Origin of the sequence: Sphingobium lignivorans (genome assembly GCF_014203955.1) — a bacterium.
Lineage (GTDB): Bacteria > Pseudomonadota > Alphaproteobacteria > Sphingomonadales > Sphingomonadaceae > Sphingobium > Sphingobium lignivorans.
Map to the genome: position 1 here is coordinate 616,967 of NZ_JACHKA010000001.1, position 54,697 is coordinate 671,663.

The window sequence follows — 54,697 nt, forward strand, 5'->3', positions numbered from 1 at the left end:
CTTCTTCCGAATGGACCTCGAGCAGGCGACGCGCGTGATGCTCCATGTCCACCAGCGCGGCGTGGGCGTGTGCGGGGTGTTCAGCTATGAAGTCGCCGAGACCAAGGTCAATCAGGTGATGGACTATGCCCGGCAGAACCAGCACCCGCTCCAGTGCACGCTGGAACACGCCTGAGCGCCACCTAGCGGCACGGGCTGGGCCCTCCGCCTCTCACTGACTGTCTGCGAAACAACCGTGTGACCCACGGCGGGGGCGCTTCGTGCGCTCGCCCGTTGGGCGTCAGCGCCAGCGCCAGCGCCTTCCGTCCGCCAGCTCATCAATTCGATAATCATCGAAATATCTGTTGACGCGCGGAATGGATGAATTATTTCGACATTCATGGAAATGAATTCTCCCGCCGTGATCGAAGCGCTTGGCGCTCTTGCTCAGGAGCATCGGCTCGGCCTGTTCCGCCTGCTGGTTCAGGCCGGGAAGGAGGGGCTCCCGGCTGGCGCCATCGCCGAGGCTCTGGACATTCCCAACTCCTCGCTGTCCTTCCACCTCGCGCAACTCAGCCGGGCCGGGCTCATTCAGCAGCGCCGCGAAGGGCGTTCGCTGATCTACACCGCCGACTATGCCGCGATGAATGCGCTGGTCGGCTATCTGATGGAGAATTGCTGCGGCGGCGCGGCCTGCGCGCCCGAGATCGCCGCAACGGCGATGTGCCGGTCATGAGCGTCACCATCTATCACAATCCCGCCTGCGGCACGTCGCGCAATGTGCTCGGGCTGATCCGCGCCACCGGCGAGGAGCCGCACGTCATCGCCTATCTCGAGACACCGCCGACGCGGGAGGAGCTGGTCTCGCTGATCGCGCGGATGGGCATCACGCCGCGCGATCTGCTCCGCCAGAAGGGCACGCCTTATGCCGCGCTGGGGCTCGACGATCCGGCCCTCGACGATGACGCCCTGATCGATGCGATGATGGCGCATCCCGTGCTCATCAACCGGCCCATCGTCGTGGGGCCGCGCGGCGTGGGGCTGTGCCGGCCTTCCGAACGGGTGCTCTCACTGCTCGATCGGCCGCTGCGCGAGGATTTCGTGAAGGAAGACGGCGAGGTCGTGAAAGCCGACCCGAAGGCGCCGCGATGACCAGCCTTTCCGATGCCCGGCAAGAGGCCGGCGCGCTCGGGCTCTTCGAGCGGTGGCTGTCGCTCTGGGTCGCGCTGGCGATCGTCGCCGGCCTCATCCTCGGCAATGCGGCGCCGGGTCTGTTCGGCGCGCTCGCCGGCCTTGAGTTCGCCTCGGTCAATCTGGTGGTCGCGGTGCTCATCTGGGCGATGATCTACCCGATGATGGTCGCGGTGGACTTCGCGAGCCTGCGGGACATCGGCGCCCGGCCGAAGGGGCTGATCCTCACCATCGTGGCCAACTGGCTGGTGAAGCCGTTCACGATGGCGGCGCTTGCCGTGCTGTTCTTCGAGTTCCTGTTCGCGGACCTCATCGCGCCCGCGGACGCGCAGCAATATATTGCCGGGCTGATCCTGCTTGGCGCCGCGCCCTGCACCGCGATGGTGTTCGTCTGGTCGCAGATGACGCGTGGCGATCCGGCGTACACGCTCGTCCAGGTGTCGGTGAACGACATCATCATGGTGTTCGCCTTCGCGCCGATCGTGGCCCTGCTGCTCGGCATCACGGACATCGCGGTGCCGTGGGAAACGCTGCTTCTCTCCACGCTTCTCTATGTCGTGATCCCGCTCGTCGCTGGCGCCCTGACGCGTCGCCATCTACTGGCCGGAGCGTCGGGCGATGTCGAGGACGTCACTCGCTTCACCGCCGGTCTCAAGCCGCTTTCGGTAATCGGGTTGCTGCTGACCGTGGTGCTGCTGTTCGGATTTCAGGGGCGCGTGATCGTCTCGCAGCCGCTGCTCATCGCCCTGATCGCGGTGCCCATCATCATCCAGAGCTATGGCATCTTCCTGCTGACCTATGCGGCCGCCTGGGCCTGGCGGATCCCGTTTCCCATCGCCGCGCCCTGCGCGTTGATCGCCACGTCGAATTTCTTCGAGCTGGCCGTGGCCGTCGCCATCGGGCTTTTCGGTCTCGGTAGCGGCGCGGCGCTGGCGACGGTGGTGGGCGTCCTTGTCGAAGTGCCGGTGATGCTCTCGCTGGTGGCGATCGCCAACCGGACCCGGCGGCGGTTCCCGCCCGTCTGAACCGCGCGAATTCGGCTCTCACGGCCAATCCGTCCTTGACCATCGCCACGCTGCAATGCAGCATGATGCCATGGCTCCGGCACGCCCGCCCATCACGCAGAATCCGGACATCCGCTATCTCGGGCGGCTGCTGGGCGATGTGATCCGCGTCTATGGCGGGGACCGGCTGTTCCGCCAGACCGAATATATCCGCTCCACCTCGGTCGATCGTGCGCGCGGCGTGGCCCCGCCCGAAGGGGTGGACACCGGTCTCTCGGCGCTCACCCTGGACGATACGCTCGCTTTCGTGCGCGGCTTCATGCTGTTTTCCATGCTGGCCAATCTGGCGGAGGACCGGCAGGGCATCGCCGCCGAGCCGGGCGCGGACGTCGCCAGCGCGATCGCGAAGCTGGAGAAGGACGGCATCGCCCCGGCGGATGTCATCGCGCTGTTGCAGAAAGCGCTGGTCGTTCCCGTCCTCACGGCGCACCCCACGGAGGTGCGCCGCAAGTCGATGATCGATCATCGCAACGTGATCGCTGACCTGATGGCGCTGCGCGACACCGGCGCCACGGAGACGCCGCAGGGCGAGCTTATCGAGGAAGCGATCAGCCGGCAGATCGCGCTGCTCTGGCAGACGCGCCCGCTGCGCCGCGAACGCCTGTTCGTGCGCGACGAGATCGACAATGCGCTGTCCTATTTCCGCGACATCTTCATGCCGGTACTGCCCGGCCTCTATGCGCGCTGGGACCGGGTGATGGGGGCGCGGGTGCCGGGCTTCCTGCGGCTGGGTACATGGATCGGCGGGGACCGGGACGGCAATCCCTTCGTGCAGGCCGATCAACTGCGGCTCGCGCTTGGCCGGGCCAGCGGCTCCACGCTGCGCTTCTACATGGAGGCACTGCACGAGCTTGGCGCGCAACTCTCCATCTCCAGCGAGCTGGCCGCCGTCCCCGCGCCGATCCGGGAGCTGGCGGCGGCGAGCGGCGATGATGCGCCGAGCCGGCGGGACGAGCCTTATCGGCGCGCCGTCGCGGGCATCTATGCCCGGGTCGCCGCCAATTACGAGGCGCTGACCGGCCAGCCGGCCCCGCGTCCCGCCAAGCTCAGGGGCGAGCCTTATCCCGATGCCGCCGCGCTGCGGGCCGATCTCGTCACGCTCGGCCGGGGTCTGGCGGTGGAAGGCAATGGCGCGCTCGGGTCCGGGGGCGGGCTCGCGCGGCTCATCCGTGCCGTCGAGATTTTCGGCTTCCATCTCGCCACGCTGGACATGCGCCAGAACAGCGCGGTCCACGAGCGCGTCGTCGCCGAGCTGCTGAAGGTGGCGGGCGTCGAACCGGATTATCTGGCGCTGGACGAGGACGCGCGCGTCGCGCTGCTGCGGCGGGAACTGGCGCACAACCGTCCGCTCGGCACGCATTTCGCCGATTACAGCGAGGAGACGACGACCGAACTCGCCATCGTCGAGGCGGCGGCCGAGGCGCACCGGCTCTATGGGCCGGCCTGCATCACCCATTATCTCATTTCCAAGGCCGAGACCGTCTCGGACATGCTGGAAGTGAACATCCTGCTCAAGGAAGCGGGGCTGTGGAAAGCGGCCGACGGCGCCGAGCCACCCCGGGCACCGATCATGGCGGTGCCGCTGTTCGAGACCATCGCCGACCTTGAGAATGCGCCGGGCATCATGACGGCCTATTTCGAATTGCCGGAGATCGGCGCGCTCGTCCGTGCGCGCGGCCATCAGGAAGTGATGATCGGCTATTCCGACTCCAACAAGGATGGCGGCTATCTCACCTCCACCTGGAGCCTGCACGAAGCGAGCAAGGCACTGGCGCCGGTGTTCGAGGCGGCAGGCGTCTCCATGCAGCTCTTCCACGGGCGTGGCGGCGCGGTGGGGCGCGGCGGCGGCTCTTCCTTCGCGGCCATCCAGGCGCAGCCGCCCGGCACGGTGCAGGGGCGCATCCGCATCACCGAGCAGGGCGAGGTCATCGCCGCCAAATATGGCACGCAGGAAAGCGCGCGGACCAATCTGGAAGCCGTGACCAGCGCCGCCATCCTCGCCAGTCTCGAGCCCGAGCAGCTCTCCCCGCGCGATAGCGCCCGCTTCTCCGCGGCGATGGACCGCATCTCGGCGCTGGCCTTCCGTTCTTATCGGGACCTGGTCTACGAGACGCCGGGCTTCCGGGATTTCTTCCGGCAGCTCACGCCCATCCAGGAGATCAGCGGTCTCAAGATCGGCTCCCGCCCGGCGAGCCGCACCAAAAGCAGCCGCATCGAGGATCTGCGCGCCATCCCATGGGTTTTCTCCTGGGCACAGGCGCGCGTGATGCTGCCGGGCTGGTATGGCGTGGGGCAGGCGCTGAAGGAATTTGGCGACGATGCGCTGCTGCGTGACATGGCGCAGGGCTGGGCCTTCTTCCGCGCCAGCATGGCGAACATGGAGATGGTGCTCGCCAAGTCGGATCTCGGCATCGCTGCCCATTATCTGCCGCTGGTCGAGGACAGGGAGGCGGGCGATGCGATCTTCGGCCGCATCCGCGATGGGTGGCAGCTTGCCCATGACAGGCTGCTGAGCGCGACCGGCCAGCCCTATCTGCTGGCGGACAGCCCGGCGCTCGATGCCTCGATCCGGCTGCGGCTGCCCTATATCGAGCCGCTCAACCTGCTGCAGGTCGAATTGCTGAAGCGCCACCGGAGCGGCGAGGACGATCCGCGCATCCGCGAAGGGATCGAACTGTCGATCAACGCCATCGCGACGGCGCTGCGCAACAGCGGCTGAGGCGCGGCTTTCCTGCGGCCTGCCCCTCAAAAAGGGAAACGGCCGGGGAGGGGCCCGGCCGTTTCGTCTTCATTCAGGCGATCGCCGGGGCGATCAGAACTTGGCGACCACGCCGACCATCGGACGGAAGCTGTGGAAGTCTCCGCGCGTGTCGATCTGCGCGCGCAGGCGCATGTTGCTGCGGTCTGCCGTGCCACCCATGTCGGCGGGGGAGAGTTCCACGCCGAAGCCGTAGATCGTGCCGTCATAGTGGCGATTGGTGGAGACCGCCGGGCGGGCGGAATCGTCGAACTTGGTCCACTGGTAGCCGGCCCGGGCGAAGAACAGGCTGTCCTTGCCGGCCTTGAAGCCGACGCGGCCCGCGGCGGTATATTCCCAGTTGATGTCCTTATCGACGCCCTTCGCCACGGCGCCCTCGGCACCGACGACGAGCTTGCCGAAATTATAGTTGGCGCCGGCGACGCCTTCCACGAGCCAGCCGCGATAGCCGCTCGGCGGGCTGCCGTTATACTGGTCGTTGTCGAAATCGTGGAGGCCGCCCAGCACGCCGACATAAGGCTCGAACCGGCTGCTGTTGTCGGTCGTGTCCTGGGCCAGGGCCGGCGCGGACATGCCCGCGCCAAGCGCAAGAGCAAGGGCAGTGAGGGGAAGAGATTTCATGATACTGAACCTTCTGTTTTTTGACGAAGCGGGCTGTGCCCGCAATCACGATCGAACCGCGTCGATCGCCTGCCAAAAATGAGCTCAGCGCATGAACCGTTCCCGAATGAATTGTGGCGCAAAAGTGGAGAGGCCCCACTGTGTCATTTAGATGACACTGCGGGGCCTATTCATTTTGCGTTCAGTTATATTGTACAGCGGTCAGCAGAGGACTTGCCCTGTCCTCCGCCGGCCGCGTTTGTTGTTCAGTTCACCGTCGCCTTGATGATCTTGCCCGGCTTTGCGGGCGGCTCGCCCTTGGGCAGCGCGTCGACATGCTCCATGCCTTCGGTCACCACGCCCCACACCGTGTACTGGCGGTCGAGGAACGTCGCGTCGTCGAAGCAGATGAAGAACTGGCTGTTGGCGCTGTTCGGGTTGCTCGCGCGGGCCATCGAGCACACGCCGCGCACATGCGGCTCGGTGTTGAACTCGGCCTTGAGGTCCGGCATTTCCGAACCGCCCATGCCGGTGCCGGTCGGGTCGCCACCCTGCGCCATGAAGCCGGGGATGACGCGGTGGAACACCACGCCGTCATAGAAGCCTTCCTTCGCGAGCGTGGTGATCCGCTCCACATGGCCGGGCGCGAGGTCCGGGCGTAGCTGGATGACGACATCGCCCGTGTCGAGCGTCAGGGTAAGCGTTTGATCGGCCATCTTGGAGAACTCCTTCTTTCGCCGCGCGATGCGGCGGGGGGCTGGCTGCCCGGCACATGGAGGGCCGCCCGGGTCGTTGCAAGGCCTAAGAGGCGGTCGGGCCGCTCGCCGGGTCGGGAAAATGATCCCGGGCGGGCCGGAACGTGCCGGGGATGGCATCGGATCGTCGGAAACCGCCCTGCCGGGATGCCCGGCGCGTGTTGCATTTGCGAAAGCCTTGGGCGAAAGGGTGGGGATGGCGCGGCCACGGGGGCGGGCGCGGGAAAGGGAGACGCCGCATGAGCGAGTCCGACGCCGCGCATCGCCTGGACGCGTCCTCCGATGAGCTCGACATCGCGATCGAGACCAATCTCGACGAGGACGACCGGCTGAAGCCCGAGTTCGTCTCCGCCGTCCTGGACGCGGTCGAGGCCGGGCGGGACGAGGACGCGCGGGCGCTGGTCTATCCGCTGCATCCCGCCGACGTCGCCGACCTCATCGAGCTGACCCCGGAGGACAGGCGCGCCGCCGTCGCCGCGGCGCTGGGCGATCTGGTCAGTGCCGAGGTGCTCTCGGAACTGAACGACTATGTGCGCGACACGGTCGTTGATGCGCTGGAGCCCGCACAGCTCGCCGAGCTGGCGTCGGAACTGGATACCGACGATGCGGTCGCCATCATCGAGGATCTCGACAAGGCGGACCAGCAGGCCGTGCTGGACGCGATGGAGCCCGAGGACCGGGCCGCCATCGAGAACGCGCTGTCCTATCCGGAGGAAAGCGCCGGCCGCATCATGCAGCGCGATCTGGTCGCGGTGCCGGAGCACTGGACTGTCGGCCAGACCATCGATTATCTGCGCGACACCGTCGATCTCACGTCGGATTTCTGGGAGATCTTCGTCGTCGACGCGGCGCATCGGCCGATCGGCACCTGCCAGCTGAGCTGGGTGCTGCGCTGCCCGCGCGACATCGCCATGACCGACGTGATGAAGCGCGAGCAGACGCTCATCCCGGTCGACATGGATCAGGAAGAGCTGGCGCTGCGCTTCCAGAAATATGCGCTCATCTCGGCGGCGGTGGTTGATCCCGCCGGGCGCCTCGTGGGCATGATCACGGTCGACGACGTGGTGCATATCATCCAGGAGGAAGCGGGCGAGGACATCCTGCGGCTTTCCGGCGCCGGCGATGGCGACATCAACGAGCCGGTGTTGGACAGCTACAGGGCGCGCGTGCGCTGGCTGATCTCCAATCTCCTGACAGCGCTGCTCGCTTCCTTCGTGATCGGCATGTTCGAGCACACCATCGAGGAAATGGTGGCGCTTGCCACGCTGATGCCGATCGTCGCCGGGGTCGGCGGCAATGCCGGCAGCCAGACGATGGCGGTGACGGTCCGCGCGCTGGCGACCAACCAGATCACCGCATCGAACACATGGCGCACGGTGCTGCGCGAGATCCGGGTGGCGCTGCTCAATGGCGTGACCGTCGCGACGCTGCTCGGGCTCGGCGTGATGATCGTGTTCGGCAATCCGCAGCTCGGCGCGGTCATCGCGGCGGCGATGATGACCAACATCGTCACGGCGGGCGTGGCCGGCGCGTCGATCCCGCTGATGTTCGACCGGTTCAATATCGATCCGGCCGTCGCCTCGTCGATCTTCGTCACCATGATTACCGATTCGATGGGCTTCCTGGCCTTTCTCGGCCTCGCGACACTGGCGGGGCTCGCGGGCTGACCGCCCGGCCGGGCCTTCGCGTCCTGTCTCGCTGAAGCCTGCCTAGCTGAACCGGCTGGGGTCGGTCATGGGATCGAGCTCGCCTGCATCCGGCGCGCGGGAGCGGGGCAGCGAACTGGTCTGGCGCTCGATCCGGCGATGGACGACCGGCTCGGTGCCCTCGATCCGCAAGCTCCGCAGTTCCTCCGTATTGGCCTGATCGGCCTTGGTGCGCCGGCGATTGTGCCGGACATAATCGAGCCAGGTCGCGACATGATAGCGCTCGACCCAGAGCTGCGGCTCGGCCAAGTCGCGCAGCAGCGTCCAATGGCTGGCGCCGTCGCGCCGGCGGATGCGCTTGCGCTCGTCCATGGCGGCGAGGAAGCGCGGCACATTCTCCTCGGCGACCCGATATTCGATCGTGACGACGATGGGCCCGCTGCGCGGCTCGATCCGCAGCGCAGTCTCGGGTTCCCGCCAGCCGTCCGCGGGCGCCAGGTCGAGGTCCTCGATGGCGGGCAGCGGCATCAGGAAGGCCAGCGCCAGTCCCAGCAGTTGGACCACCGAGGCGATGGCCAGCGCGGCGGCCACGCCGTGATGGTCGGCCAGGACGCCGAAGAGCCAGCTCCCCGCCGCGAGACCGCCGAACGCGGCCATCTGATAAAGCGCCAGCGCCCGTGCCACCACCCAGCGGGGCGAGGCCATCTGGACGCTGACATTGAAGGTCGAGAGCGCGAGGACCCAGCCGCCGCCCGCCAGCGCGAGCGCGACGAGGGTAGGCAGGAGATAGCCGAGGAACGCGGTCAGGCACGCGCCGGTCGCCACCGCCAGCGATGCGAGGCGCACGATCATCTCGGTCGAGAACCGGCTGCGCAGCCTGCGGCTGGCGAGCGCACCCCCCACCGCGCCGATACCGAATGCGCCAAGCAGAATGCCGTAGGTCAGCGGCCCGCCGGCAATGAGGTCGCGCGCCACCAGCGGCATCATCGCGGGAATGGCGGCGCCCGGCACGCCGAAGATGATGGCGCGGACGAGGACGATGCGGATCGCGGGGGAAAGGCTCACATAGCGCACGCCGGCCAGCATCGCGAGGCCGAGGCTCTCGCGCGGCAGGGTGCGCGGCGGCCTGTCCGGCTTCCAGCGCGCGAGCACCAGGATGAGCCCGACATAGCTCACCGCATTGGTCGCGAACGCCGCCGCCGCGCCCGCGACCGCGACGATGGCGCCGCCGATGGCCGGGCCAAGGCTGCGCGCGATATTGAAACCCATGCTGTTGAGCGCCACCGCTTCGGGCAGCATGGGGCGCGGCACCATCTCGCCGACAGAGGCTTGCCAGGCCGGGCCGTTCACGGCGGTGCCGCAGCCGATGAGGAAGGTGAAGCCCAGCAACGCCCAGGGCGTGAGCAGGCCCGCCCAGGCCGCCAGCGCCAGGATGACGGAAGCCACGAGCATGAAGGACTGCGCGCAGAGCATCACCTTGCGGCGATCGAGATTGTCCGCCACCGCGCCGGCCCAGAGCGAAAGCAGCACGATCGGCAGGCTGACCGACGACTGGACCAGAGCCACCATCTCGGCGGAGGCGCCCATGCTCGCCATCGTCCAGGACGCGCCGACCGACTGGACGAGGCCGCCGAAGTTCGACGCGAGGCTCGCCATCCAGACCGCCCTGAACAGGGGCAGGCGGAGCGGGGAAGAAGGGAGCGATGCCTGTGCCATGGTTCCGTTAAACTCGAGACACGTCGCCTCGATCCGTCTCCTGCCATTTCTTTCCGGCATTCGGCACATCGCGGCCGAACATCAACCCCAAAAGCCCGTTCGCGCGCGCAAAGTTGAAAACAGGGGCCGCCAGCGCTGGATGTCGATTGGACCTAAAGCAGGTTAGGCCCATGCAACCAACAGCTTCACTGCACGATTTCCCGCCGGAGTGACAGGCAGACAGGTCGAGGTCGCAAGGCCTCCTTGCAGATGAGGCAGAACGCCATGACGGACAGGAACGACACCAGCCAGGACAGCGACAGCCGGAAGCAGCCCGTGCAAGCCAATGACGGCCGTCCCCATGGCAATGCGCCGGACGGCGTCTCCAGCGCCGCGACGCAGGGGCGAGGCGGGAAGGGGGAGAGCGGCGGCGGCGCCTATCCCAATCCTCACCAGGGCAAAAAGAAGGATCGCAAGGCCGACCCCGGCAGTTTCATGGGCCATGGCGGCCAGAGCGACATGGCCTATCACGGCACTGGCCAACTCGGCGAAACCGACGTGCCGGCGCAGGACAATGACAATTCATCCACCATATCGGACTGACGCCCGGCGCGCGTGAGGCGGGGCGTGGCGGGCCTGCCGTCCCCCGATCGGAATCGCGGAACCCGCCGCCCGTCCCGCCGTTTCTTCAGGGAGTTCCTCAAAGCCTGGACCCCATTTCATGCTCGATATTCCGGGGTCGCAGGACCCGCCCAGCTTCGATCCCCCGCCGGAAGCGGCCGCCTTTTACGCGGACAGCCTGAAGCTGCTGAACGAGTGGGACATCCCCTATCTCCTGTCGGGGACCTATGCGCTCACTTGCCATACCGGCGTCGTGCGGCCGACCAAGGATATCGACATCTTCTGCAAGCCCGGGGACGCGCCCCGGCTGCTCGCCCGCTTCAAGGAGAGCGGGTACGACGTCACGGTCGAGGATGAGCGCTGGATCGCGAAAGTCTGGTCCGGGGACAATTTCTTCGACGTCATCTTCAACATGTCGTCCGCGTCCATCCCGATCACCGACGCATGGTTCGTCGAGGCGAACACGGCGGACGTCTATGGGACGACCGTCCGCGTGACGCCGCCGACCGAGTTCATCGTCTCGAAGGTCTTCATCCAGGATCGCTATCGCTACGACGGCGCGGACGTCGCGCACACCATCCTCAAGAAGCATGACCAGATCGACTGGCAGCGTCTCCTGTCGCTCATGGAGCTGCACTGGGAAGTTCTGCTCATCCACATCCTCAACTTCCGCTTCATTTATCCCACCGAGCGCGATCTCATCCCGCGCTGGCTGTTCGACACGCTGGTCGAGCGCCTTCACGCCCAGGCGGAGCTTCCGGCGGCGAAGGTCCGCATATGCCGGGGCCGCCTGTTTTCGCCCCGCGACTATCTCGTCGACATCAGCGAATGGGGTTTCGCCGATCTTGTCGGCAAGGGAATGGACGAAAAGCATGAACGCCATCTCTGATCCAGATCACACCGGGCCCGAACCCGAGCGGCCCGATCCCGTCCGCGTGGCCGCCATCGGCGATCTCCACGTCACCGAGCAGGATAATCGGCGCTACCGCGACATGTTCGAGGAAATCTCCCGCAACGCCGACATTCTCGCGCTGTGCGGCGATCTCACCAATTTCGGCAAGACGAGCGAGGCCGAGCGGCTGGCGGAGGATCTCTCCGGCTGCTCGGTCCCCATCGTCGGCGTGCTGGGCAATCATGATTATGAGTGCGGCCAGCCCGAGGAAGTCGCCCGCATCCTCCAGCAGGCCGGGGTCCGCATCCTCGACGAGCAGGCGGTCGAGATCGAGGGCATCGGCTTTGCCGGGGTGAAGGGCTTCGTCGGCGGTTTCGGTCGCGGCGAACTCGGCGCTTTCGGGGAGACGGCGATCAAGACGTTCGTCGATGAATCGATCAACGAGGCGCGCAAGCTCGAGAACAGCCTGCGCTCGCTGCGCACCGAGCGGACCGTCGCCGTGCTGCATTATGCGCCGGTCGCGGCCACCGTGGAAGGCGAGCCGCTGGAAATCTTCCCTTTCCTCGGTTCCTCGCGCCTCGCCGATGCCATCGACCGCTTCGAGAATGTAAAGATGGTCGTCCACGGCCATGCACATCGCGGCACTTATGCCGGCGAGACCCTGCGCGGCATCCCCGTGTACAATTGCGCGCAATGGGTGGTGTCCGAGAAATTCGGCCGCCCCTATGCGCTGCTGGAGGTGTGAGCGCGTCGGGCGCTCTTGTCCGCTCTTCATGATGGCGGCCGCCGGGCACTAAGGCATGCTCCGTTCAGGCGGTGTCGATAAATTCGATGGCTTCGCGGAAGGGCGGCTATCCGGGATTTTGCTACAGGAGCAGCCTGTCGGGACAACCCCATTGCAGACGTTGGCGGAACCAAGCATCCTTTCCGTATGACGCAGCCCGATTTTGTTACGCGCCTACTCGATTGTGACGACGATTCGTCACTGACCACTTCGAACGGCAGCCGGTTCATCCGAAAGCTGCCCGACCAGCGTTCGCTCGGCTATCTCCACAAATTCCATGCACCTTTGCTTAAGCCGCCAGAGGCAAGCCTGCTCCAGCGATTAGCTCCCGCCTACGTCGATTTCCTCCGATGGGCGAACGGGGCAGCCCTCTTCGACAACTGCATCGCGCTGTTTGGTTATGTCGAGACAATCACACGTCGGACAGCGCCCGAGACGGTCACCGCCATCTCAATGAACAGTGACAACGAGGTGTTCGCGCTGCTGGAGCCAGAGCGTTGGGAAAGAGGGTGGACCAAGATTGGCAGCGTCGTCGGCTGGGACAGCAGCTACACGTTAGAGCTTCATCGGGAGGGGCGGTGCGCCATCGTCGGAGGGGAGTTTTCCTACACCGCCCCCACATTCGACGAGTGCATAAACGCTGTCGTCACCAAGGTGTCGCCCTGCTATACATGTGAAGGCATCATCGACACTGATTATGCTGAACTTGAAGAGGCATTGGCAAGCCTGTTCCGGCTGCATTGAGTGTCCGCTTTCCAAAACAATTCAGCCATGGCGCTGCGCCTCAGCGCGACGCGATAGTGGCCTCCCTGCCAAGGCGGAACCTATCCGCTCCCCTAATCCACCAGCCGTTCCGCCGCGCGGGAAATGCGGTCGAGCATGTCGCGCAGCAGCGTGAGGTCGGCGGGGTCGAGCTGGCCGAAGATGCGCGCTTCCAGCTCCAGGGCCTTGGGCGCGACATTGCGGTAGAGCTCGGCGCCTTCCTCGCTCAATGTCAGCAACTGGGAGCGGCCGTCCTGCGGATGTGCCTCGCGGCGGATCAGGCCGCGTCCGGCGAGCGCGATCGCGGCCCGGCTGACCGTGACCTTGTCCATGCGCGTGCGCAGGCAGAGCTGTTGCTGCGTGATCCCGTCGCTTTCCGCCATCACCGCGATGAGGCGCCATTCCGGCACGGTCAGCGCGAACAGCGCGCCATAGGCCCGTGCGATCACGTCGCTCACCAGGTTGGAAGCGATGGAGAGGCGATAGGGCAGGAAATCGTCCAGCCTGAGAGTGCGCTGCGTCATGCGGTGGGAAGTATCATTTGACACCATCTCTCCGGAAGGGCAAAATAGTATCAATTGACACGATATTCCGCACAGTCGGAGAGGATGCCCGGATGTTTCAGTCATTTCCCAATCCCGTCGGGCTCGACGGGTTCGAGTTCGTGGAGTTCTGCGCGCCGGAGCGCGGCGTGCTGGAGCCCGTGTTCCAGGCGCTCGGCTTCACGCATGTCGCGCGCCACCGCTCCAAGGATGTCGATCTCTGGCGGCAGGGCGACATCAATCTCATCGCCAATTACGAGCCCGGCTCCCCGGCCGCTTTTTTCGCGGCGGAGCATGGCCCGTCCGTCTGCGGCATGGCCTTCCGCGTGCGCGACGCGCACAAGGCCTGGGATGAAGTGATGGCGCGCGGTGCCGAAGCGGTCGAGATCAGGACGGGGCCGATGGAACTGCGCCTGCCGGCCATTCGGGGCATCGGCGGCGCGGTCGTCTATCTCGTCGATCGTTATGGCGACGCGCTATCCATCTACGACATCGATTTCGATTATCTGCCGGGCGTCGACCGCCATCCGCAAGGCGCCGGGCTGAAGCTGATCGATCATCTCACGCACAATGTCTATGCCGGGCGGATGGCGCATTGGGCCGCGCATTATGAGCGCATCTTCAATTTCCGGGAGATCCGCTATTTCGACATCAAGGGCGAATATACCGGCCTCACGTCCAAGGCGATGACCGCGCCGGACGGTCTGATCCGCATTCCGCTCAACGAGGAAGGCAAGGCGGGCGGCGGTCAGATCGAGGAGTTCCTGCGCGCCTATAATGGCGAGGGTATCCAGCATATCGCGTTCCTGTGCGACGATCTCATCGCCACCTGGGACAGGCTCCAGGCGCTGGGCGTCCCGTTCATGACGCCGCCGCCCGACGCCTATTACGAGATGCTGGAGGAGCGCCTGCCCGGCCATGGCGAGCCGGTCGAGGCGCTGGCGAGCCGGGGCATCCTGCTCGACGGATCCACCGAGGACGGTGACCCGCGCCTGCTGCTCCAGATCTTCTCGCAGACGATGGTGGGCCCGGTCTTCTTCGAGTTCATCCAGCGCAAGCGCGACGAGGGCTTTGGCGAAGGCAATTTCACCGCGCTCTTCAAGTCCATGGAACGCGAGCAGATGCGCAAGGGCGTGCTGGCGGACGAGAAGGCCGGCGCATGACTCATCCCGTCACCCTGAGCCGCATCCATCATGTCGCCTATCGCTGCCGGGACGCGAAGGAGACGGTGGAATGGTATGAGCGCGTGATGGGCATGCGCTTCACCACGGCCTTCGCCGAGGATCATGTCCCCTCCACTGGCGACTATGATCCCTATATGCATGTCTTCCTCGATTGCGGGGGCGGCAATGTGCTGGCCTTCTTCGAGCTGCCCAATCAGCCGGACATGGGGCGGGACGAGCATACGCCCGCCTGGGTGCAGCATCTCGCTTTCGAAGTGCCGGACATGGATGCGCTGCTCGCCGCCAAGGCGCATCTGGAAGCGCAGGGCATCAAGGTGCTTGGTCCCACCTGGCACGGCGTGTTCCGCTCGATCTATTTCTTCGATCCCAACGGCCACCGGCTGGAGCTGGCCTGCAACATCGGCACCCCGGCGCAATATGAGGAGCTTGCCCGGGTGGCGCCGCTGATGCTGGACGAGTGGTCGCGCACGAAGAAGGCGCCGCGCCATGCCGAGTGGCTGCACAAGGAGCCGACCGACTCATGAGTCGCACCGATGTCACGCATGATCCGGCGGCCCGCTGCTGGGTGCCGGGGGCGCAGGCGCATCCCGACTTCCCGGTGCAGAACCTGCCGCTGGGCATCTTCTCCCCACCGGGTGGAGAGGCGCGGGGCGGGGTCGCGATCGGCGATCATATCCTCGATCTCGCGGCTGTCGCGCCCTTGCTGGAAGGGCAGGCGGCGACCGCCGCCGCGCTGGGCAGGCAGGGGACGCTCAATGCCCTGCTCTCCGCCGGCAGCGAGGCGTTGCGGGCGCTGCGCCACGGCCTCTTCGCGCTGCTGACCGATCCGGCGCGCGAAGCGGCGGCGCAGGCGGCGCTGCACCGGGCAAGCGACTGCACGCTGCATCTGCCGGTCGCCGTCAGCGAATATACGGATTTCTACAGCGGCATTCATCATGCGGTGAATGTGGGCAAGCTGTTCCGGCCCGATGCGCCGCTGCTGCCCAATTACAAGTTCGTGCCGATCGGCTATCATGGCCGCGCCTCCTCTGTGCGGGTTTCGGGCGGCGATGTGTTGCGGCCGCGCGGGCAGGTGAAGGCGCCGGATGCGGACATGCCCATGTTCGGCCCGTGCCGGCGCCTCGATTATGAGATGGAAATGGCGGTCTGGATCGGCAGCGGCAACGCGCCGGGCCAGCCCATCCCGATCGGCGGGGCGAGCGGCCATGTGGCCGGCCTGTCGATCCTCAACGACTGGTCGGCGCGCGATATCCAGGCATGGGAATATCAGCCGCTCGGGCCCTTCCTCGCCAAGAATTTCCATACGTCGGTTTCGCCATGGATCGTGACCATGGATGCGCTGGCGCCGTTCCGCACGGCCCAGCCGCCCCGGCCCGAGGGCGATCCCGCGCCGCTGCCTTATCTGCTGGACGAGGCCGATCAGGCTGCCGGCGCGTTCGGCGTCACGATGGAGGTCCACATCCTCACCGCGGCGATGCGCGCGGCAGGGCTGCCGCCGCATCGGCTCAGCCGTGGATCGATGACCGCCATGTACTGGACGATCGCGCAGCTCGTCGCGCATCACAGCTCGAACGGCTGCAATCTGCGCACGGGCGATCTGCTCGGCACCGGCACCTTGTCGGGCGAGATGGCCGAGAGCCGGGGAAGCCTGCTGGAGCTGAGCGAGGGCGGCCGGCAGCCGATCGCTCTTCCGGGCGGTGAGCAGCGCACCTTCCTAGAGGATGGCGACGAGCTCATCATGACCGCCTTCGCGCAGGCGCCGGGCTTCGCGCGGATCGGCTTTGGCGAATGCCGCGGCCGGATCGCGCCGGCGCCATGACCGCGCCGGGCCCGCTGATCCTGCATGACTATTGGCGCTCCGGCGCGAGCTACCGCGTGCGCATCGCGCTCAACATCAAGGGTCTGGCCTATGAGCAGGTCGCGCATGACCTGCGGGCGGGCGCGCAGCGCGCACCGGATTATCTCGCACTCAATCCGCAGGGGCTGGTGCCCGCGCTGGCGACGGATGGCGGCCTGCTGACGCAGAGCCTCGCCATCATCGAATATCTGGACGAGACCTGCCCCGATCCGCCGCTGCTGCCCGAGGGGGCCGCCGATCGCGCCATGGTCCGCGCGATGGCGGCGGCGATCGCCTGCGACATCCACCCGCTTCAAAATGCCCGGGTGCTCGGCTGGCTCGGCGATGCGCTGGGGGCGGACGAGGTCGCGCGCAAGCGCTGGATCGGACACTGGATCGGCACCGGCTTCGCCGCCCTTGAAGCCATGATCCGCCAGCACGGCCGGGGCTTCGCTTTCGGGTCGCGGCTCTCGCTGGTCGATTGCTGCCTCGTGCCGCAGCTCTATACGGCGCGGCGTTTCGGCGTGGCGCTGGAGGGTTTTCCCGCGCTGGTCGAAGCGGCCGAAAATGCCGCGGGCGATCCCCGCGTGGCCGCGGCGCACCCGGACCGCCAGCCCGATGCCCCGGGGGCGGCAGCGCTCCCCGCCTGAGGGAGCCGCACGCCTGAAGAGCCCGTCAGGCGGCGTCGGTCTCCTCGTCGTAGCGGGCGCGGTGCCCGTCTATCTCCGCCAGATGCGCGAGCACCCACTGGCCGAGCCGCTCGCCTTCCTTTGCCAGCGAGTGGCCCATGGCGGTCAGCGCATATTCGACCTGCGGAGGCACGGTGGGGTGGACCGTGCGGGTGACCATCCCGTCCCGCTGCAGCGCGCGCAGGGTGCGGGTGAGCATCTGCTGCGAGATGCCGTCCACGACGCGGCGGATCTGGTTGAACCGCAAGGAACCCTCGCTCAGCGCCACCACCACCGGCAGTGTCCAGCGGTCGCCGAGCCGGCCGAGCAGCTGCGTGATCCGCATGCATTCGCCCGCGTCGTGGCGGGAGACGGTCATCTTCATGTGACTATACCTCAAAAATATGCGTTCTTGTCCCGGCCCCGGGGCGTTCCTAGTTCGTTGCAAAGCGATACCGGTCAGTCAACGCCACGAAAGGGCTCTCTTCATGAATCTGCTTCACATCGATTCCAGCATCCAGGGGGATGCGTCCCTCAGCCGCGCGATGTCGGCCGCTGTCGTCTCCCGCCTGCGGGCTCTCCATCCCGATGCCACGGTCACATATCGCGACCTTGCCGAGCATCCCCTGCCGCACATGACGCTGCCCGGCTTCGCCACGCCGGAGGCGCAGGCGGTGCTGGAGGAATTTGTCGCGGCCGATGTCGTGGTGATCGGCGTGCCCATGTATAATTTCACGATTTCGAGCCAGCTCAAGGCCTGGCTGGACCATATCGCGATTGCCGGCAAGACGTTCCGCTATACCGAGCAGGGCCCGGTGGGCCTTGCGGGCGACAAGCGCGTCATCCTCGCCTTGTCGCGGGGCGGCTTCTATTCGGAAGGACCGGCCGCTTCCATGGAGCATGCCGAGACCTATCTGCGCGCGATCCTGGGCTTCATGGGCATCACGGCGCCCGAACTGGTGCTGGCCGAAGGCGCCGCGCTGGGGCCGGAGCAGCGAGAAGCTGCGCTCGCCGGGGGTCTGGAAGCCGCGAACAGGATCGAGCCGACACGGGCCGAGACCGTGGCCTGAGCCGCCGGGCCGGCATGCCGCGCCACGCGGTTGCCGGCCTTGTTCTTCCCGTGCGCCCGGGCGGCGCACCATATCTCGTCATTCACGACGTCCTCCCGGACTTGCTCCGGGATCCCGCTTCTTTCTCCTTCTCGAACCGGCTGGACCCGGCGAACGTCAAGGAAGCGGGATCCCGGATCGAGTCCGGGACGACGAACGAAAAGGACTGAAAAAGCGCGCTTCCGGCTCCCTTAAAGCCAGTGAACTTGTATCCGCAACTGGACCCCTATAGCTGCCTCAGCGCGCTCGCCGGCCGGACCGACATGAGCGGCACCGAGCCGGCGAGGCCGATGCCCAGCGTGAGCAGGGCTCCGCCGCCCAGCGTCAGCAGCACCACGCCCCAGTCCGGCGCCCAGCCGAATTCGAAGACCTGCACGATCACGAACCAGGCCGCGCCCATGCCGAGCAGCAGCGAGACGCCGGCCAGCATCGCCGCGAGCAGGCCATATTCGAGCGCCTGCGCCCCCAGCACCTGCCCGCGCGTGGCGCCCAGCATCTTGAGGATCACGCTGTCATAGCTGCGGCTCTGGCGCGAGGCGGCGATGGCGCCCACCAGCACCGCGATCCCGGCGAGGATGGTGATCGACGCCGCCGTCAGGATGGCGCTCGCCATCTGGTCGAGGATGCCGCTGATCTGTTCGATCATCTCGCCCACCGCGATCACGGAGACGCCGGGAAAGGCGCCCAGAAGCGCCTGCGTCATCGCGTTCTCCCGCCCGGGCGGCATGGTGATCGTCGCGGTGAGACTGTGCGGCGCGGATGCGAGGCCGCTGGGCGAGAAGACGAGGACGTAATTGAACCCCATCGTGTCCCAGTTGATGCGCCGCAGCGACGCGATGCGCGCCTCGATCTCGCGGCCGAGCACACTCACGATCATGGTGTCGCCGATGCCCACGCCGAGCGCGCGCGCCTGCTCCTCGTCGAGCGAAAGCAGCGGCGGCCCGGCATAATCGGCGGGCCACCATTGGCCTTCAACCAGTTCGCTGCCTTCCGGCAGGGTGGCGCTGTACGTCACGCCGCGCTCGCCGCGCAGGATCCAGGCACCGTCCGGCCGGGTCTCGAGATCCGCGACGCGCTGGCCGCCATAAGCCACCACGGTCCCGCGCAGCGAGGGAACGACATTGAGCGTGGCGTCGGGCGCCCGTTCGGCGACGATCCTGCGGAAATCGGCCTCGCCGGTCGAGGGCAGGTCGAGCACGAAGAGATTGGGCGCCTTGCGCGGCACGGTGCGCTCGATTTCCGCGTCGAGGCTGGTCTGGATGCCGGCGAGCGTGACGAACAGGGTGAGCGCGAGGCCGAGCGCGACGACCAGCGCCGATGTCTGCGCGCCCGGACGATAAAGATTGGCGACGGCCAGCCGCAGCAGCGGCCTGCGCGGGCGGCGCAGGCGCCGGGCGATCCGGCTGATGGCCTGGCCGAGCAGCAGGAGCAGCAGGAGCACGGCCGCCGTTGCCCCCAGCACGGCCGCGGAAAAGAGCGGCTCGCGCGCGGTGCCGAGCGCGATGGCGACCAGTGCCGCCAGCGCGCCGCCGACCAGCAGCAGGGTCCGCCTGTCCCGCGTGCGGGGCGGATCGACCAGTGCGCGCAGGATCGCGGCGACCGGCTCGGTGCGCGCGCGGGCAAGCGGCGGCAGGGTGAAGATCAGCGCGACGAGCATGCCATAGGCCGCGCTGGTGACCAGCGGCAGCGGATGAAGCCGGAAGCCCGGCTGCACGGGCAGCACATCGCCCGCCAGCGCCACGACCAGCGGCGGCACCAGCGCGCCGACGCCCAGCCCCAGCAGGATCGCCACCGTCGCGACGGCGCCGATCTGGAGCAGATAGATGCGCTCGATATCCGCCGAGGTGGCGCCCAGCACCTTGAGCGTCGCGAGGCTGCCGCGCCGCAGCGCGAGATAGGACGCCACGCCGTTGCTGACGCCGATGCCGGCGATGATGAGCGCGGTAAGGCCGATCAGCGAAAGGAACTGGCCCATGCGATCGATGAAGCGGTTGGTGCCCGGCGCGGCGCGGTCGCGGTCCTTATATTCCCAGCCTTCGGAGGCGTAGCGCTGTTCCAGCACCTTGCGCAGCGCGGCGGCATCCGCCCCGTCGGGCAGGCGGATGCGATATTTGCTCTGGAAGAGACTGCCCGGCTGGATGAGCCCGGTGCGCCGCAATCCCTCCATCGACACGATGGCGACCGGCCCGAGCGTGAAGCCTTCGCCCACCCGATCCGGCTCGTCCGCGATGATCCCGGCGACAGTGAAATCGGCATCGCCATAGCGCAGGCTGTCCCCGGTGCGGATCAGCAGCCGCTCGGCAAGCGCGGGGCCGATGAGGATGCGGTCCGCCGGCAGCGGCGCATAGCGTCCGGCCGCCAGCGTCAATGTGCCATAGAGCGGATAGCGCCCATCCACGCCCTTGAGCTCGGTCAGCACGCTCTCCGGCGCGCCGGGCGCGGCGGGGCCGAGGCGCCGGGCCATGGCGCGCATGCGGATGGTCTCGCTCAGCGTGCCGAGCGCGCGCAGGGCGGCCTTGTCCGTCTCGCCCAGTTCGCGCTGGCTCATCTCGACTTCGATGTCGCCGCCCAGGATGCTTTGCCCGCGCTCGGCGATCTCGCCGGTGATCGCGGCGGTCAGGCTGCCGATCGCCGCCAGCGTCGCCACGCCGAGGAACAGGCAGATGAACAGGAGGCGCAGGCCGCGAAAGCCGCCGCTCAGGTCCCGGCGCGCCATGCGCCAGGCAGTGCGCCAGGGCAGCGCGGTCACGCGCGCCGCTCGGCGATCACGCGCCCGTCGCGCATTTCCAGAATGCGGTCGCAGCGCGCCGCGAGCCCCGGATCATGGGTGATGATGAGCAATGTCGCGCCCGTCGCCTGCTGGCGGCCGAACAGCAGCTCGACCACAGCGGCGCCGGTGGCGGCATCAAGATTGCCGGTCGGCTCGTCCGCGAAGAGGATGGCGGGCCCGGGCGCCATGGCGCGGGCGATGGCGACGCGCTGCTGCTCGCCGCCGGAAAGCTGGGCGGGATAATGGTCGAGCCGGTGCCCGAGCCCCACGGCGTGCAGTTCCTCGCCCGCCCGGCCGAAGGCGTCGTCATGCCCCGCCAGTTCCAGCGGCACCGCGACATTCTCCAGCGCCGTCATCGTCGGCAGGAGGTGGAAGGATTGCAGCACGATGCCGATGCGGCCGCGCCGGGCGCGGGCAAGCGCGTCCTCGTCGAGCGCGCCGAAATCGGTGCCGGCCACGCTCACCGTGCCGCCGCTGGCGCGCTCAAGGCCGGAGAGCACGGCCATCAGCGATGACTTGCCCGATCCCGATGCGCCGAGGATGGCGAGGCTTTCCCCGTTCACGATGTCGAGGTCTATGCCTTTCAGGATTTCGGTGGCGCCAAGGGAAAGGGTGACATCGCGCGCGCGGATCGCGATAGTGGTGGGCGCGGCGGTGGCATGCATGGAAAGGACGGTCTCCTTGACCTTTAAGTTTCGACAATATGGGGTATCTTTTCTGCTTGTCCACTTGGCAGTGGGCTGTTCGCCTTCCCAGCCATCGTCCGAGGACGCGCCGGTCACCAATGCCGCCGCGGCCACGGGTAACGTCGCGGCGCCGGCGGGCGCGCCGGTGGAGGATGCCAGGCTGGTCGTCGTGTTCGGCGACAGCCTCTATGCGGGCTATCAGCTCGAGCGGGAGGAAGGCTTCGCGCCGGCGCTGGAGCGTAATCTTGCCGCGCGGGGCATCGCTGCGCGCGTGGTCAATGCCGGCGTCTCGGGCGATACGAGCGCGGGCGGGCGCGGGCGGCTCGCCTTCGTGCTGGACGGATTGCCGCGCAAGCCGGATCTCGTGGTCGTCGGGCTCGGCGGGAACGACATGCTGCGCGGGCTCGATCCGGCGCAGACGCGCGCCAATCTGGAAGCGATCCTCACGGACCTGAAGGCGCGGGGCATTCCCGCCATGCTGACCGGCATGCTGGCCGCGCCCAACATGGGCAGCGACTATGCCGCGCGTTTCAACGCCATCTATCCGGATCTCGCGCGCGCGTTCGACGTGCCGCTCTATCCCTTCTTCCTCGATGGCGTGATCGGCGATCGGGCCCTGATGCTGGCGGACGGCATTCACCCCAATGCGCAAGGCGTGACCGCCGTGACCGGCCGCGTGGCGCCGCTGGTCGTGCAGGCGCTGGGCGACTGACAGCGCCCGGCCGGGCGGCAAGGGTCGGCGGACCCGTGTCGAAGGCCGGCGCTGTCAAGCGATCCTGCCAGTCTGTGCAAGTGGCGGTCCCCGGCTTCGTCCAGACATGGGCAGAGTCAAGGGAGGCAGGATGGGCGAGCGCGGAATCACGGACAATGGCGGATCGGACGCGCCCTTCGTCGATAGCCATGCCCATATCTTCCTGCAGGACATGCCGCTCAGCAGCGAGGCATGGACGCAGATCGACTATGGCTTCACCGCCGAGGACCTGCTCGCGCTGATGGACGCGCATGGCGTGCATTTCGCCGTCATCTCCGGCCTCAGCATTTCCGGCTTCTACAATGATTACATGATCCGCGCCCTGCGGCGGCACCGGCGGCTGCGCGGCACGGCCATCGTCCCGCCGGAGACGGATCTCTACGCGCTGGAGAGGATGAACGCCGACGGCATCGTGGGCATCCGCCTCCAGCTCGCGCGGCAGGAGCAACTGCCGGACCTGCGCGGCGACGCCTATCGCATGCTGTTCCGCCGCGTGCGCGATCTTGGCTGGCATGTCCATGTCGCCATCGAAGGCCCCTGCCTGCGCGCCGTGCTGGAACCGTTGCTTGAGACGGGGGTCAATATCGTGGTCGATCATTTCGGCCATCCCGATCCGGCCGATCCGCTGGGCTGCGACGGGCAGCGCGCGATGCTGGAAGCGGTCGATCGCGGCCATACATGGGTCAAGATGTCGGGCGGGTTCCGCTTGCCGGGCACCGATGCCTGGCGCACCGATCCGGACGGCGACATCGATTCGATCGCGCAGCTCGTCGCCGGGTCGCTGCTTGGCCGCGTGGGCCCGGACCGGCTGCTCTGGGGCAGCGATGCGCCGTTCGTGGGCTATGAGCGGCGCGTGACCTACGGCCGGGTGCTTGCGAGTTTCCGCGACTGGGTGCCCGATCCGCTGATGCGGGCGGAAATCTCCCGCACGGCGCTGCGCCTCTATTTCTCCTGAGCTCCCACCGCTCGGGCAATCCCCGCCGCTCTTCAGAGCCGGGGATTGCCCGGGCTCCACCGGACGCTGAGTTCGATGCCCTGGCCGATGGGGAGCAACATGGTCTGGAGGTCGCTCCGGGCGCGCACCGCCGCGCGATAGTCCCGCACGGAGGCGCGGGCGGAGGCCGGCTCGATCATGTTGTCCGCCGCGATCAGCGCTTCCTCGGCGAGCTTGGGGTAGAAGGCCTCGAAGCAGGGCCGGTAGGCATCCTTCCAGATGTCGAGCAGCACGAAATCGAACGGCCCCGGATCGGCCTCGATCAGCGCCACCGCATCCCCCGCGCGGAAATCCACGAAGGCCGCAAGCCCGGCGCGTTCCAGCTGCTCCCGGGCATGGTCCTGCTTGTAGGCGGCGAGATCCATGGAGATGACGCGCGCGCCCGTCCGGCGCGCGGCATCGGCGAGGAAAAGCGTCGAATAGCCGTAGCTGGTGCCGAGCTCCAGGATGCGCGCAGGCCTGCGTCCCAGCACCAGCGCGTGGAGCAGCGCGGCCGCTTCCGGGCCGACCGGCAGCAGCATGTCGTCGCGTGTGCGCGCGCCGTTGCCGGGCGCCCGTTCGGCGGCGATGCGTGCTTCATAGTCCGCGAAGACCGCGCGGACGGCTGGATCGTCGAAGACCATGGCCATGCCTCTCCCGTTTCTTGCGAGCGCCATGGTCCCTCAAGTCGCGGGCTTATGCCAGCGGGAATGCGCGCGGGCCGTCCGCCCGCGCGTCCGCCTCAGCCCAGCAGGCCGAGCGCCCGCAGTTCGCCGAGCCCGTCGATGACGCGGTGCGGCCGGCGTTCGGGCGGCTGGGCGGCCCATTCCTGCGCGCTGGTCGTCCCGGTGGTCACGCCGATGCCCATGGCGCCGCCCGCGCGGGCCATCTCCGTCTCGACCTTGGGATCATCGCCGATCACCGCGATGCTTTCCATCGGCACGCCGAGCCTTGCGGCGACGAAGTTCATCGCGTGGAGCGAGGGCTTGCCGGTGAGTTCCGGCTCCTTGCCGGTCACCCGGGCAATGGCCCCGCCGATCGCGCAGCTATAGCCGAAGGCCCGCCCGCTCTGGGACGCGAAGAAGGGCACGTCGGATGCGGAGAACAGGGCCGCCCCGGCGAGCACGGCCTCGCAGGCGGCATGGATGTCCGGCATCGCGCAGTCGGGATGCCAGGCGACATAGACGGCGTCGGCGCTGGTCGCGCCGTCCTCGCCCGGGCGCACGGTGGCGATGCCCTCGCCGGTTAGCGCATCGACCACGCCCTGCGTGCCGAGCACGAGCACGCGCCCGAAGCCCCGCTCGCGGAACATATGGCCCGCCACGCTGTTCGGCGTGAACAGGTGCGAATCGGGGATCGGCAGACCCAGCGCGCGCAGGCGCGGCCCCTGTTGGGCGGCGGGATAGGCGCTGCCGTTGGTGAGCGCGAGGAAGGGGAAGCCGCTGGCCTCCAGCTCGCTCAGCAGTTCCACCGCGCCGGGCAGCAGCTTGTAGCCGCCCAGATTGCGGTCGCTCAGGATGAGCGTGCCGTCGAGGTCGAACATGATGCCCTGGGCGGGTCGCAGCGTTTCGGTGAAAGGGGCGGTCATCGCGATGGTCCTTTTCGGGCAACAGCCGGCCTCTCCCGAGCAAGGGAGGGCTTTAAGGCTGATCGATATTCATTTCTTCGATTGAACAGGCATTCTTCCTGCCAATATTTTCGTCATGCTGAACTTGTTTCAGCATCCATCGTGCCTTCAAGTTCCGGTCTCGGACGCGAAATGGATGCTGAAACAAGTTCAGCATGACGTTTTCTGGGGAGGCAACGCGCTCCAGGGGTCGAATGGCGGTCAGCCATGGCTTTCCAGTTCCAGCCGGAAGCCGGCCTTCTCCACGCTCACCCGCTCGATGTTCGTCCGGGCCAGCAGCTTGCGGATCAGCGCCATGGCCGGGCGCAGCGTCGGGTCGTAATGGCGCGGCGCGGGGCCGGCGGCCTGCATCGCGTCCACCTGCCCGGCGGGCATGGTCGCGCGCAGCAGGAATTCCTCGTCCGGCAGATGGGTGCCGATGCGCTTGCGCAGGTCCGGCAGGTCGGCCATGCCGGGCTCGGCGGCGAGTTCCTTGGTGCGCGGCAGGGCCATGATCCGGTCGAGCACATTGGGCGCGATGGGCTGGTTGGGGCGGCCGAACCTGCCGATGGCATAGCGGATCACTTCGTCCGGGATGACGCTGTAGCGCTCCGCCCCGGTCACGTTCATCACGGCCTGCGTCATCACCATCTGGGCGAAGGGCGTCATCACGATCGGCCAGCCCAGTTCCTCGCGCACGCGGCCCAGTTCCTCCACCACGGCGCCTTCCAGATGCGGCACGCGATGGTCGGCCAGGTGCCGCCGCATGGTGCCGACCATGCCGCCGGGCAGCTGGTGCTGGAGATAGGCCGCGTCGAAGGGCATGGGCGCGCCAATTGGGAGCCCCTCGGCCTGCGCGAGATCGGTGAAGTAGCGCCCGGCCTGCGCCAGCGCCGCGTCGTCGATGTCGACGCTGTGGCCCAGCGCGCGCAGATTGGCGACCACGCGCTCGAGCGGCGGATTGGAGGTGCCGTCGCCCAGCCCGCCGGACGCGCCCTGCAGTGCCTCCACGCCGAGCCCTGCGGCCTCATAATAGCTCTGCTCGCCCAGGCCGATGGTGCAATGGGCGTGGAGCTCCAGCGGCTTGTCGCCGATCACGGCGAGGATGGCGGGGATGAGCGTGCGCGCGCGCTGGGGCGAGAGCAGCCCGCCCGGGTCCTTGATGTAGAGTGCGTCGATATCCGGGCTGGCTGCCATCGTCGCGGCGGCCTGCGCATAATGGGCATCGTCATGAATGGGGCTCAGCGTGAAGACCAGCGCGCCGACCACATAGGCATCGCCGTCGCGCTTGATCATCCGCGCCACCTGCACATTGGCCTCGGCATCGTTCATCGGATCGGCGAGCGCGAAGCGGCCGATGCCGTTCTTCATGAGCGTGGCGAAGGCCAGCGCCATGAAGTCCGGGCTCGCCGTCTCCCAGGCGATGAAGCGGAAGCCGGTGGAGAGGAACTGCAGCGGCGTGGTGGGGCAGGCCTGCTTCATCAGCCGGATGCGCTCCCACGGGTCCTCCTGCTTGTATCGCACCGCCACGCCCATATGCGTGGAGGTGGTGAAGTCGATCGCCTTGAAGCCGACGCGTTCCAGCACCGGCGCGATGGAAAGGGTGCGGGCGGTGTCCACGCCGAGCGCGCCCCACAAACACTGGTTGCCGTCGCGCAGCGACGTTTCGACGAGCTTGATGTCTGCCATGGTTCAGGTCTCTGTGCGTTCCGCCTGCCGGGCGGCTCGGCGAGCGAGGAAGCCGGTGTCGACGCCGCCCGCCGCGAAATCGGGGTCGGCCAATATCTCTGCCTGAAAGTCGAGGTTCGTCGAGACGCCTTCGATGCGGGTTTCACGCAGCGCCGCCTGCAGCCGCGCGAGCGCGGTGGCGCGGTCCGGCCCGTGGGCGATGATTTTGGCGATCATCGAATCATAGAAAGGCGGGATCTTCGCGCCGTCCACGATATGGGTGTCGACGCGGATGCCTTTGCCCGTGGGCCAGTGCGCGCGGCGCACCGTGCCGGGGCTGGGCATGAAGTCGCGGGCCGGGTCCTCGGCATTGATGCGGCATTCGATGGCGGCGCCGTCGATGGCGATGTCGCTCTGTGCGAGGCGCAGGCCCTGCCCGTCGGCGATGGCGATCTGCTCGGCAATCAGGTCCACGCCCGTCACCATCTCGGTGACCGGATGCTCCACCTGGATGCGGGCATTCATCTCGAGGAAGTAGAATTGCTCGCGCGCCATGTCGTAGAGGAACTCGACCGTGCCTGCGCCCCGATAGTCGAGCCGCGCGGCGAAGCGCACCGCTGCCTCGTGCATGGCGGCGCGCGCCGCGTCCGGCAGGCGAGGCGCTGGCGTTTCCTCCACCAGCTTCTGGTAGCGCCGCTGCACCGAACAATCGCGCTCGCCCAGATGGATCACTTTGCCCGCGCCGTCGCCCAGCACCTGCACCTCGACATGGCGGCCTTGGGAGACATAGCGTTCCAGATAGACGCGCGCATCGCCGAAGGCGGCGCCGGCCTCGGCCGATGCCATGTCCATGGTCGCGGCGAGATCGTCCAGGTCCTCGACCAGCTTCATGCCGCGCCCGCCGCCGCCGCCCACTGCCTTGATGAGCAGCGGCGCGCCGATCCCGGCCGCCAGCGCCTGCGCTTCGGCGAGGCTGTCCACCGGGCCGCCGGGCACCACCGGCACATCGGCGGCGATGGCCTCGGCGCGGGCTCGCAGCTTGTCGCCCACCGCTTCGATCTGCGCGGCGGTGGGGCCGATGAAGATCACCCCTTCCGCTTCGCACAGGCTGGCGAGCGCTGCCCGCTCGGAGAGGAAGCCATAGCCGGGATGGATCGCGTCGCAGCCCGATCCGAGCGCGGCCTGCACGATGGTCTCGACGCGCAGATAGCTCTCGCCGGGGCGCGCCGGGCCGATGCACAGCGCGCGCGTCGCCATCCGCGCGCCGAGCGAGTCGCGGTCCGCCTCGGAGACGGCGAGAACCGTCTCCAGCCCCAGCGCGTGGGCCGTGCGGATGATGCGCACCGCGATCTCGCCGCGATTGGCGATGAGGATGCGGCGGATGGTCATGAGAGGTTCTGGAATGAGCCGGCTCCCACTCCGTTCGCCGTCATCCCCGCGAACGCGGGGATCCAGTCGCCGTGGCAGGAGATGATCTTATGACCGTAGCTGGATTCCCGCCTGCGCGGGAGTAACGGATTACCATCAGGAACAGGCATCTCCGCCTCAGGCATCGGGCCGCACGAGCATCAGCACTTCGCCATGCTCCACCAGCTCGCCATTGCGGCCGATGATCTCGACGACTTCGCCGCTGACCCCGGCGGAGACGGAGTTCATGAGCTTCATCACCTCGATGATGCCGATCACCGTCTCCGTGTCGACGCGGCTGCCGACATCCACGAAGGGCGCTTCGCCGGGCTTGGGCGCGTGGTAGAAGATGCCGAGCAGCGGCGCGTTGATTTCCACCAGTCCCGCCTCGCGCTCCGGGCGAGCGGCAGCGGGCGGGGGCGCCGCCGGGGCGGGGGGCGGAGCCGATGCGCTGGCCGGGGGCGATGCGGGCGCCGTGCCGGTTGCGCGCGCCGGTCGGGCCGCACCCGCGCCGCCGCGCTCCAGCTCCAGCCTGATGCCGTCCATTTCGAGGCTCAGCCGGTCGAACGTCGAGCCTTCGAGGAGCTTCATGATCTCCTCGACATCCTTTGCCGTGAGGCTCATCTTATCTGCGTCCCCCGAAAATCGTCATGACATGCTTGAGCGGGTCGTCGATCACCGGCGCCACCGGCTTCTGTTCCTTGGCCGACCAGACCGTTTCCGGCCGGCTCTGCAGCAGCAGCAGCGCGCCGCTCTTGTCGATGGCCCACTCGATGTCCTGCGCGCGGCCATAATTTTTCTCGATCCGGCGGCCGACGCCGCGCAGGGCCTGAAGCTCCTCGTCGGAGAGGCAGGGCGTCTTGCGCAGCTCTGCCGGCACCTCCTCGTCGACAATGCCGCCGCCCGCGGCTGGCACTTGCCGGATATGCTTGTCCGAGATGTCGCGCACGCTGATCTCGCCGGTGATCTTGCCCATCACCCAGCGATCGGGCGTCACTTCGCCGGAGACGACCGCACTGCCGAGGCCCCAGGCGCCCTCGATGGTGATGACCGACTTGTCGCCGGTGGTGGGCGAGCGCGTGAACATCACGCCCGCCGTCCGCGCGTCGACCATGGTCTGCACAACCACCGCCATCGCCACGCCGTCCTCGGGCAGGCCGTGCTTGCGGCGATAGCAGATCGATTCCACCGAATAGAGGCTGCCCCAGCATTCGCGCACGCGGTGGATGGCGTCCTGCGCGTCGGGCACCCACAGGAACGTGTCCTGCAGGCCGGCGAAGCTCGCATCTTCCGCGTCCTCGGTGGTCGCCGAGGATCGCACGGCGACGGTGAGCGCGGGATTGTCCTTCGCCAGCGTGGCATGCGCGTCGAGGATTGCGGTTTCCACCGTGGCGGGCAGCGGCTCGTTCTCCACCCGGACGCGCAGACTGCGCGAGATCCGCGACACCGTGTCGAGATCGTTCGGGTCGAGCCTTTCCACCAGCGCGCGGACCGGGGAGGATCGCTCGAGCGCATCGAGGAACAGCTCGAAGGCCTGCGTCGTCACCACGAAGCCGGGCGGCACGTCGATGCCCGCATGGGTCAGCTCGCCAAGGCTGGCGCCCTTGCCGCCCACGGTGGGCCGATCGGTGAGGCGCAGGTCGGGAAACCAGGAGACGGCGGCCGTCATGCGCGCGCCTCTCGGGCGGGAGTGGAAAGGCCGGGCTTTGGCATCACGCGTCCTCCAGAACCCGTTCTTCTTCCAGGATCGTCACGGTGCCGCGCCCGCCATCCACACGGATGCGCTGCCCGTCCTTGATCTTCTGGGTCGCCGAGCCGGTGCCGACCACCGCCGGCAGGCCATATTCGCGCGCCACGATCGCCATGTGGCTCATCGATCCGCCGATGTCGGAGACGGCGGCCGATATCTTCTGGAAGATCGGCGCCCAGGTCGGGTTGGTGACCTGGCAGACGAGGATGTCGCCCTGCTGCAGCCGGTTGATCTCCTCGACGGACCGGACCACCCGCGCGGTGCCCTCCACCACGCCGCTCGATGCCGCGAAGCCCTTGAGCTCGTTGCTGTCCCCTTCGCCGTCGGACAGCCAGACGTCGAGGCTCTCGCGCGTGATGCCCCAGAGCATGACGATCGCCGGGTCGTCGATCACGTCCGGCACCTGGCCGAGCGCGGGCGGCACCACATGGCCCGCCCATGCCTTGATCGCGGCCTTGCGCTCGGCGACCTTCGCCGGCCAGACGCGCGGCCCGATCGGGTCCGAGCCGCTGGACCAGGCGAGCATCAGGTCGATGATCGCGCTTTCCAGCTCATAATGGGTGAGGTTGAAGACATCCTCTTCCTTCTCCCAGAAGCCATGGTCGCGCAGCAGCGCGCCGAACTCGCGGATCTTGTTGAAGAAGAGATTGGTGTACCAGTGCTCGCAGTAGAATTTGTGGCCTTCCACATAAGGGAAGACGCGGTGAGCGAGCGTGATGAGCTGGTCGTAGGTCGCGCGGTCCTCGTCAGTATCCAGCAGGTCGCGATAATCCGCGATGAGCGCCTGCCGCTCCTCGATCAGCCGCTCCATCGGCCGCTCGATCGTGGCGCCGGCCTTCACCTTGGCGATGTAGCCCGGCAGCGCCGCGAAGGGCATGGAGAGGTCGTCGTTCCATGAGCGGTGATAATGGTAGAAGCCGTCCCCGACATTCACGTTGAACCACGGGTTGCGGCTCGTCTCCAGCTCCTGCAGCCAGGCCTTGCCGTTCTCGCCGAGCTGGTCGAGCGCCTGGAGCACGTCGTCGATCACCATACCGTCGTGGAACCTGTCGTCCACACCCAGTTCCACCGCGCGGCGGGCGAGGCGCTTCACTTCCTCGTCGGGCTTGAAGATCTCGGCTTCCATGCCCGCCACCATGCGGCTGATCGCCTGGTCGCTGATCTCCGGGAAGGCCTTCTTGCAGAAGTCGAAGAAGGTCAGATAGGCGCCATAGCCGAGCAGCAGGAACTCGAAATGATGGTGCCACATGCGGAAATAGCCCTCGAGCGTCTTCCGATATGTGTCGATGAGGTCGTGGTTCGCCGCCACGCCCTTGCCGGTATGCGTCGTCTCGATGGGTTCGAGGTCGGGCAGTGACGGCTTGGAGAGCGCCTGCGCGTCCGCGATCAGCGCCTTCATCTTCTCCTTCCACTGGGCATATAGGTCTTCCCAGTGCTCGTAATAATAGAAGGCGCGCTGCTGGAATTCCTTCGCGCGCGCCTCGATTTCGGCGGGGTCGGTGACGGCCACGCCGCCGATGAACACCCGGCCGTTGATGATGCGGTGATCGATGCCCTTGGTGGTGGGCAGCACATGCACGCGGGTGTTGAAGCTGCCGAGCGCGCAATAGGCCGCTTCCGCCGTGATCATGTCGAAATGATGCATCGGCTCGGGGAAATGCATGCTGTTGTAGAACCAGAAGCGCTCGTCGTCGCCCTCATGGAACTGGCAGTAATAGGGATAGGCGGCCTGGGCTGCCTCGGTGCCCGGCACGATTTCCAGCGAGCTGGGCAGGGGGAAGCCCTTGGTCGGTTCGCTCATGGCAGTCCTCTCATATGGTCTTTTCCGCGCCGTCCGCCGGCCGAATCCGCGGGGGGATCGACCGGCAGCGCCGTGGGATCGTTGAGGAACCTAACCATGTGCGTCGCGCCTCCCAAGGATTCGCGCGCAAGCGCATCAGGACAAAAACGCAGCGCTGCAGTCTTGTTGACCGCATTTCATTTCCGCAGGGATTGCCCGGCCCCCGGGGGAGGCGCGGCGCCGCCCTATTGCGCGCGGTGGCGTTCGCGCCAGTCCTTGGGCGTCATGCCGAAGCGCTTGCGGAAGAGCCGGGCGAAATAGCCCGGATCGAGGAAACCGCAGCGGAAAGCGATGTCGCCGAGCGAGAGGCCGCCCGCCCGGGGGTCGGCGAGCAGGTTGCTGGCCCGGTCGAGCCGGGTCGCGTTCAGTTCGCGCACGAAGCTGGTGCCCGATCCGGCGAGCAAGGCCTGCAGGTAGCGGCGGGAGATGCCGAGGTCGCCGGCGATCCGGTCCGGCGAGAGTTCCGGGTCGGCATGGTCGGTCTCGATGCGGCGCAGGATCTGCCGGGCGAGCTGGCCGCGATGGCGGCTCGGGGCGGGCTCGTGGAAGCCGGTGGCGAGCGTCAGCAGCGCGCCGACCTGTTCGGCGATGAGCGGGCGGGGCAGGGGGCTCTCGTCGATGCCCGCCACCATCGTCTCCAGCAGGCTGCCGAGCGGCGCACCCCAGCCCTCGCAGGCGGAGATCGGCCGGGCGAGCAGCGCCTCGGGGTCGGGCAGATATTTCTCCAGCCAGCCCTGCGGCATCATGAGGTCGATCGCCTCGTGCGCGGTATCCATCTCCATCTGGTAGAAGCGGGTATTGTCGAGCAGCACGAACTGCCCCGGCGCCACGGTGAAGCGCTTGCCCTGCATGCTGGTATCGAGCGCGCCGCGCCGCGCATAGACGAGCTGGATGGACGGGGTGGCCCGGCCCGCGCTGCCGTCCGTCCCGCAATGGACGACGCGTTGCGCCGGGGCATGGAGCTGGAGGAGCCTCAGCTGGCCGACGCCATGGCTGGTCCACTGCGCGGCGAAATGATCGGTGTCGAACACGGTCACGTCGATGGGCGCGATGGTGCTCGCGGCCCAGTCGCGCCACTGGTGGATCGCCTCGCTGCGCGCAAGGCCGCTGGAGCTCCAGCTATGATCGTCCTGGCTTGGTTGCGCCTGCATGGTCAGGGGCCCTCTCCGGCTTCCTGCGGACAAGTCTATGCCCCGGGGCGCCCGGGCGCAAGCGCGCGGCGCTCAGCCGGTCTCCCCGCGCTCCGGGTCGCCGGTTGCGGGCCGGCCCCGGCGCACCCGCCCGGTCAGCTCCGCGCCCGCGTCCCGGGGGAGCCTCGCGAACAGCGGCGCCGCGCAGGCGGCCATGGCGGCAAGGATCAGGATCGCCAGCCGGAAGTCGGGCAGGCTCGGCGCATCGGCCGGGCCCGCGAGGAGACCAAGCAGCGCCGCCGCGCCGGAAATGGCGACAGCCTGCGCCAGCGAGTTGCTGAGGCTGCCGAGCACGGTGGCGCCGCCGATCTCGCTTTGCGGCATGTCGGCGAAGCGCAGCGGCATCAGCGCGGTGAAGAGGATGGAGCGCGCCATCCCCACCCCGATCATGATCGCGAAGAGCAGCCAGAACGGCATGCCCGGCGGCAGCGCGGCGCAGACCAGCAGGGAGACCGCGAGGCTGATCGAGCCGCTGACGAGCGCCGTGCGGAAGCCCAGCCGCCGCAGCGCGCGCGACGCGATCGTCTTGAGCGCGAGGTCGCCGGCATTCTGCGCCAGCAGCAGCATGCCCGCCTGGAAAGGCGTGAGGGCAAGGCCGATCTGCAGCATCAAGGGCAGGGTGAAGCTCATCGCCATGAAAGGGATGCGCACGAAATTGCCCGCGCCGATGGTCGCGGCGAAGAAGCAGGGGTGCCGCAGCGGGGTGAGCGGCACGATGGGGTGCGGCGCGGTTCGCGCATGACGCCATGCAAGGAAGCCGAACCCGGCGGCCGCCACCAGCAGCGCCGCGCCGATCCGGGGGCCGTTGCCGCCCTGGCCGAACCGGTCCATCGCGCCGATGAATGCGCACAGGAAGCCCGCCGTCACCGCGAAGCCCCGCAAGTCGAACGGCGTACGCGCGGCGGCGGGAATGCGCGGAATGAAGCGCAGCGCGGCGGCGAGAGCCAGCAGGCCGGTCGGCACGTTGAGGAAGAAGATCCAGCGCCAGTCCACGAAGGTGGTGATGAACCCGCCCAGCGGCGGCCCCAGCACCGGCGCCACCAGCGCGGGCGTCGAGCTGATCGTCATTGCCGTCACCAGATAATGGCGGGGCGTGATGGTGAGCTGCACGATGTTGCCCACGGGAATCATCAGCGAGGCGAAGGCCGCCTGCGAGACGCGCGCCGCGAGGAACAGGGTGAGGTCGGGCGAGAAGCCGGCACCGACCGAGGACAGCGTGAAGCCGACGATGGCGGTGAGGAACACGCGGCGCGAGCCGAAGCGCTCGCCGATCCAGCGGCTCAGCGGCTGCAGCGCGGCGGAAACGAGGATGTAGATGGTGATCGTCGTGCTCAGGGTCGTCGCCGGCACGCCGAAATCGGCGCCCATGCGCGGCAGGGCGGTGATGAGCGTTGTGCTGTCGATGCCCACCATGAACATCGTGCCGGCCAGCACGATGGCCGTCGCGCGGGCCCGGGCCAGCGCCGCGCGCTCCTCCGCGCGCTGCGTTTCGCTGGTCGAGACGTCATGCGGCATGCTCATATCCTGCCGCTCATGGCAGGCGCGGCGCGCGCGGCCAAGCCGCGAGGCGGATATCCGGTCAGAATGCCGGGCAGTGAAATGCGGCGCGGCCGGCGGTCATGCGCCGCCGGCCGCGCGATGCCGCGCGCTTACTCCGTCGTGCGGCCGTCGAAATGCTCGTGGGCCTGCTGCGCGTCGGCGCAGCTCTTGTGGACCGTTCCGTCGAGATGTTCCGGCGGCCCGTAGATGGTGTAGAGTTTCAGCGGCTCCGTGCCGGTGCAGATGACATTGTGCCGCGCGCCCTGCGGCACGATCACGCCGTCATCGGCCTTCACCTTGTTGCACACACCGTCGATCCAGACTTCGCCTTCGCCCGCCTCGAAGCGGAAGAACTGGTCGCGATCGTCATGCACTTCCTCGCCGATCTCCTCGCCCGGCCGGATGGCCATGACCACGAGCTGGAGATTGTGGCCGGTGTAGAGCACGCGGCGGAAATCCTCGTTCTCCTCGGTCGCCTTCTCGATGTCGTCGACATATCCCTTCATGCGAAATCCCCTTCATCTGTCATGGTCCCGGCCGATATCGGGTCGCGTGCCGACACCCGCAACAGGCGTTTGTGAGGATATCCGCCTTTGGCTATGATCGCGCGACAAGCAGAATGAAGGAGAGAGCATGTCCGTCCGGCAGATCGACATCGAGGAGAGCGTGCGCAGTGTCGAGGCGGCGCTGAACTATCTGCTGCCCGGGCCGGACATCAACCGGCGGTTCGTTTCGGCGGGCGTCGAAGTGAATACCGGGCGCTACGGGCCCTTCGTCGCCACCATTCGCGACGGGCGCGCCATTCGCGATCATTTCTCCTTTGACCGGCAGGGCTTCCGCCTGCTCGACGCGCCGACGCAGGTGCGCGATTTCTCGGACATAGCGGAGATCGATCGCGTCTATCCCGTCGAGGTGGAGGGCTATGTGCGCGAGGCCTTCGGCGCCGATCTGGTCGTGCCCATGGGCTGGATGATCCGCACCTCCGGCGAGGTCGCCAGCCGCCAGAAGAAGAGGGACCAGCCCTATCGGCACCAGGGCGGCGTCCAGCCCCCGGCGGGGGAAGTGCATGTCGATACCGAGCCGAGCCGGCAGCTTGCCGCCGCCCGCCGCGCTTATGATCGCGTCCGCCCGGGCGGGCCGGGCTTTCGCCGCTTCATCATCTCCAGCTTCTGGCGCACTTTCTCGCCGCCGCCGCAGGATTGCCCGCTGGCGCTGTGCGACGCGCGCAGCGTCGGCGATGACGAAGGCACGCCCAATGTGCTCTGGGTGGTCGACGAAATTCCGCAGGGCGATGCGATGTTCGCGCCGATGGACGATGACGGTCAGATGGCAGCGGCGATCTTCCGCCACAATCCGGCGCATCGCTGGTGGTATTTCTCCAACATGACGCGGGACGAGGCGCTGCTCTTCAAGTTCCATGACAGTGATCGCAGCGTCGGCTGGCGCACGCCGCACACCGCTTTCTGGGACGACAGCCTGCCCGGCGCCCATCCGCGCGAAAGCATCGAGCTGCGCAGCATCGCATTCTTCGAATGACGCGGCAGGTCATTCGTTGTCGAATGCAATAGTTGATATCATCCACTCTATCCGCCAAGAGAGCGGCTCGGGCAACGCGAGCGAAAGACGGGACGACATGAGCGAGAATGCGCAGGCGACGGAGGGGGCGGCGGTTGCCGTGCGGATGAACTGGGGGCCGCTTTCGAGCGCGGTCGGCACCAATGTACGCCTGTTGCGCAACGAGCTGGTGACCCGGATCGTCGAGGCCTACGCGCCCTTCGACCTTCGCTCCGGCGCCTTGTCGGTGATGGTGCTCATCCGGGGCAATCCGGGCTGTTCCCAGTCCGAGCTCGCGCGGGAAGTCGCCATGGACGATTCGGCGATGGTGGCGATCATCGACGAGCTGGAGCAGCGGGGGCTGGCGCGCCGCACCCGTTCCACGACCGATCGCCGCCGCAACAGCCTCAGCCTCACGCCGGAGGGCGAGGCGCTGATGACGGAGATGGTCGGGTGCGGCACGGCCGTCGAGCGCCCGATCCGCGACGAACTGAGCGCGGCGGAGCTGGAGACGCTCATCGCGCTCCTCCGGCGCGCTTATGGTGCCCTGATGGCGGCACCGCGCGACAGGGCCTGATTCCCGCGCGGCGGGCGAGGCAAAAAAGAAGGCCTCCCCGAGGGGAGGCCGGCAAGGGAGGAAGGGGCGCTCGCCTTCAGAACTTGAAGTTGGCGCCAATGGCGAAGCGACGGCCGATCAGATCGTAATCCTGGCCGGCAGCGGTGGAACTGGGCGCGCCCAGCGCGCCGCCGCGCAACTCGCCATTCGCGGCGTTCGGCGCGGTGTTGTAGTTGATGAGCGGCGGCGCCTTGTCGAACAGATTGTCGATCCCGAAGCGAAGCGTCGCATTGCGCGTGATCGAGATGCTGCCGTTCAGGTGGAAGAGATCATAAGCCGGCGCACCGAAGAGGGTCGTGTCCGGGTTGGTCGCCGCGGCCGAGGCCCGGGTCGCCGGCAGGTGCGACCATTGCAGGGCGATGCGGACGCTGTCGAGCGCATAGCTGAAGGTGTTGAACAGCTTCCACCGATAGGCGCCGCCTGCGTTCAGGCCGTTCTGGACCGTGCCCAGCGTCCCGGCGAACTCGTCCATCGGGTTGGTCGGGAAGTTCGCGGACTTGAGCGAGATCAGGTAATTGAAGACGGTCGTGACGCCGAACCGGCCCGGAAGGCCGATGCCCGCATCCTGCAGGTCGATCGTCCAGTCGAGCTGCGTATCCACGCCCGAGGTCTTGATGCGGCCGAAATTCTGGTACTGGCCGACGAGATTGCCGATCGTGCCGATGCCGACATTGCGCACCACTGCCTCGCAGGCTGCGCTGTTCGGGTCGAGCGTGGGGTTGAATGCCACGTCGAAGCATTTCTGCTGGATGAAGTCCCCCGTTTCCGCGCCGATCGCGTCGTCGATCTGGATGTTGTAGTAATCGACCGAGAGGCGCATCCCGCTGAGCCAGGGGGATTGCACCGGCGAGGCGATCACGGCGCCCACCGTCCAGGTCTTCGCGATTTCCGGCTTGATGTCGAGATTGCCGGTGGAGGTCGCAAAGCCGGTCGTCGCGCCCGAGACCTGCGTGCCGCTGTAGAACTGGTCGGCCGTCGTCGGGTCGATCCCGTTCATCAGCGTTTCGCACAGCGCCCGCACGGCGGCCCGGTTGGTGGTGTTGGCGGGGCCGGCACCATAAGCCAGCAGATTGTTGGTGCTGGAGCAGGCGTCGCCGCGATTGAGGCTCACGAAGGATTGCTGCGGGGCCTGGAACAGCTCGGCGATATTGGGCGCGCGCACCGCCCGGTTGTAGCCGCCGCGCACGCGCAGCCAGTCGGTGACTTCCCAGTCCGCCATCGCTTTCCAGGTGAAGGCATTGCCGGTCGTGTCATAGTCGGAGGTGCGGGCGCCGAGCTCCAGCTCCAGCTTGCGGATGAGCGGCAGGTCGGAGAGCAGCGGCACCAGCAGCTCGCCATAGAGCTCCTTGACCGTGATCGAGCCCTTGGAATTGCCGCTCGGATAAAGGCCCGCCACCTGGTCGAGGAAGGACTGGCCCTGCGTGGAAAGCGTATCATTGGTGAAGGTGAAGCGGTTGCGCCGGTAGGACGCGCCGACCGCCGCGCGCAGGTCGCCTGCCGGCAATGCCACCAGCGAGCCCTGTGCATTCGCTTCCCAGTTGGTCTGCTGCATCACCGAGCGGGACTTCACGTCCGCCGAGATGGCATCGAGGCAATCCTGGCTGGTGGCGATGTTGTCGAAGGGGTTGAGGCCGCTGGTGCAGGTCGCGCGGGAGGCGCCGAAGCCGCCCTGGCTCTGATTGCCTTGCGCGGAGAAGCCGGCGCCCCAGTTGGGCGCGGTGATGACCGTGCGATAGCGCTCCAGCGAGACGAAGCCGGAGGAGAGGAAGCTGGTCTCGGATTCGCCCTGCGAGCCGGAAATGTCCCAGGTCCAGTCCGTGCCCGGCACCCGGCCTTCCAGTGCGACGAGCATCTGGTAGGTATAGACGTCCGCATTCACGGAGCGAGGCACGTCGAGCGGATACTGGTTGAGCTGCCAGTCGCAATTGGCGGCCGATCCGGGGACCAGCGGGCTCGCTTCCGGGCAATTGAGGTTCGCCAGCGCCTGGGCGGAGGTGCCGGGCGCGGGCGTGCGGCTGGCGAGGATGGCCCGCAGCTCGGCGGGCACCTCGTGCGTGATCGGAATGTTGGCGCTCCAGCCGTTCACGGCGCCCGCGCGCTGCTGGATGGTGCGGGTGGAAGTCTTGTTGAAATAGCCCTGTGCGGTCAGGCTCACCCAGTCGGTAATCTCGAAATTGCCGCGCGCGTAGAGATTGAAGCGGTTGAGCGGCAGGACGAGCTGGTCCTCGAGGAAATTCTCGCCGAGGAAGCCGAGGCTGTTCTCCTTGAAGCCCGGCCCGTAGGCCCCCGCATAGCGATAGGCGCCGGCGCGGGTCGCGAAATTGTTGATGCCGCCGAAGACGGTCCCGTTGGTGTTGAACCAGAGCGTGCCGGTCGTCGGATAATTGGGGAACTGCGCCACGTTCCGGCCGGAGAAGATGCTGTTCATCACGGCTTGCGACGGGCGGTTCACGCCCGGGATGTAGCTGGGATAATCGGAGAAGTTCTGGTTGCCGACGGTGTCGGGGTCCGAATAGAAATCGCGGAACCACTTGCGGTCGACGCGCTTGGACGACGAGCGGTCGTTGGTTTCCATCGCGATGCTGATGTTGCCCCGCCCATCCGCGAAGTCGGTGCCCATGATGCCGTTGATGGTATATTCCTGCCCGTCGCCGCGCTGGGAAATGCCCATCCGGCCATCGAGCTGCAGGCCCTGGAAATTCTTCTTGAGGATGAAGTTGACGACGCCGCCCACCGCGTCCGCGCCATAGGTCGCCGAAGCGCCGCCGGTGATGATCTCGACACGCTCGATGGCCGCCGAGGGAATGGAATTGATGTCCACCACCATGTTGGCATTGCCCGGCGTCGCGCGGCGCCCGTCGAGCAGCACGAGATTGCGGTTGGCGCCAAGGCCCCGCAGCGAGACGCTGGCCGCGCCGGGCGTGTTGGTGGCGGTCGCCTGGATGTCGCCGCCCAGCGCCGGCGTCTGGGCCGGGGTGAATTGCGGCAGCTTGTTGAGGCTGGTCTCGATGGCCGCGGACGTGGACGTCTCCAGCAGCTCCGCGCCCACGGTGACGATCGGGCTGTTCGCCGAATAGTCGCGCCGCGCGATGCGCGAGCCGGTGATGACGATGGCTTCGTTCTGTCCGGCGGTGTCGGCCTGCGCTTCCTGCGGTTCCTGCGCCAGTGCCGGCCCGGCGAAGATGGCGCCGGCGGACATCGTGCCGGTCAGCAGCAGTGCGCGCAATTCACGTCTCATGATCGTCTCTCCCTCTGTTCTCGTTCGGACTCTTGTTCCGTGACCGGGCGGCGACATGCGCCGGCCATCCCGATCGCGCTGGGAAGGAAGAGGGGGAAGTGGCTGTGGAACCGGGATGGCCGCGCGGCCGGGCAGGGGACTCGCCCCGGCGCCGTTCGCATGGTTCGCGCGGAATGAATATGCCTCGCCGCCGGGTTCCGGTGCCGTCCTCTCCTTCGGGCTACAATCGTTGATAACCTCAATTTTTGCGAGGTCGTATCGTTGGTCAGGAAGACTGTCCAGCCCGGGGCCGGCATGCGCCCGGGTCGCCGGCCGGCATGGGTCGGCCGCAGTAGGACAGAAGCGTTCAATGGTCAGGACGATTGTGTCGGGCGCCTGCCGCCGGGACACGGAATCCCTAGGAACCCTGCGGGATACGCGCGCCCGCCAGGCTTTGAGAGGCTATTTCATCGCATGAAATGCGCAGCGGGCCCGGCCGGGGGGATGGCCTTCCATCGGGCAGGGCAGGCACCTGCACGCCCCGACCGCTCCGGCCGCCGTGCGGCGCCCTACGCGGCGAGGACAAATTTCAAGGCCATGGCGGCGCACCCTATCTCGCCATTCACGAATATCTCGTCATCCCGAGGTCATCCCGGACTTGCTCCGGGATCCCGCTTCTTCCTTTCTCTCAAACCCGCTGGCGCCGACCCTGCTCAAGGCAGCGGGATCCCGGATCGAGTCCGGGATGACAAAGGAAAAACGGCTGAAAAGAGCTTCTCGCTCCGCCTCTCAAAGTCCGCGAACCTACCACGCCAGCCAGCGCTGGATGTTGATCAGCCTCCGTGCGCCTCGAAGCGCTCCAGCACTTTCCCCGCCCAGCCCATGATGTCCTTGGAGCGGATCAGCCATTGCCCGTCCACTTTCGCGACCACGTCGCGGACATGGCCGCACCAGTGGAGATGCGGCGGCGCGGGCGGGTGATTGATAGTCGCCCAGGCGTAGGAGCGCACCACCCACTGATCGGGTCGCCGGTCCGGATCGGCCTCGAACATGAACTGCGCCATCTGGTGCTGGTGGCCGGGGAAGTCCGGCCGGTCATGGAATTTGAGGACCAGCCGGCGGATGTCCGCCTTGCCCTTGAGCACTTCGAGCGTGCCGTCGCTGGCTTCCTCCGTCGCCTCGCAATCCTCCGTGAACAGGGCGACATAGCCGTCCGTATCGCCGGTATCGAGTGCCCAGCTGTAGCGGGCGTAAAGCTCGAAGATGGCAAGGCGGTCTTCCGTGCCGGGGCCGGTCATGTTTTCTCTCTCCTCTTTTCCTTCCGGTCTCGACGGACCGTTTTTCCAATGTGGTCGCTGCCGTCCGCCGGGGGCGGGCGCCGGTGCCTGGCGCGCCCCCGGTCTCCGCTCAGTCCGCCAGCGGGGCGATGTGGAAGATGCGCTCGGCATTGCCATGGTAGAGCGCGTGGCGTTCGGCCTCCGTCACCGGCGCGGCATCCATGAAGTCCACGGCGGGCTTTTGCGGCTGGTAGGGATAGTCGATGGACCAGAGCACATTGTCGATGCCGATCTTGTCGATCGTGTAGCGCAGCGCCAGCGGGTCCTCGACGCCGCTGGTGGTGACGACGAAGTTCTGCTGGAAATATTCCGCGATGCTGAGCTTCGTCTTGGGCGCGCGGCCGATCTTCTGCGCGCGGCTGTTCATGAAATTGATGCGCCAGATCCAGAAGGGGATGGCCTCGCCCATATGGCCGATGCAGATCTTGAGCTTCGGGAAGGCGTCGAACACGCCGCCGGCCATCATGCGCACCACATGGGTGCCCACTTCCACGCCATAGCCCCACATGGCGCTGTCCATGCCATAGTCCTGCAGCGGGCCCTTGAGCGTGTCGGAAGCGGCGCGGGGGTGAATGTAGATGCAGGCGTCGAGCGCTTCGGCGGCCTCAAGGCAGGGCCAGTATTTCGGATCGTCCAGATACTCGCCATGGGTGTGGCTGTTGAGGATGAAGCCATTGAGCTTCAGCTCGTTGATCGCCCGCTCCATTTCCTTCGCCGCGCGCTTCGGGCTTTGCGGCGCGAAGCTGGCGAGCCCGGAGAAGCGGTCCGGGCGCTTGCGGCAGACCTCCGCCAGTCGATCGTTGGCCAGCGCGGCAAGGTCCGTCGCGGTATCGGCATCGAACATCTGCACGCCCGGCGCGGTGAGCGAAAGCAGGTGCATGTCGACGCCCAGCGCGTCCATTTCCGGCAGGCGCTTCTCCTCGATGTCGAGCAGGCCATCGAGGAAGTTCATCGCCGAATAGCCCGATGCGTCCGCCGGCGGATCGTAGATGCCGCCGACGAGCAGCTTGTCGAGGCTCTGCGACGGCCCGCGCGAAACGTCGCGCAGCGCGGCGGCGACTTCGGGGATGGTCCAGGCTTCCTCGGTGGCGATCTTGCGCATCTTGGTCATGGTGTGTCTCCGTGAGGGGTGGTGTCGGGAGCGCCCGCCGGTTCGGGCGGCAGCGCGGCGGTGCGGCGCGCCAGCCAGATCGCGAGGGCGCAGGCGATCAGCAACGGCAAGACCGGCAGGATGAAGAAATGGCGCGGCGCGGCGAGGCCGAGCAGGATGGCGAGCGATCCCACCAGCGGCCCGGCGATGGAGCCGATCCGCCCCATGCCGAGTGCCCAGCCCAGCCCGGAGGCGCGCATCGCGGCGGGGTAGGTCGCGCCGCACGATCCGTTGAGGCCATTCTGGGTGCCGGTGCTGAACAGGCCGACGAGCACCAGCAGCAGCGAGAGGCCCACGATCCCCCAGTCGCGCAGGGTGATGAGCGCCAGCGCCGCCGCCGCCATTCCCGCGAACAGCGCGACGACGGACCAGCTGCGGCGAACCAGCAGCAGGCTGGCGATCACGCCGCCCAGCACGCCCCCGGCATGCGATGCCGTGGCGATCCAGGAGGCGGTCGCCGTGGAATAGCCCTGATCCTTGACCAGCAGCGGAATCCAGCCCGTCAGCAGATAGACGACCATGAGGACGAGCGCGAAGACGATCCAGATGACGATGGTGCGTGCGCGATACTCGGGCGCGAGGATGGCGCCGACGCCGGAGGTGCGATGCGCTTCCGCGCCGCGCTGCCGCAGCGCCGGGCTTTCCGGCAGGCCGATCCAGAGCAGGGCCGCGATGGTGATCGGCAGCAGTCCGCCCGCGATGAACAGGCTCGGCCAGCCATGGGTCGGCAGGAACCACGCGGCGACGGCGCCGGCCAGCACCCCGCCGAAGGTGATGCCGATGCCGACCAGCGCGGTCGCCCGGGCGAGATATTTGCGCGGCGCCAGCTCGCCCGCCAGCGCGAGCGCATTGGGCAGCACTGCGCCCAGCCCCACGCCGATGAGGAAGCGCAGCGCCATGAGCTGCGTGATGCTGGTGGCGAAGGCCGCCGCCAGCGAGATCAGCCCATATGTGAAGCAGCAGGTGATGAGGATCGTGCGCCGGCCGATGCGGTCGCCGAGCGGCCCGATCAGCACCGCGCCGATCAGCACGCCGACAAGGCTCGCGGAAAGCAGCGGCCCGATTTCCGCGCGCGTGACGCCAAAATGCTCGAGGATGGAAGGCGCCGCGAAATTGGCGGCCTGCAGGTCGAAACCCTCGACCACCAGCGAGAGCAGGATCAGGAAGAAGCTGCCCCAGCCACGCGCCGGGTTGTCGATGCCATCGTCCAAATCTGTCCTCCCCGCAGCTGCCCTGTCACCGGCGCGGCCGGCAATAGGGCGGCTTCACGCCAGCGATGCAAGCGGAAACTGCCTGCATCGCTGGCGGTGGATGGCAGGACGCGCGCGCAAAGCCGGCCGCCACGGCCTCCCCGATATCGCGGCCCCCTCTTCGTCATTCCCGCGACCGCGGGAATCCAGCTGAACCCTCGCGATATCATGACGACGAAACCGCGAAGGAGGACCGCTGACACCGCCGCCCCGGTCCGCGCTTTCAACGCGCGCCCAGGCGAAGCGGGCAAATTCGCGGCCTTCGATGGAGCGAAGAAGCGCGCTTTTCAGCCATTTTCCGCCGTCATCCCGGACTTGCTCCGGGATCCCGCTTCTTCCTGTTTCTCAAACCTGGTGGGCCCGGCGAGATTCAAGGCAGCGGGATCCCGGATCGAGTCCGGGATGACATCGTGAATAACGAGATAGGGTGCACCACGATCTCCACATTCGTCTAGGAAACGTGGTCAAAAGCACAGAGCCCAATGGCAGAAAATGAGGGGCGAGACCTCAAAAGCGGACTGTCCGGACAAGACGACATTGCGGACGTTCGGCTTACCGACGGTCGCGCGTCACCATTAGGGCGTCGTCTATCTCCCAAGCGTCGCTTCGGCGGATCAACCGCGCCACGGTGTGAGCGTCTCTGCTCCAATACCGAACTACGAACGCGCAGTTGATAGTAGCTGGACTTCCCGGAAGATCGTTAGGCAAGGCGTCACTGCACAACACGTCGGCTATTCGCTTTATGCGTTCCGAGTGGATCAGAACGACGCTGCTCGGATCGTCTTGTGCCGCTTGGTTGGAGGCGGCTTGGACTACCGCGCCGTCGCGGTTGCGAACTGCGGCCAATATTTGTTCATCGGTCGGACAGAGCGTCTGCGCAGCGCAGCGGCTCACACTCGCCAAGATCAATAAAGCAATCAACGGCCTAATCCTCCCCGGCGCGCTTCGTGCGCACCCAGCGGGTCTCGCCGCCGCGTGCGAGGCGCAGGTAGACGGGGATTTTCCAGGCGAGGTAGAGCGGAATGCGCGCGAGGGTCGCGGCGCTTACGGCCTGCCGTCCGTCCCGGGCCCAGCCGAGCATCAGCAGCAGCGCGGTCAGGGCGAGCGCTAGGGCGAGGGCAAGCGCAGGCACCGGGCTCGCGCCGATCAGGGCCAGCACGATTGTGGCGGAGAGCGCGGCGAGGCTGGCGCTCATCAGCAGCGCCAGCGGCGGCACCATCAGGCTGAGGCCGAACCAGGCGAGGCCCGGCCGCAGCCTGCCGATCCCTTCGGCGAACAGGGGCAGGCCCTGCCGCAGCGCGGTCTGGATATAGCCATGTTCCCAGCGGGTGCGCTGGGTCAGCGTGTCCTTCTGGCTGGCCGGGTCGCTCCAGGTCGTCGCCTGCTCCAGATAGGCCGGTGCATGCCCCCGGCGCGCGAAATCGATGCCGAGCACGAGGTCCTCGACCAGATGGCTCGTCGCCAGCGGCGCGTCCGCCATCAGCGTCCATGGGAAGGCCATGCCCGTCCCGCCCAGAATGGCCGGCGCGCCGAGGCTGGCGGCGCCGCGCTGGCGCACCCGGTTCTTGATGAGGAAGGCGAAGTTGGAGATCTGCGTCATCGCGCTGTCGCCGGGGCGCGATCGCAGCAGGTAGCAGCTCTGCACCGGCCGGCCGCTGCGCGCCGCGCTGTCGATGAGCAGGCGCAGGTCGTCGCGGCCGATCTCGCAGTCGGCGTCCAGCACGACGACGCAGTCCGGCGGGTCACCGCGCAGATGGTCGCGGCCGAAGGCAAGCGCATGGCCCTTGCCGCGCCGCGCCGTGTCGTGCCGTTCGAGCACCGTGGCGCCCGCCGCGCGCGCGATCCGCGCCGTGTCGTCCGTACAATTGTCGGCAATGACCATGAGGCTGATCGTCTCGTCCAGCGCCGGCCACAACCGCTCGATCGTCGCCGCGATGCCGCCGGCCTCGTCATGCGCGGGCATCAGGATGGCGGCGCGCGGCCTGCCGCTGTCCGGCGCGGCCGGACGGGCGGGTCGCGCGAGGATGCCGGCCAGGAGCTCGATCGCGAGCACGATCAGCAAGGCGAGCGGCACGGCCGCAAGGCACCAGGCGATGATGTCGGCGATCATGGTCCGGCTCTCCGCGATGAGGCGCCCGGCCCTGCGGGGCGCCGGGCTGCTGGCAGGTCAGGAGAGGCGCGGCCCTTCAAGGCGCGCGCCCCTGCGCTGTCCCTTTGCCGGATCAGGGCGTGGCGGGTGCCGCGCCGTTGGTGGCCGCGCCGATCGCGGGCGTGCTTTTCCCGGCGTCGTCCTTGGGCTCGAAACCGGGCTGATACTCGATCTTGGCCTTGGTCTTGGCTTCCTGCAGCCGCTGCTCGCCGATCTTGTTCAGCTCCTCATTGCGCATGGCCTGCGCCGCCATCTGGCGGGATTGCTCGGGCGTCACGGAGATCGGCTCGCGGCCCACGATGGAGTTGATGACGAGCCGGTTGCCGTTCGGCACGATGAAGGGCTCGCCGGCGGGCAGGGCGAGAATGCGCTGCAGCACCTGCGGCGCGACCGTGGCGGAATCGAGCGCGCCGGCGTTGCGCTGGAAGCTGATGCCCATCGCGGTGAGGCGGCTCGCCACTTCGTCAAGCGTATGCGCGCTCTCCAGTTCCTTCAGCCGCTTGGGGTCGGACGGCATGTCGATCACGAGCTGGTCGAGCCGGAAGCGGGTGCGCTCGGCGAACTGCTGGGGATGCGTCGAGACGAAACGGTCGAGCGCGGCGGTGTCGGGCACCTTGATCGTGTCCATCGCCTTCTTGCCATACATGCTGACGAGCAGCTGCTCCTGCATGCGGCGCTCCTGCGTCAGATAGGCAGGGTCGCGGTCGAGCCCGGCTTCCTTGGCGGCCTGGACGAGCAGGCGGCGGTCGACCATGCGCTGGAGCACCCGGCTGCGCACCGCATTCTTGTCGGCGGAGGCGGGCAGGTTCATCTCGGCAATTTCGGCATTCAGTTCCGTAAGGGTGATTTCCTCGCCATTGACGATGGCGACAACCTGTCCCTCGGCCTTCTTCTGGCAGGCGGAAAGAAGCAGGGAAAGGGAAGTCACCGCAACGAGCGAGACGCTCCTCAGCTTAGGCATCGATAGTCTCCAGACAGGCATGAAACAGGATGGAATGGCTTGATGAGGGCAGTGTGTGCGACCTTCCGGAACCCGACGCTCGATGCGGTCCATTCTCTCGCGGACCTGCCTGCCAATAGGGGAAGATGAAACCGGACGACAAGATCAACGCTCTCCAGCAGCCACTGCCAGCGCTGGCGGGTTGGATCTCATCCGCTCGGACCTCCTCTCGCCGAACTCGTCGGGCTGTTGAATGTCCGGCCGGCGTCGTGTCGCGCCTCTTACCGCGCCCCACGGGCCTAAACAAGTCCGTCCCACCATCGGAACGGCCCTGTACCGTTCCGGCACCGAATAAGCCGGGACGATTAATTTTGCATGGAGGATGTGCCCCCGGGGAGGGATGGGGGGCGGTGCGGGGCCGGGCCGGTCGATAGCGGTCGGGCGCGGTGCGGTGCCAATAGATCATTCCGCGAGCCCTGCCGACCGCGTCCCCTCTTTCCCGTCATTCCCACGCACATGGGAATCCAGTTGCCACGCCAAGATGCAGAGCGGCCTTCATCCCCGCCCGCGCCCGTCCCCCCGGGAATGGTTTGAGCGACTCAGGCAATTGCTTCATGATGTCCGCCTCACTGTGGGAGTGACCATCATGAAGAAGTTGCTGTTAGCTGCCTTGCTCGCGGCGGGATCAACCGCGCCTGCACAAGCACTCAAGCTTTACATGGATGCGACGGTCGTGGAAACGGAGTGGGACGGGCCGATCCTCGTCAGCGAAATTTCCTATGACTACACTTGCTTCCTGGACATCGATGAAGGGTTCGTCCTGGCCGATACGAATCTGTTATACCCTGCGTGCAGCAATTATTCCTCGGCCTGCGAACTCGTGCTTGATGGCAACACCATGCACGTCTTCATGCCGAGCTATGGCCCGCTAGGCTCGAATGTGATGAGCCTGACGTTCCAGAATGACATCCACACATTGGCGGATATTCAGCCAGACCTGTTCGAGTCAGGCGGCGTGTTCCTGTACCTGCTTGCGCCCGACCACGTCGGAACAGAAATCATCGGCACCATCCACCGCGTCTATGCCGTTCCCGAGCCCGCCACATGGGCCATGATGATCGGCGGTTTCGCGCTGGCGGGCGGGGCGTTGCGACGGCGGCGGGGGATGGCGGCGCGCGTTCAGTTCGCCTGATCGTTCCAGGTCCGCGCTTCGGCGCGGGCCGCCTCATAGGCATTCACGGCGCCGGCGTGGCGCAGTGCGCACTGGCCGAGCAGCCTGGCCGTCTCGGCCAGCTTGAGCGTCAGCGTGGCGATGTCATTGCGCGCCAGCGGCGGGGGCATCAGCCATCTCCCCACGCCCGGTCGCCGTCGCTCGAACCAACCTCGCGATCAGCGCCCCTCCGGAACTGGCCTGCGGCACCCGACGTCCATTGCTCGGGAATGGTTTGAGCGACTCAGGCAATTGCTTCATGCTGCCCGCCTCACTGTGGGAGGTGAAACATCATGAAGAAGCTCGTCTCTGCTGCGGTCGTTTCGGCCGCCTGTTTGTCGGCGCCTGCCGGAGCGGCTGATTTCCTGGAATACAGGCTCTGGGGCACCGGCACGGAGCGGCGTGTCAGCATCGTCGATCTGCCCGGCGGCGGCTGGATGCAGGAGGTGACTTACCACCAGGGCGCGATGACGCTCTATCTCACGCTTCCGGTGAACAGGCGCGAAGATGAATGGTGGCAAACTTGCCTGTACGATGAGGGAGGCGCCAATTGCTACGTGTCAGGAAACAGCGTCCAGATCGAGCTTTATGCTGCATATAGCGGTGGTGACGTGGCGCTCATATTCGATCATGCATTGTCCCGATTTCCGGACAGCAATGAAGGATTTCTGGGCGCCACGCTCGATTATCATTACGGCGCAAAATATGTCGGCTCATCCTATTATTTCGAGTTCCGGTGGCTGAATGTCAGGGCCTTCAATGCCGAGTCCGATCGCCTGAACGTCATTCGTTTCAATTATTCGCCCGGCATCCCCGAGCCCGCCACATGGGCGATGATGATCGGCGGTTTCGCGCTGGCGGGCGGGGCGTTGCGACGGCGGCGGGGGATGGCGGCGCGCGTTCGGGGCGTTCAGTTCGCCTGATCGTTCCAGCTCCGCGCTTCGGCGCGGGCCGCTTCATAGGCGTTCACGGCGCCGGCGTGGCGCAGTGCGCACTGGCCGAGCAGCCTTGCCGTCTCTGCGAGCTTGAGCGTCAGCGTGGCGATGTCATTGCGCGCCAGCGGCGGGGGCATCGGGCAGGGTGCAGACAAGGCCGCCGGCAGGGCGGGGGGCACAGGCGACAGCCGCAAGGGCGCGGTTGAGTTCGGCGCGCACGCCGTCAGTAATGCCGGCAGCAGGGTCGGAAAAGCGTGTCTCACGGGTCAGCTCCCTGATGAGCGTGGGCTGGATGATGGTGGCGTGGCGCGCGTCCAGCGCATCGATCTGCCCGGTCACGCGCGTGCCGATCGCGCCGATGCTGCCGGCGAGCCGCTGCTCGCTGCGGCGCAGCTCCGTGCGCAGCTGGTTCTCGCTCATGATCCGCGCGGTCTCGATCTGGGCGCGGGTCCGCGTGGCGGCATTGCGGTCGATCCAGCACATCGCGCCCAGCAGGGCGGCGAGCGCGATCCCATGCGGGAGCAGGCGCAGGAGCCAGGCAGGCATGACAGGCCCCGGCATCACAGATTGGTGAGGCACAGCTTGCGCTCCGCCTCCCGCCGGTTGACGAGCCCCTGCAAGCGCTGGCCGCCCGCATTCACCCACATCAGGAAGGCATCGCAGCCGCCTTTCCAGTCGCCGGCATTGAAGCGCCGGGCCACGGTCGAGCGGGCGAAGGCGGCCGGGCCGATATTGTAGGTGAGGCTGATCGCGGCGGCGAACTGATGCGGCCGCTCGCGCAGGGCGGGCACGGCGGCAAGCACGGCCGGGGCGAACTCCGCCGAGAGCGTGCCGTCCAGCATCGCCTCGCATTCGGCGGCGGTGTAGCGGCGCATCGCCACGCGTGTTTCGCCGGTGCAGACGGTCCATATGCCGACCACGTCGCGATAAGGCTCGGTGCGGGTGCCTTCCCAGCGCTCGATGAGCGGGGACGCGATCAGGATCGCGAGCGCCACGAAGGCACTGCCGATGGCGCCGCCGGCTGCCCTGGATTGCCCGCTCATCGCCCGGCCTCGCGCCCGGTCCTGCGTCCGTCGGGGATCAGTCTTGCGCGCAGCGCGCTGCGCATCCTGCCGTGCATCGTTGCGTCTCCTATCTGTGCAGACCGCCGCCCTTGATGGCAGCGATGATGCCGCCGATGCCCGCTAGCAGCGCCGCCACCCATCGGATGAGGCGGCCGGCGGTCTTGGCGGTCGTCCAGGCGGCGAGGACTTCCCGCGTTTCGCGGGCGATTTGCTCCAGCAGGGCGACGCGCTCGGCCAGCGTGCCGAGCTTCTCGCCCTGTCCGTCCACCTTGCCGGTGAGGGCGTCGATCTCGCCGATGAGCCGGTCGAGCTTGGCGCCGAGGTCGTTCTGTGTGCCGGGCATGGCCGTTCAGCCCATCTGCTCGATGTGGCGCAGCGTGCCGGCCATCAGCGCCGCCGTGGCGGCATAGCCTTCCGGCGTCTGGTGGATGCCGTCCGCCAGCAGGTAGCCCGCGCTTACCGCCGCATCGCCACTGCCATAGAAGCTGCGCAGATTGACGACCGGCACGTCATTGCTCGCCGCGAGCGCCAGGATGGCGTCGTTATAGGCCAGCTGCCGGGCCGCGGGCACGGCTTCCGCGCTCGTTTCGGCCGAGGGGCAGGGGCACAGCAGGATCACGCCCGCGCCGCCCGCCTTCGCCGCCGTGATGAGCGACTGCAGCGCGACGTCATAAGCGGCGGTCCAGTTGCCTGCCCGCCAGTCGTTGATGCCCAGGTTGATGATGACGAGATCGGCCTGCTCGGCCTCCAGCAGCTCCAGCCGATAATAAGGCCGGCCGGTCGGCGTGGGCCAGGCCACCGCCTTGCTGGACGAGATCGCGGCATTGTAGACATTGACGAGGCGCTCGTCCCGCAGGCCCTCGATCGAGATGACCGCGTGATAGCCGCTCACCCACGAGAAGCTGATCATGTGCAGGCCGGGCGTTGCCAGCGCCGGCACGGTGGCGGCATCGATGACCAGCTCGCCAAGCGCATAGCCGCCCTCGTTCTGCCGGTCGACGGTCGTCGCCGCGCCGCCGTCGATGCTCCAGGAGAAGGCCCCGGCCGCGGTCGATCGCGTATAGAGCACCCGGAAGCCGGTCACATCCTCGCTGGGCGTGAAAGTGAAGGTGCCGGTGGTGGACTGGCCTAATATCTTCCCGCCCAGCGAGTCTTCCACCGGGTTGCACTGCCCGGTGAAGGTGAAGTTGGGGAAGCTGGCGTTCATGGCGGCCGCCGAGCCCTGGCCGTTGAAGCCCACCAGATTCTCGTGGCTGGTCGCCAGCCCGGCGTCGCGCAGCAGCCGCGCCATGCGGGCCGGCCATGCATGGTAGCGCGAGTTGCCTGTGACGACGCCGCCCGTGGCGGTCGTGCTGTCGCCCACGGTGATGACCCGCATGTTCCGCGTGCCGGCGCGCACGGCGGCGAATCCGGCACGGATGGCGGCCGTGTTGGCGAGCGTGAGGCCGCTCACCGAGGGATCGAGCGGCGGGGCGGGTGGAATGCCGCCACCCCCGTTCTCCATCGGCGGGCGATGGCGGCGCATGCTGCCCGCCGTGCCGAGGCCGAAGCCATAGTCGCGCAGCGTCATCAGGCGAGGCCCACAATGTCCGCGGCCGTGGTGCCGGCGACGCGGATGAAGCGGGGGCGCACGTCGAGGATCTGGCCCGACGCGACGTTCCGGAACGTCACGTCGGCCGCCGCCCCGGCGGTGCGCAGGGTGATGTGGCCGCCGGTGCCGACATAGATCGCCTTGGGCAGCGGATCGATCTCGCTGGTGGCGTGAGGCGTGATCGCGAAGGCATCGCGCGCGGGGAGGGAAAGCGTGTCGATCTGGTGATCGAAGCGGTCGGCCATGAGTCTGCCCTTCCTTGGCTGGTCAAGCGCGGCCGAATCGCCGCCTCGCCCTTAAGCCAGGAAAGGGGTGCTGTAGGACAGGATTAATTTACCTATTTGGATAGTTTCGGATCGACGAGGATCTTGTCCCGGTACAGGCAGATGTCGTTCACCGGGCAGCGCCAGCATTCCGGCCGCCGCGCCTTGCAGATGTAGCGCCCGTGCAGGATCAGCCAGTGATGCGCATCGCGCCGGAAGGGCTGCGGCACCCGCTTCTCCAGCCCTTTCTCTACCGCAAGGACGGTCTTGCCCGGTGCCAGCCCCATGCGGTTGGCGACGCGGAAGATGTGCGTGTCGACCGCGAAAGTCTCCTCGCCGAACGCGGTGTTCATCACCACATTGGCGGTCTTGCGTCCCACGCCCGGCAGGCTGGTCAGCACGTCGCGGTCGCGCGGCACTTCACCGTCATGGTTCGCGATCAGCGCTTCGGAGAGGGCGATCACATTCTTCGCCTTGGTGTTGAACAGGCCGATGGTGCGGATATGGCGCTTGAGGCCTTCCTCGCCCAGCGCCACCATCTGCGCCGGGGTCTTCACCGTCTCGAACAGGCCCCGCGTCGCCTTGTTCACGCCCGCGTCCGTCGCCTGTGCCGAGAGCACGACGGCGACGAGGAGCTGATAGTCATTGCCATAATCGAGTTCGGTGCGCGGCGCCGGGTTCGCCTCGGCGAGGCGCGAGAACAGCTCGAAAATCTGCGCGCGGTTGAGCTGGCGAGCGGCCATGGCGGCATCAGAGCCCCAGCACGTCCGCCATGGTGTAGCGCCCCGGGGCCTTGCCGATCAGCCATTGCGCGGCCTTCACGGCCCCGCGCGCGAAGATCACCCGGCTTTCCGCCCGGTGCCCGAGCTCGATCCGTTCATTCTCCCCGGCGAGGATCACCAGATGGTCGCCCGCGACCGATCCGCCGCGCAGGCTGGCAAAGCCGATGTCGCCCGGCCGCCGCGCGCCGGTGATGCCGTCGCGGCCTCGCGCGCTGTGGGTGGCGAGGTCGATGCCGCGTCCCTGCGCCGCCGCCTGTCCCAGCAGCAAAGCGGTGCCGGAGGGGGCATCGACCTTGTGCCGGTGATGCATCTCGGCGATCTCGATGTCCCAGTCGTCGCCCAGCCGGGCGGCCGCCTCGCGCACCAGCGCGGCGAGCAGGTTCACGCCGAGCGAAGTGTTGCCGGTCTGCAGCACGGCGATATGCGCCGCCGCCGCGTCGATCGCGGCCTGATGCTCGGTTTCCAGCCCGGTCGTGCCGATGAGCAGCGGCTTGCCCGCTGCGATGCAGGCGTCGAGATGCGCGCGCAGCGCCGCGGGCACGGAGAAGTCGATCAGCACGTCCGCACGCGTCGCGAGGGTCCCCGGATCAGTGGTGATCGGTGCCCCGGCCGCCCCGATGGTTCCCTCCGCCTTGCCGTCCGTCCCGCCCGCGATCACGAGCCCGGCCGCGTCCGCCACGCCCGCAATGGCCTGGCCCATGCGCCCCCGCGCCCCGAAAATGCCGATCGCCGTCATCCTTGCCGCGCCCTTCATGGAAATGCCGTCCGCCCGGCCGATGCCAGACTGGCGCGCGCTTGTCATCCGCTCTCGTCCGGCGTCATCCCCCGATCCCGCGCGGGAACGCTTGCGGTCGCCCGGCCGTTGATGTCTGATCGCATCCATGGCCCAACCGCGCAGCCTCGTCATCCTCACCGGCGCCGGCATTTCCGCCGAGAGCGGCCTTGCGACCTTTCGCGGCCCCGGTGGCCTGTGGGAAGGGCACCGCGTCGAGGATGTCTGCACGCCCGGGGCGCTCGCGCGCGATCCGGCGCTGGTGCATCGCTTCTATGATCTGCGCCGCGCCGCGCTGGCGGGCGTGGCGCCCAATGATGCGCATGCGGCGCTCGCCCGGCTGGAGCGTGCCTGGGCCGGCGACTTTCTGATCGTCACCCAGAATGTCGATGATCTTCACGAGCGGGCGGGCTCGCGCCGGGTGCTGCACATGCATGGTGAGTTGCTCTCTGCCCTGTGCGCCGCTTGCGGCCACCGGCTGACATGGCAGGGCAGCCTTGCGCCGGGCACGGCCTGCCCCAGCTGCGGGTCGCCGCGCCTGCGGCCGGACATCGTGTTCTTCGGCGAGATGCCTTATGCCATGGAACGGATCGAAGCGGCGCTGTCCCGCGCCGATCTGTTCGTTTCCATCGGCACGTCGGGCGCGGTCTATCCTGCCGCGGGCTTCGTCCGCATGGCGGGCGCCTTCGGTGCCGCCACGCTGGAACTCAATCTGGAGCCCTCCGCCGGCAGCGACTGGTTCGACGCGTGCCGGCACGGGCCGGCGAGCGTGGTCGTCCCCGACTGGGTGAATGAGATGCTCGCGCCTTGAGGCGGTGGAGCCGGGCCTGCACCGGCTGCCCTTGCGCCGTCGCCGCCCCGCTGCCACATCGGCGCCATGAACGCTCCCACCGAAAATCCCCCGATGCGCGCGACCATGATCCCGGTCACGCCGCTCCAGCAGAACTGCACCTTGATCTGGTGCACGCGCACCATGCATGGCGCGCTGGTCGATCCGGGCGGGGATCTGCCGCGTCTCAAGCAGGCGGTGGAGCAGCATGGCGTGATGCTGGAGAAGATCCTCGTCACCCATGGCCATATCGATCATTGCGGGCAGGCGATCGTGTTGGCGACGGAGCTTTGCCTGCCCATCGAGGGACCCCATGAGGATGATCGCTTCTGGATTTCCCGGCTGGATGAGGACGGCAAGCGCTGGGGCCTGCCGGGCAAGCCCTTCGAGCCCGATCGCTGGCTGGTCGACGGCGATCAGGTGACGGTCGGCGAACTCGTGCTGGATGTCATCCATTGCCCCGGCCACACGCCGGGCCATGTGGTCTTCCATCATGCCCCCTCCAAGCTCGCGCTGGTCGGCGACGTGCTGTTCCAGGGCTCGATCGGCCGCACCGATTTCCCGCTCGGCAATCATGATGATCTCATCGCGTCGATCACCCGCAAGCTCTGGCCTTTGGGCGGGGATACGATCTTCGTTCCCGGCCACGGCCAGCCCAGCAGCTTCGCGCATGAGCGCGCGAGCAATCCCTATGTCGGCGATGCCGTGACCGGCCTTCGCGGCTGATCGACGCGCCGCGCCCCACCGCGCCCTCGTCCCTGGATTCCCGTG

At 67.5% G+C, this 54,697-nt stretch carries 55 protein-coding genes (1 of these 55 only partly in view); 23 read left to right on the forward strand and 32 right to left on the reverse strand.

Features of this window, described 5'->3' with window-relative positions:
• From clpS to ppc, 5 genes are all read left to right on the forward strand, one after another.
• Nucleotides 1–175: the 3' portion of an ATP-dependent Clp protease adapter ClpS gene (gene clpS, locus HNP60_RS02905; protein WP_173385012.1), read on the forward strand. Its footprint begins 155 nt before the window's first position; the window shows 175 of its 330 coding nt (coding positions 156–330); the start codon falls outside the window, past its left edge; its stop codon occupies nt 173–175.
• A 210-nt stretch (nt 176–385) separates the two neighbouring features.
• Nucleotides 386–715 carry an ArsR/SmtB family transcription factor gene (locus tag HNP60_RS02910; protein WP_184156837.1) on the forward strand — a complete coding sequence of 110 codons (330 nt, stop codon included), beginning with the start codon at nt 386–388 and terminating at the stop codon, nt 713–715.
• Nucleotides 712–1,131, forward strand: a complete 420-nt coding sequence (arsC, locus tag HNP60_RS02915) for an arsenate reductase (glutaredoxin) (RefSeq protein ID WP_184150003.1) — start codon at nt 712–714, stop codon at nt 1,129–1,131. The genes HNP60_RS02910 and arsC overlap by 4 nt, the downstream gene beginning before the upstream one ends.
• Nucleotides 1,128–2,195 (forward strand): ACR3 family arsenite efflux transporter, encoded by a 1,068-nt coding sequence (arsB, locus tag HNP60_RS02920; RefSeq protein ID WP_184150006.1) that lies wholly within the window; start codon nt 1,128–1,130, stop codon nt 2,193–2,195. Before arsC ends, arsB begins: the two co-directional genes overlap by 4 nt.
• 70 nt (nt 2,196–2,265) lie before the next feature.
• Nucleotides 2,266–4,953: a phosphoenolpyruvate carboxylase gene (ppc, locus tag HNP60_RS02925; RefSeq protein ID WP_260394619.1), complete on the forward strand. Its 2,688-nt coding sequence runs from the start codon at nt 2,266–2,268 to the stop codon at nt 4,951–4,953.
• Nucleotides 4,954–5,046: 93 nt separating this feature from the next.
• On the opposite strand, the gene HNP60_RS02930 is transcribed toward ppc, so the two are convergent.
• Nucleotides 5,047–5,613 (reverse strand): outer membrane protein, encoded by a 567-nt coding sequence (locus HNP60_RS02930; protein ID WP_014074954.1) that lies wholly within the window; start codon nt 5,611–5,613, stop codon nt 5,047–5,049.
• Between the two features lie 245 nt (nt 5,614–5,858).
• Entirely contained in the window at nt 5,859–6,308 is a 450-nt protein-coding gene (locus HNP60_RS02935; RefSeq protein WP_184050950.1) for a peptidylprolyl isomerase, read from the reverse strand.
• 278 nt (nt 6,309–6,586) lie between these two features.
• Here HNP60_RS02935 and mgtE point away from each other — a divergent pair, with 278 nt between their 5' ends.
• Nucleotides 6,587–8,014 carry a magnesium transporter gene (gene mgtE, locus HNP60_RS02940; RefSeq protein WP_184150012.1) on the forward strand — a complete coding sequence of 476 codons (1,428 nt, stop codon included), beginning with the start codon at nt 6,587–6,589 and terminating at the stop codon, nt 8,012–8,014.
• A gap of 42 nt (nt 8,015–8,056) precedes the next feature.
• Here mgtE and HNP60_RS02945 read toward each other — a convergent pair whose 3' ends face one another.
• Nucleotides 8,057–9,709, reverse strand: a complete 1,653-nt coding sequence (locus tag HNP60_RS02945; protein WP_184150015.1) for an MFS transporter — start codon at nt 9,707–9,709, stop codon at nt 8,057–8,059.
• A 264-nt stretch (nt 9,710–9,973) separates the two neighbouring features.
• Between HNP60_RS02945 and HNP60_RS02950 the strand changes: the two genes are divergently transcribed.
• From HNP60_RS02950 to HNP60_RS02965, 4 genes are all read left to right on the forward strand, one after another.
• Complete coding sequence (locus HNP60_RS02950; protein ID WP_184150018.1) at nt 9,974–10,291, forward strand: hypothetical protein; 318 nt, start codon at nt 9,974–9,976, stop codon at nt 10,289–10,291.
• Between the two features lie 118 nt (nt 10,292–10,409).
• A complete protein-coding gene (locus HNP60_RS02955) occupies nt 10,410–11,198 on the forward strand; it encodes a nucleotidyltransferase family protein (protein WP_184150021.1) in 789 nt (262 codons plus the stop codon).
• Nucleotides 11,182–11,946: a metallophosphoesterase family protein gene (locus tag HNP60_RS02960; protein ID WP_184150023.1), complete on the forward strand. Its 765-nt coding sequence runs from the start codon at nt 11,182–11,184 to the stop codon at nt 11,944–11,946. The genes HNP60_RS02955 and HNP60_RS02960 overlap by 17 nt, the downstream gene beginning before the upstream one ends.
• Before the next feature lie 186 nt (nt 11,947–12,132).
• Nucleotides 12,133–12,729 (forward strand): SMI1/KNR4 family protein, encoded by a 597-nt coding sequence (locus tag HNP60_RS02965; RefSeq protein ID WP_184150026.1) that lies wholly within the window; start codon nt 12,133–12,135, stop codon nt 12,727–12,729.
• A gap of 92 nt (nt 12,730–12,821) precedes the next feature.
• On the opposite strand, the gene HNP60_RS02970 is transcribed toward HNP60_RS02965, so the two are convergent.
• Nucleotides 12,822–13,271, reverse strand: a complete 450-nt coding sequence (locus HNP60_RS02970; protein ID WP_184053692.1) for a MarR family winged helix-turn-helix transcriptional regulator — start codon at nt 13,269–13,271, stop codon at nt 12,822–12,824.
• A gap of 92 nt (nt 13,272–13,363) precedes the next feature.
• Here HNP60_RS02970 and hppD point away from each other — a divergent pair, with 92 nt between their 5' ends.
• From hppD to maiA, 4 genes are read left to right on the forward strand one after another with little or no spacing between them, the layout of a single operon-like run.
• Nucleotides 13,364–14,452, forward strand: coding sequence for a 4-hydroxyphenylpyruvate dioxygenase (gene hppD / locus HNP60_RS02975; protein ID WP_184150033.1), 1,089 nt, complete (start codon nt 13,364–13,366; stop codon nt 14,450–14,452).
• Entirely contained in the window at nt 14,449–14,997 is a 549-nt protein-coding gene (locus HNP60_RS02980) for a VOC family protein (protein ID WP_184150036.1), read from the forward strand. The genes hppD and HNP60_RS02980 overlap by 4 nt, the downstream gene beginning before the upstream one ends.
• Nucleotides 14,994–16,292: a fumarylacetoacetase gene (gene fahA, locus HNP60_RS02985; protein WP_184150039.1), complete on the forward strand. Its 1,299-nt coding sequence runs from the start codon at nt 14,994–14,996 to the stop codon at nt 16,290–16,292. Before HNP60_RS02980 ends, fahA begins: the two co-directional genes overlap by 4 nt.
• Nucleotides 16,289–16,960: a maleylacetoacetate isomerase gene (maiA, locus tag HNP60_RS02990; RefSeq protein ID WP_184150042.1), complete on the forward strand. Its 672-nt coding sequence runs from the start codon at nt 16,289–16,291 to the stop codon at nt 16,958–16,960. Before fahA ends, maiA begins: the two co-directional genes overlap by 4 nt.
• A 25-nt stretch (nt 16,961–16,985) precedes the next feature.
• Here the strand turns inward: maiA and HNP60_RS02995 are convergent, their stop codons facing one another.
• Nucleotides 16,986–17,363 carry a winged helix-turn-helix transcriptional regulator gene (locus HNP60_RS02995; protein ID WP_184050931.1) on the reverse strand — a complete coding sequence of 126 codons (378 nt, stop codon included), beginning with the start codon at nt 17,361–17,363 and terminating at the stop codon, nt 16,986–16,988.
• A 103-nt stretch (nt 17,364–17,466) separates the two neighbouring features.
• On the opposite strand from HNP60_RS02995, the gene HNP60_RS03000 reads away from it, so the two are divergent.
• Complete coding sequence (locus HNP60_RS03000; RefSeq protein WP_184150045.1) at nt 17,467–18,048, forward strand: FMN-dependent NADH-azoreductase; 582 nt, start codon at nt 17,467–17,469, stop codon at nt 18,046–18,048.
• A 265-nt stretch (nt 18,049–18,313) separates the two neighbouring features.
• Here HNP60_RS03000 and HNP60_RS03005 read toward each other — a convergent pair whose 3' ends face one another.
• Both HNP60_RS03005 and HNP60_RS03010 read right to left on the reverse strand, forming a co-directional pair.
• A complete protein-coding gene (locus tag HNP60_RS03005) occupies nt 18,314–20,836 on the reverse strand; it encodes an FtsX-like permease family protein (RefSeq protein ID WP_184150048.1) in 2,523 nt (840 codons plus the stop codon).
• Nucleotides 20,833–21,522 carry an ABC transporter ATP-binding protein gene (locus HNP60_RS03010; RefSeq protein WP_014074971.1) on the reverse strand — a complete coding sequence of 230 codons (690 nt, stop codon included), beginning with the start codon at nt 21,520–21,522 and terminating at the stop codon, nt 20,833–20,835. The genes HNP60_RS03005 and HNP60_RS03010 overlap by 4 nt, the downstream gene beginning before the upstream one ends.
• On the opposite strand from HNP60_RS03010, the gene HNP60_RS03015 reads away from it, so the two are divergent.
• Both HNP60_RS03015 and HNP60_RS03020 read left to right on the forward strand, forming a co-directional pair.
• A complete protein-coding gene (locus HNP60_RS03015) occupies nt 21,521–22,255 on the forward strand; it encodes an arylesterase (protein WP_184150050.1) in 735 nt (244 codons plus the stop codon). The two genes, HNP60_RS03010 and HNP60_RS03015, sit on opposite strands and share 2 nt — an antisense overlap.
• Nucleotides 22,256–22,385: 130 nt before the next feature.
• Nucleotides 22,386–23,249 (forward strand): amidohydrolase family protein, encoded by an 864-nt coding sequence (locus HNP60_RS03020; protein ID WP_184150053.1) that lies wholly within the window; start codon nt 22,386–22,388, stop codon nt 23,247–23,249.
• A gap of 32 nt (nt 23,250–23,281) precedes the next feature.
• On the opposite strand, the gene HNP60_RS03025 is transcribed toward HNP60_RS03020, so the two are convergent.
• The 10 genes from HNP60_RS03025 to HNP60_RS03070 all read right to left on the reverse strand — a co-directional run bounded on the left by HNP60_RS03025 (nt 23,282) and on the right by HNP60_RS03070 (nt 34,773).
• Complete coding sequence (locus tag HNP60_RS03025; RefSeq protein WP_260394620.1) at nt 23,282–23,917, reverse strand: O-methyltransferase; 636 nt, start codon at nt 23,915–23,917, stop codon at nt 23,282–23,284.
• 92 nt (nt 23,918–24,009) lie between these two features.
• Nucleotides 24,010–24,855, reverse strand: a complete 846-nt coding sequence (locus HNP60_RS03030; RefSeq protein ID WP_184150056.1) for an HAD-IIA family hydrolase — start codon at nt 24,853–24,855, stop codon at nt 24,010–24,012.
• A 240-nt stretch (nt 24,856–25,095) separates the two neighbouring features.
• Nucleotides 25,096–26,562 carry a biotin carboxyl carrier protein gene (locus tag HNP60_RS03035; RefSeq protein ID WP_184150058.1) on the reverse strand — a complete coding sequence of 489 codons (1,467 nt, stop codon included), beginning with the start codon at nt 26,560–26,562 and terminating at the stop codon, nt 25,096–25,098.
• Between the two features lie 3 nt (nt 26,563–26,565).
• Nucleotides 26,566–27,930 carry an acetyl-CoA carboxylase biotin carboxylase subunit gene (locus HNP60_RS03040; RefSeq protein ID WP_184150061.1) on the reverse strand — a complete coding sequence of 455 codons (1,365 nt, stop codon included), beginning with the start codon at nt 27,928–27,930 and terminating at the stop codon, nt 26,566–26,568.
• A 156-nt stretch (nt 27,931–28,086) separates the two neighbouring features.
• Entirely contained in the window at nt 28,087–28,572 is a 486-nt protein-coding gene (accB, locus tag HNP60_RS03045; protein ID WP_184150064.1) for an acetyl-CoA carboxylase biotin carboxyl carrier protein, read from the reverse strand.
• 1 nt (nt 28,573) lies between these two features.
• Complete coding sequence (locus HNP60_RS03050) at nt 28,574–29,617, reverse strand: PEP/pyruvate-binding domain-containing protein (RefSeq protein ID WP_184150067.1); 1,044 nt, start codon at nt 29,615–29,617, stop codon at nt 28,574–28,576.
• 43 nt (nt 29,618–29,660) lie between these two features.
• On the reverse strand, nt 29,661–31,499 hold the full coding sequence (locus HNP60_RS03055; RefSeq protein ID WP_184150070.1) for a PEP-utilizing enzyme: 1,839 nt from the start codon (nt 31,497–31,499) through the stop codon (nt 29,661–29,663).
• A gap of 224 nt (nt 31,500–31,723) precedes the next feature.
• On the reverse strand, nt 31,724–32,689 hold the full coding sequence (locus HNP60_RS03060; protein ID WP_184150072.1) for a helix-turn-helix domain-containing protein: 966 nt from the start codon (nt 32,687–32,689) through the stop codon (nt 31,724–31,726).
• A 72-nt stretch (nt 32,690–32,761) separates the two neighbouring features.
• Nucleotides 32,762–34,249 carry an MFS transporter gene (locus tag HNP60_RS03065; protein ID WP_184150075.1) on the reverse strand — a complete coding sequence of 496 codons (1,488 nt, stop codon included), beginning with the start codon at nt 34,247–34,249 and terminating at the stop codon, nt 32,762–32,764.
• 128 nt (nt 34,250–34,377) lie between these two features.
• Entirely contained in the window at nt 34,378–34,773 is a 396-nt protein-coding gene (locus tag HNP60_RS03070) for a cupin domain-containing protein (RefSeq protein ID WP_184150077.1), read from the reverse strand.
• 127 nt (nt 34,774–34,900) lie between these two features.
• Between HNP60_RS03070 and HNP60_RS03075 the strand changes: the two genes are divergently transcribed.
• On the forward strand, nt 34,901–35,803 hold the full coding sequence (locus tag HNP60_RS03075; RefSeq protein ID WP_184150080.1) for a CmcJ/NvfI family oxidoreductase: 903 nt from the start codon (nt 34,901–34,903) through the stop codon (nt 35,801–35,803).
• A gap of 97 nt (nt 35,804–35,900) precedes the next feature.
• Nucleotides 35,901–36,398 carry a MarR family winged helix-turn-helix transcriptional regulator gene (locus HNP60_RS03080; RefSeq protein WP_184150083.1) on the forward strand — a complete coding sequence of 166 codons (498 nt, stop codon included), beginning with the start codon at nt 35,901–35,903 and terminating at the stop codon, nt 36,396–36,398.
• A gap of 76 nt (nt 36,399–36,474) precedes the next feature.
• Here HNP60_RS03080 and HNP60_RS03085 read toward each other — a convergent pair whose 3' ends face one another.
• From HNP60_RS03085 to HNP60_RS03110, 6 genes are all read right to left on the reverse strand, one after another.
• Nucleotides 36,475–39,675 carry a TonB-dependent receptor plug domain-containing protein gene (locus HNP60_RS03085; protein ID WP_184150086.1) on the reverse strand — a complete coding sequence of 1,067 codons (3,201 nt, stop codon included), beginning with the start codon at nt 39,673–39,675 and terminating at the stop codon, nt 36,475–36,477.
• A gap of 812 nt (nt 39,676–40,487) precedes the next feature.
• Nucleotides 40,488–40,952, reverse strand: coding sequence for a nuclear transport factor 2 family protein (locus tag HNP60_RS03090; RefSeq protein ID WP_184150089.1), 465 nt, complete (start codon nt 40,950–40,952; stop codon nt 40,488–40,490).
• A 109-nt stretch (nt 40,953–41,061) separates the two neighbouring features.
• Entirely contained in the window at nt 41,062–42,102 is a 1,041-nt protein-coding gene (locus HNP60_RS03095) for an amidohydrolase family protein (protein ID WP_260394621.1), read from the reverse strand.
• Nucleotides 42,099–43,352 (reverse strand): MFS transporter, encoded by a 1,254-nt coding sequence (locus HNP60_RS03100; protein WP_184150092.1) that lies wholly within the window; start codon nt 43,350–43,352, stop codon nt 42,099–42,101. Before HNP60_RS03100 ends, HNP60_RS03095 begins: the two co-directional genes overlap by 4 nt.
• A gap of 964 nt (nt 43,353–44,316) precedes the next feature.
• Nucleotides 44,317–45,501: a glycosyltransferase family 2 protein gene (locus HNP60_RS03105; RefSeq protein WP_184150095.1), complete on the reverse strand. Its 1,185-nt coding sequence runs from the start codon at nt 45,499–45,501 to the stop codon at nt 44,317–44,319.
• 112 nt (nt 45,502–45,613) lie between these two features.
• Nucleotides 45,614–46,501: an EpsD family peptidyl-prolyl cis-trans isomerase gene (locus tag HNP60_RS03110; protein ID WP_184150098.1), complete on the reverse strand. Its 888-nt coding sequence runs from the start codon at nt 46,499–46,501 to the stop codon at nt 45,614–45,616.
• A 625-nt stretch (nt 46,502–47,126) separates the two neighbouring features.
• On the opposite strand from HNP60_RS03110, the gene HNP60_RS03115 reads away from it, so the two are divergent.
• Nucleotides 47,127–47,672 (forward strand): PEPxxWA-CTERM sorting domain-containing protein, encoded by a 546-nt coding sequence (locus HNP60_RS03115; RefSeq protein ID WP_184150101.1) that lies wholly within the window; start codon nt 47,127–47,129, stop codon nt 47,670–47,672.
• Here the strand turns inward: HNP60_RS03115 and HNP60_RS03120 are convergent.
• Nucleotides 47,660–47,821 carry a hypothetical protein gene (locus tag HNP60_RS03120; RefSeq protein ID WP_184050879.1) on the reverse strand — a complete coding sequence of 54 codons (162 nt, stop codon included), beginning with the start codon at nt 47,819–47,821 and terminating at the stop codon, nt 47,660–47,662. The genes HNP60_RS03115 and HNP60_RS03120 overlap by 13 nt on opposite strands.
• Nucleotides 47,822–47,983: 162 nt before the next feature.
• On the opposite strand from HNP60_RS03120, the gene HNP60_RS03125 reads away from it, so the two are divergent.
• Complete coding sequence (locus tag HNP60_RS03125; protein ID WP_184150104.1) at nt 47,984–48,613, forward strand: PEPxxWA-CTERM sorting domain-containing protein; 630 nt, start codon at nt 47,984–47,986, stop codon at nt 48,611–48,613.
• On the opposite strand, the gene HNP60_RS03130 is transcribed toward HNP60_RS03125, so the two are convergent.
• The 8 genes from HNP60_RS03130 to dapB form a co-directional block, all read right to left on the reverse strand.
• Nucleotides 48,601–48,762, reverse strand: coding sequence for a hypothetical protein (locus HNP60_RS03130; RefSeq protein WP_184150107.1), 162 nt, complete (start codon nt 48,760–48,762; stop codon nt 48,601–48,603). The genes HNP60_RS03125 and HNP60_RS03130 overlap by 13 nt on opposite strands.
• Nucleotides 48,737–49,171 (reverse strand): hypothetical protein, encoded by a 435-nt coding sequence (locus tag HNP60_RS03135; RefSeq protein WP_184150109.1) that lies wholly within the window; start codon nt 49,169–49,171, stop codon nt 48,737–48,739. The genes HNP60_RS03130 and HNP60_RS03135 overlap by 26 nt, the downstream gene beginning before the upstream one ends.
• A 14-nt stretch (nt 49,172–49,185) precedes the next feature.
• Complete coding sequence (locus HNP60_RS03140) at nt 49,186–49,668, reverse strand: lysozyme (protein ID WP_184150112.1); 483 nt, start codon at nt 49,666–49,668, stop codon at nt 49,186–49,188.
• Nucleotides 49,669–49,756: 88 nt separating this feature from the next.
• The gene (locus tag HNP60_RS03145; RefSeq protein ID WP_184050874.1) at nt 49,757–50,032 is read right to left on the reverse strand and encodes a hypothetical protein; all 276 of its coding nucleotides are present in this window, start codon (nt 50,030–50,032) and stop codon (nt 49,757–49,759) included.
• Between the two features lie 6 nt (nt 50,033–50,038).
• Complete coding sequence (locus HNP60_RS03150) at nt 50,039–51,259, reverse strand: SGNH/GDSL hydrolase family protein (RefSeq protein WP_184150115.1); 1,221 nt, start codon at nt 51,257–51,259, stop codon at nt 50,039–50,041.
• Entirely contained in the window at nt 51,259–51,525 is a 267-nt protein-coding gene (locus tag HNP60_RS03155; protein WP_014075001.1) for a spike base protein, RCAP_Rcc01079 family, read from the reverse strand. The genes HNP60_RS03150 and HNP60_RS03155 overlap by 1 nt, the downstream gene beginning before the upstream one ends.
• Before the next feature lie 92 nt (nt 51,526–51,617).
• Nucleotides 51,618–52,286 carry an endonuclease III gene (gene nth, locus HNP60_RS03160; RefSeq protein ID WP_184150118.1) on the reverse strand — a complete coding sequence of 223 codons (669 nt, stop codon included), beginning with the start codon at nt 52,284–52,286 and terminating at the stop codon, nt 51,618–51,620.
• Between the two features lie 7 nt (nt 52,287–52,293).
• Entirely contained in the window at nt 52,294–53,061 is a 768-nt protein-coding gene (dapB, locus tag HNP60_RS03165; RefSeq protein ID WP_184156840.1) for a 4-hydroxy-tetrahydrodipicolinate reductase, read from the reverse strand.
• Nucleotides 53,062–53,206: 145 nt separating this feature from the next.
• On the opposite strand from dapB, the gene HNP60_RS03170 reads away from it, so the two are divergent.
• On the forward strand, nt 53,207–53,908 hold the full coding sequence (locus HNP60_RS03170) for an NAD-dependent deacylase (protein ID WP_184150121.1): 702 nt from the start codon (nt 53,207–53,209) through the stop codon (nt 53,906–53,908).
• A 66-nt stretch (nt 53,909–53,974) separates the two neighbouring features.
• Nucleotides 53,975–54,652 (forward strand): MBL fold metallo-hydrolase, encoded by a 678-nt coding sequence (locus HNP60_RS03175; RefSeq protein WP_041391701.1) that lies wholly within the window; start codon nt 53,975–53,977, stop codon nt 54,650–54,652.
• Nucleotides 54,653–54,697: the final 45 nt, after the last annotated feature.

What these genes read in the sequence shown, in the direction of transcription:
- HNP60_RS02910 (WP_184156837.1), top strand. Translation starts at nt 386, where the DNA reads ATGAATTCTCCCGCCGTGATCGAAGCGCTTGGCGCTCTTGCTCAGGAG.
- arsC (WP_184150003.1), top strand. Translation starts at nt 712, where the DNA reads ATGAGCGTCACCATCTATCACAATCCCGCCTGCGGCACGTCGCGCAAT.
- arsB (WP_184150006.1), top strand. Translation starts at nt 1,128, where the DNA reads ATGACCAGCCTTTCCGATGCCCGGCAAGAGGCCGGCGCGCTCGGGCTC.
- ppc (WP_260394619.1), top strand. Translation starts at nt 2,266, where the DNA reads ATGGCTCCGGCACGCCCGCCCATCACGCAGAATCCGGACATCCGCTAT.
- HNP60_RS02930 (WP_014074954.1), bottom strand. Translation starts at nt 5,613, where the DNA reads ATGAAATCTCTTCCCCTCACTGCCCTTGCTCTTGCGCTTGGCGCGGGC.
- HNP60_RS02935 (WP_184050950.1), bottom strand. Translation starts at nt 6,308, where the DNA reads ATGGCCGATCAAACGCTTACCCTGACGCTCGACACGGGCGATGTCGTC.
- mgtE (WP_184150012.1), top strand. Translation starts at nt 6,587, where the DNA reads ATGAGCGAGTCCGACGCCGCGCATCGCCTGGACGCGTCCTCCGATGAG.
- HNP60_RS02945 (WP_184150015.1), bottom strand. Translation starts at nt 9,709, where the DNA reads ATGGCACAGGCATCGCTCCCTTCTTCCCCGCTCCGCCTGCCCCTGTTC.
- HNP60_RS02950 (WP_184150018.1), top strand. Translation starts at nt 9,974, where the DNA reads ATGACGGACAGGAACGACACCAGCCAGGACAGCGACAGCCGGAAGCAG.
- HNP60_RS02955 (WP_184150021.1), top strand. Translation starts at nt 10,410, where the DNA reads ATGCTCGATATTCCGGGGTCGCAGGACCCGCCCAGCTTCGATCCCCCG.
- HNP60_RS02960 (WP_184150023.1), top strand. Translation starts at nt 11,182, where the DNA reads ATGAACGCCATCTCTGATCCAGATCACACCGGGCCCGAACCCGAGCGG.
- HNP60_RS02965 (WP_184150026.1), top strand. Translation starts at nt 12,133, where the DNA reads ATGACGCAGCCCGATTTTGTTACGCGCCTACTCGATTGTGACGACGAT.
- HNP60_RS02970 (WP_184053692.1), bottom strand. Translation starts at nt 13,271, where the DNA reads ATGACGCAGCGCACTCTCAGGCTGGACGATTTCCTGCCCTATCGCCTC.
- hppD (WP_184150033.1), top strand. Translation starts at nt 13,364, where the DNA reads ATGTTTCAGTCATTTCCCAATCCCGTCGGGCTCGACGGGTTCGAGTTC.
- HNP60_RS02980 (WP_184150036.1), top strand. Translation starts at nt 14,449, where the DNA reads ATGACTCATCCCGTCACCCTGAGCCGCATCCATCATGTCGCCTATCGC.
- fahA (WP_184150039.1), top strand. Translation starts at nt 14,994, where the DNA reads ATGAGTCGCACCGATGTCACGCATGATCCGGCGGCCCGCTGCTGGGTG.
- maiA (WP_184150042.1), top strand. Translation starts at nt 16,289, where the DNA reads ATGACCGCGCCGGGCCCGCTGATCCTGCATGACTATTGGCGCTCCGGC.
- HNP60_RS02995 (WP_184050931.1), bottom strand. Translation starts at nt 17,363, where the DNA reads ATGAAGATGACCGTCTCCCGCCACGACGCGGGCGAATGCATGCGGATC.
- HNP60_RS03000 (WP_184150045.1), top strand. Translation starts at nt 17,467, where the DNA reads ATGAATCTGCTTCACATCGATTCCAGCATCCAGGGGGATGCGTCCCTC.
- HNP60_RS03015 (WP_184150050.1), top strand. Translation starts at nt 21,521, where the DNA reads ATGGAAAGGACGGTCTCCTTGACCTTTAAGTTTCGACAATATGGGGTA.
- HNP60_RS03010 (WP_014074971.1), bottom strand. Translation starts at nt 21,522, where the DNA reads ATGCATGCCACCGCCGCGCCCACCACTATCGCGATCCGCGCGCGCGAT.
- HNP60_RS03020 (WP_184150053.1), top strand. Translation starts at nt 22,386, where the DNA reads ATGGGCGAGCGCGGAATCACGGACAATGGCGGATCGGACGCGCCCTTC.
- HNP60_RS03025 (WP_260394620.1), bottom strand. Translation starts at nt 23,917, where the DNA reads ATGGCCATGGTCTTCGACGATCCAGCCGTCCGCGCGGTCTTCGCGGAC.
- HNP60_RS03030 (WP_184150056.1), bottom strand. Translation starts at nt 24,855, where the DNA reads ATGACCGCCCCTTTCACCGAAACGCTGCGACCCGCCCAGGGCATCATG.
- HNP60_RS03035 (WP_184150058.1), bottom strand. Translation starts at nt 26,562, where the DNA reads ATGGCAGACATCAAGCTCGTCGAAACGTCGCTGCGCGACGGCAACCAG.
- HNP60_RS03040 (WP_184150061.1), bottom strand. Translation starts at nt 27,930, where the DNA reads ATGACCATCCGCCGCATCCTCATCGCCAATCGCGGCGAGATCGCGGTG.
- accB (WP_184150064.1), bottom strand. Translation starts at nt 28,572, where the DNA reads ATGAGCCTCACGGCAAAGGATGTCGAGGAGATCATGAAGCTCCTCGAA.
- HNP60_RS03050 (WP_184150067.1), bottom strand. Translation starts at nt 29,617, where the DNA reads ATGACGGCCGCCGTCTCCTGGTTTCCCGACCTGCGCCTCACCGATCGG.
- HNP60_RS03055 (WP_184150070.1), bottom strand. Translation starts at nt 31,499, where the DNA reads ATGAGCGAACCGACCAAGGGCTTCCCCCTGCCCAGCTCGCTGGAAATC.
- HNP60_RS03060 (WP_184150072.1), bottom strand. Translation starts at nt 32,689, where the DNA reads ATGCAGGCGCAACCAAGCCAGGACGATCATAGCTGGAGCTCCAGCGGC.
- HNP60_RS03065 (WP_184150075.1), bottom strand. Translation starts at nt 34,249, where the DNA reads ATGAGCATGCCGCATGACGTCTCGACCAGCGAAACGCAGCGCGCGGAG.
- HNP60_RS03070 (WP_184150077.1), bottom strand. Translation starts at nt 34,773, where the DNA reads ATGAAGGGATATGTCGACGACATCGAGAAGGCGACCGAGGAGAACGAG.
- HNP60_RS03075 (WP_184150080.1), top strand. Translation starts at nt 34,901, where the DNA reads ATGTCCGTCCGGCAGATCGACATCGAGGAGAGCGTGCGCAGTGTCGAG.
- HNP60_RS03080 (WP_184150083.1), top strand. Translation starts at nt 35,901, where the DNA reads ATGAGCGAGAATGCGCAGGCGACGGAGGGGGCGGCGGTTGCCGTGCGG.
- HNP60_RS03085 (WP_184150086.1), bottom strand. Translation starts at nt 39,675, where the DNA reads ATGAGACGTGAATTGCGCGCACTGCTGCTGACCGGCACGATGTCCGCC.
- HNP60_RS03090 (WP_184150089.1), bottom strand. Translation starts at nt 40,952, where the DNA reads ATGACCGGCCCCGGCACGGAAGACCGCCTTGCCATCTTCGAGCTTTAC.
- HNP60_RS03095 (WP_260394621.1), bottom strand. Translation starts at nt 42,102, where the DNA reads ATGACCAAGATGCGCAAGATCGCCACCGAGGAAGCCTGGACCATCCCC.
- HNP60_RS03105 (WP_184150095.1), bottom strand. Translation starts at nt 45,501, where the DNA reads ATGATCGCCGACATCATCGCCTGGTGCCTTGCGGCCGTGCCGCTCGCC.
- HNP60_RS03110 (WP_184150098.1), bottom strand. Translation starts at nt 46,501, where the DNA reads ATGCCTAAGCTGAGGAGCGTCTCGCTCGTTGCGGTGACTTCCCTTTCC.
- HNP60_RS03115 (WP_184150101.1), top strand. Translation starts at nt 47,127, where the DNA reads ATGAAGAAGTTGCTGTTAGCTGCCTTGCTCGCGGCGGGATCAACCGCG.
- HNP60_RS03120 (WP_184050879.1), bottom strand. Translation starts at nt 47,821, where the DNA reads ATGCCCCCGCCGCTGGCGCGCAATGACATCGCCACGCTGACGCTCAAG.
- HNP60_RS03125 (WP_184150104.1), top strand. Translation starts at nt 47,984, where the DNA reads ATGAAGAAGCTCGTCTCTGCTGCGGTCGTTTCGGCCGCCTGTTTGTCG.
- HNP60_RS03130 (WP_184150107.1), bottom strand. Translation starts at nt 48,762, where the DNA reads ATGCCCCCGCCGCTGGCGCGCAATGACATCGCCACGCTGACGCTCAAG.
- HNP60_RS03135 (WP_184150109.1), bottom strand. Translation starts at nt 49,171, where the DNA reads ATGCCTGCCTGGCTCCTGCGCCTGCTCCCGCATGGGATCGCGCTCGCC.
- HNP60_RS03140 (WP_184150112.1), bottom strand. Translation starts at nt 49,668, where the DNA reads ATGAGCGGGCAATCCAGGGCAGCCGGCGGCGCCATCGGCAGTGCCTTC.
- HNP60_RS03145 (WP_184050874.1), bottom strand. Translation starts at nt 50,032, where the DNA reads ATGCCCGGCACACAGAACGACCTCGGCGCCAAGCTCGACCGGCTCATC.
- HNP60_RS03150 (WP_184150115.1), bottom strand. Translation starts at nt 51,259, where the DNA reads ATGACGCTGCGCGACTATGGCTTCGGCCTCGGCACGGCGGGCAGCATG.
- HNP60_RS03155 (WP_014075001.1), bottom strand. Translation starts at nt 51,525, where the DNA reads ATGGCCGACCGCTTCGATCACCAGATCGACACGCTTTCCCTCCCCGCG.
- nth (WP_184150118.1), bottom strand. Translation starts at nt 52,286, where the DNA reads ATGGCCGCTCGCCAGCTCAACCGCGCGCAGATTTTCGAGCTGTTCTCG.
- dapB (WP_184156840.1), bottom strand. Translation starts at nt 53,061, where the DNA reads ATGACGGCGATCGGCATTTTCGGGGCGCGGGGGCGCATGGGCCAGGCC.
- HNP60_RS03170 (WP_184150121.1), top strand. Translation starts at nt 53,207, where the DNA reads ATGGCCCAACCGCGCAGCCTCGTCATCCTCACCGGCGCCGGCATTTCC.
- HNP60_RS03175 (WP_041391701.1), top strand. Translation starts at nt 53,975, where the DNA reads ATGAACGCTCCCACCGAAAATCCCCCGATGCGCGCGACCATGATCCCG.